General features: G+C 54.9%; 38 protein-coding genes. 20 read left to right on the top strand and 18 right to left on the bottom strand.

Annotation, left to right across the window (positions count from 1 at the left end; all coding sequences use genetic code 11):
* The first annotated feature begins 297 nt into the window (after positions 1-297).
* From FRY97_RS13655 to hisIE, 7 genes are all read left to right on the top strand, one after another.
* Positions 298-1,968 carry a sensor histidine kinase gene (locus tag FRY97_RS13655; RefSeq protein WP_147168106.1) on the top strand — a complete coding sequence of 557 codons (1,671 nt, stop codon included), beginning with the start codon at positions 298-300 and terminating at the stop codon, positions 1,966-1,968.
* 144 nt (positions 1,969-2,112) lie between these two features.
* Positions 2,113-3,156 (top strand): response regulator, encoded by a 1,044-nt coding sequence (locus tag FRY97_RS13650; protein WP_147168105.1) that lies wholly within the window; start codon positions 2,113-2,115, stop codon positions 3,154-3,156.
* A gap of 599 nt (positions 3,157-3,755) precedes the next feature.
* On the top strand, positions 3,756-4,157 hold the full coding sequence (locus tag FRY97_RS13645; RefSeq protein WP_147168104.1) for a hypothetical protein: 402 nt from the start codon (positions 3,756-3,758) through the stop codon (positions 4,155-4,157).
* A 50-nt stretch (positions 4,158-4,207) separates the two neighbouring features.
* Positions 4,208-4,564, top strand: coding sequence for a hypothetical protein (locus FRY97_RS13640; RefSeq protein WP_147168103.1), 357 nt, complete (start codon positions 4,208-4,210; stop codon positions 4,562-4,564).
* Between the two features lie 401 nt (positions 4,565-4,965).
* Positions 4,966-6,381 carry a DUF2851 family protein gene (locus FRY97_RS13635; protein WP_170254642.1) on the top strand — a complete coding sequence of 472 codons (1,416 nt, stop codon included), beginning with the start codon at positions 4,966-4,968 and terminating at the stop codon, positions 6,379-6,381.
* A 1,121-nt stretch (positions 6,382-7,502) separates the two neighbouring features.
* Entirely contained in the window at positions 7,503-8,258 is a 756-nt protein-coding gene (hisF, locus tag FRY97_RS13630; RefSeq protein WP_147168101.1) for an imidazole glycerol phosphate synthase subunit HisF, read from the top strand.
* Positions 8,259-8,290: 32 nt separating this feature from the next.
* The gene (gene hisIE / locus FRY97_RS13625; protein ID WP_147168100.1) at positions 8,291-8,893 is read left to right on the top strand and encodes a bifunctional phosphoribosyl-AMP cyclohydrolase/phosphoribosyl-ATP diphosphatase HisIE; all 603 of its coding nucleotides are present in this window, start codon (positions 8,291-8,293) and stop codon (positions 8,891-8,893) included.
* Positions 8,894-8,896: 3 nt separating this feature from the next.
* Here the strand turns inward: hisIE and mtnA are convergent, their stop codons facing one another.
* A complete protein-coding gene (gene mtnA / locus FRY97_RS13620; RefSeq protein ID WP_147168099.1) occupies positions 8,897-10,003 on the bottom strand; it encodes an S-methyl-5-thioribose-1-phosphate isomerase in 1,107 nt (368 codons plus the stop codon).
* A gap of 495 nt (positions 10,004-10,498) precedes the next feature.
* Here mtnA and FRY97_RS13615 point away from each other — a divergent pair, with 495 nt between their 5' ends.
* Genes FRY97_RS13615 through FRY97_RS13605 form a run of 3 tightly spaced genes read left to right on the top strand, consistent with a single transcriptional unit; the run spans position 10,499 to position 15,494 of the window.
* Complete coding sequence (locus tag FRY97_RS13615; RefSeq protein WP_170254641.1) at positions 10,499-13,582, top strand: SusC/RagA family TonB-linked outer membrane protein; 3,084 nt, start codon at positions 10,499-10,501, stop codon at positions 13,580-13,582.
* 23 nt (positions 13,583-13,605) lie between these two features.
* A complete protein-coding gene (locus FRY97_RS13610) occupies positions 13,606-15,018 on the top strand; it encodes a SusD/RagB family nutrient-binding outer membrane lipoprotein (RefSeq protein WP_147168097.1) in 1,413 nt (470 codons plus the stop codon).
* A 26-nt stretch (positions 15,019-15,044) separates the two neighbouring features.
* Complete coding sequence (locus tag FRY97_RS13605; RefSeq protein ID WP_147168096.1) at positions 15,045-15,494, top strand: hypothetical protein; 450 nt, start codon at positions 15,045-15,047, stop codon at positions 15,492-15,494.
* 118 nt (positions 15,495-15,612) lie between these two features.
* On the opposite strand, the gene rsmI is transcribed toward FRY97_RS13605, so the two are convergent.
* Both rsmI and FRY97_RS13595 read right to left on the bottom strand, forming a co-directional pair.
* Positions 15,613-16,281: a 16S rRNA (cytidine(1402)-2'-O)-methyltransferase gene (gene rsmI / locus FRY97_RS13600; protein ID WP_147168095.1), complete on the bottom strand. Its 669-nt coding sequence runs from the start codon at positions 16,279-16,281 to the stop codon at positions 15,613-15,615.
* Between the two features lie 59 nt (positions 16,282-16,340).
* Complete coding sequence (locus tag FRY97_RS13595) at positions 16,341-17,051, bottom strand: CDP-alcohol phosphatidyltransferase family protein (protein ID WP_147168094.1); 711 nt, start codon at positions 17,049-17,051, stop codon at positions 16,341-16,343.
* Positions 17,052-17,674: 623 nt separating this feature from the next.
* Here FRY97_RS13595 and FRY97_RS13590 point away from each other — a divergent pair.
* Positions 17,675-20,668, top strand: a complete 2,994-nt coding sequence (locus tag FRY97_RS13590; RefSeq protein WP_147168093.1) for a T9SS type B sorting domain-containing protein — start codon at positions 17,675-17,677, stop codon at positions 20,666-20,668.
* A gap of 134 nt (positions 20,669-20,802) precedes the next feature.
* Here the strand turns inward: FRY97_RS13590 and rpsU are convergent, their stop codons facing one another.
* Positions 20,803-20,997, bottom strand: a complete 195-nt coding sequence (rpsU, locus tag FRY97_RS13585) for a 30S ribosomal protein S21 (RefSeq protein WP_147168092.1) — start codon at positions 20,995-20,997, stop codon at positions 20,803-20,805.
* Between the two features lie 402 nt (positions 20,998-21,399).
* On the opposite strand from rpsU, the gene FRY97_RS13580 reads away from it, so the two are divergent.
* Entirely contained in the window at positions 21,400-23,325 is a 1,926-nt protein-coding gene (locus tag FRY97_RS13580) for a tetratricopeptide repeat protein (protein WP_147168091.1), read from the top strand.
* A 269-nt stretch (positions 23,326-23,594) separates the two neighbouring features.
* On the opposite strand, the gene FRY97_RS13575 is transcribed toward FRY97_RS13580, so the two are convergent.
* The 8 genes from FRY97_RS13575 to FRY97_RS13540 form a co-directional block, all read right to left on the bottom strand.
* Positions 23,595-24,104, bottom strand: coding sequence for a hypothetical protein (locus tag FRY97_RS13575; protein WP_147168090.1), 510 nt, complete (start codon positions 24,102-24,104; stop codon positions 23,595-23,597).
* A gap of 295 nt (positions 24,105-24,399) precedes the next feature.
* Positions 24,400-24,999: a hypothetical protein gene (locus FRY97_RS13570; protein ID WP_147168089.1), complete on the bottom strand. Its 600-nt coding sequence runs from the start codon at positions 24,997-24,999 to the stop codon at positions 24,400-24,402.
* A 104-nt stretch (positions 25,000-25,103) separates the two neighbouring features.
* Positions 25,104-27,188 carry a WG repeat-containing protein gene (locus FRY97_RS13565; RefSeq protein ID WP_147168088.1) on the bottom strand — a complete coding sequence of 695 codons (2,085 nt, stop codon included), beginning with the start codon at positions 27,186-27,188 and terminating at the stop codon, positions 25,104-25,106.
* Positions 27,178-31,062 (bottom strand): tetratricopeptide repeat protein, encoded by a 3,885-nt coding sequence (locus FRY97_RS13560; RefSeq protein WP_147168087.1) that lies wholly within the window; start codon positions 31,060-31,062, stop codon positions 27,178-27,180. Before FRY97_RS13560 ends, FRY97_RS13565 begins: the two co-directional genes overlap by 11 nt.
* A complete protein-coding gene (locus tag FRY97_RS13555) occupies positions 31,059-31,964 on the bottom strand; it encodes a carboxypeptidase-like regulatory domain-containing protein (RefSeq protein WP_147168086.1) in 906 nt (301 codons plus the stop codon). The genes FRY97_RS13560 and FRY97_RS13555 overlap by 4 nt, the downstream gene beginning before the upstream one ends.
* A 32-nt stretch (positions 31,965-31,996) precedes the next feature.
* Positions 31,997-33,124, bottom strand: a complete 1,128-nt coding sequence (gene hemW, locus FRY97_RS13550) for a radical SAM family heme chaperone HemW (protein ID WP_147168085.1) — start codon at positions 33,122-33,124, stop codon at positions 31,997-31,999.
* 7 nt (positions 33,125-33,131) lie between these two features.
* Positions 33,132-33,899, bottom strand: a complete 768-nt coding sequence (locus tag FRY97_RS13545; RefSeq protein WP_246141724.1) for an alpha/beta fold hydrolase — start codon at positions 33,897-33,899, stop codon at positions 33,132-33,134.
* Positions 33,900-33,961: 62 nt separating this feature from the next.
* On the bottom strand, positions 33,962-34,693 hold the full coding sequence (locus FRY97_RS13540) for a hypothetical protein (RefSeq protein WP_246141722.1): 732 nt from the start codon (positions 34,691-34,693) through the stop codon (positions 33,962-33,964).
* A 218-nt stretch (positions 34,694-34,911) separates the two neighbouring features.
* On the opposite strand from FRY97_RS13540, the gene FRY97_RS13535 reads away from it, so the two are divergent.
* The 3 genes from FRY97_RS13535 to murI all read left to right on the top strand — a co-directional run bounded on the left by FRY97_RS13535 (position 34,912) and on the right by murI (position 36,995).
* Complete coding sequence (locus FRY97_RS13535; protein ID WP_147168084.1) at positions 34,912-35,433, top strand: OmpH family outer membrane protein; 522 nt, start codon at positions 34,912-34,914, stop codon at positions 35,431-35,433.
* Between the two features lie 198 nt (positions 35,434-35,631).
* Positions 35,632-36,138 carry an OmpH family outer membrane protein gene (locus FRY97_RS13530; RefSeq protein WP_147168083.1) on the top strand — a complete coding sequence of 169 codons (507 nt, stop codon included), beginning with the start codon at positions 35,632-35,634 and terminating at the stop codon, positions 36,136-36,138.
* Positions 36,139-36,182: 44 nt separating this feature from the next.
* Positions 36,183-36,995 (top strand): glutamate racemase, encoded by an 813-nt coding sequence (gene murI / locus FRY97_RS13525; RefSeq protein WP_147168082.1) that lies wholly within the window; start codon positions 36,183-36,185, stop codon positions 36,993-36,995.
* Between the two features lie 62 nt (positions 36,996-37,057).
* Here the strand turns inward: murI and FRY97_RS13520 are convergent, their stop codons facing one another.
* Positions 37,058-40,258: a S8 family serine peptidase gene (locus tag FRY97_RS13520; RefSeq protein WP_170254640.1), complete on the bottom strand. Its 3,201-nt coding sequence runs from the start codon at positions 40,256-40,258 to the stop codon at positions 37,058-37,060.
* A gap of 556 nt (positions 40,259-40,814) precedes the next feature.
* On the bottom strand, positions 40,815-46,532 hold the full coding sequence (locus FRY97_RS13515) for a CHRD domain-containing protein (protein ID WP_147168080.1): 5,718 nt from the start codon (positions 46,530-46,532) through the stop codon (positions 40,815-40,817).
* 493 nt (positions 46,533-47,025) lie between these two features.
* On the opposite strand from FRY97_RS13515, the gene FRY97_RS13510 reads away from it, so the two are divergent.
* On the top strand, positions 47,026-47,637 hold the full coding sequence (locus tag FRY97_RS13510; protein WP_147168079.1) for an RNA polymerase sigma factor: 612 nt from the start codon (positions 47,026-47,028) through the stop codon (positions 47,635-47,637).
* Positions 47,627-48,409: an anti-sigma factor gene (locus FRY97_RS13505; RefSeq protein WP_170254639.1), complete on the top strand. Its 783-nt coding sequence runs from the start codon at positions 47,627-47,629 to the stop codon at positions 48,407-48,409. The genes FRY97_RS13510 and FRY97_RS13505 overlap by 11 nt, the downstream gene beginning before the upstream one ends.
* A 211-nt stretch (positions 48,410-48,620) precedes the next feature.
* On the opposite strand, the gene FRY97_RS13500 is transcribed toward FRY97_RS13505, so the two are convergent.
* Positions 48,621-48,923, bottom strand: coding sequence for a F0F1 ATP synthase subunit epsilon (locus FRY97_RS13500; protein ID WP_147168077.1), 303 nt, complete (start codon positions 48,921-48,923; stop codon positions 48,621-48,623).
* A 146-nt stretch (positions 48,924-49,069) separates the two neighbouring features.
* Complete coding sequence (atpD, locus tag FRY97_RS13495) at positions 49,070-50,587, bottom strand: F0F1 ATP synthase subunit beta (protein WP_147168076.1); 1,518 nt, start codon at positions 50,585-50,587, stop codon at positions 49,070-49,072.
* Between the two features lie 365 nt (positions 50,588-50,952).
* Between atpD and FRY97_RS13490 the strand changes: the two genes are divergently transcribed.
* From FRY97_RS13490 to FRY97_RS13480, 3 genes are all read left to right on the top strand, one after another.
* The gene (locus FRY97_RS13490) at positions 50,953-52,467 is read left to right on the top strand and encodes a DUF5691 domain-containing protein (RefSeq protein ID WP_147168075.1); all 1,515 of its coding nucleotides are present in this window, start codon (positions 50,953-50,955) and stop codon (positions 52,465-52,467) included.
* Positions 52,468-52,556: 89 nt separating this feature from the next.
* Positions 52,557-53,642: an ATP-binding protein gene (locus FRY97_RS13485; RefSeq protein ID WP_147168074.1), complete on the top strand. Its 1,086-nt coding sequence runs from the start codon at positions 52,557-52,559 to the stop codon at positions 53,640-53,642.
* Between the two features lie 12 nt (positions 53,643-53,654).
* Entirely contained in the window at positions 53,655-55,895 is a 2,241-nt protein-coding gene (locus FRY97_RS13480) for a DUF5682 family protein (RefSeq protein ID WP_147168073.1), read from the top strand.
* Between the two features lie 737 nt (positions 55,896-56,632).
* Here the strand turns inward: FRY97_RS13480 and FRY97_RS13475 are convergent.
* Together FRY97_RS13475 and FRY97_RS13470 are read right to left on the bottom strand one after the other, a co-directional pair.
* The gene (locus tag FRY97_RS13475) at positions 56,633-56,986 is read right to left on the bottom strand and encodes a hypothetical protein (RefSeq protein ID WP_147168072.1); all 354 of its coding nucleotides are present in this window, start codon (positions 56,984-56,986) and stop codon (positions 56,633-56,635) included.
* Positions 56,983-57,609, bottom strand: a complete 627-nt coding sequence (locus tag FRY97_RS13470; protein WP_147168071.1) for a transposase — start codon at positions 57,607-57,609, stop codon at positions 56,983-56,985. Before FRY97_RS13470 ends, FRY97_RS13475 begins: the two co-directional genes overlap by 4 nt.
* Between the last annotated feature and the right edge of the window lie 62 nt (positions 57,610-57,671).

The raw sequence follows: 57,671 nt of genomic DNA, 5'->3' as shown, positions 1-57,671 counted from the left end.
CTAGCGCTGCGCAGGGGTGGCTGAAGGCCAGACCCGACGCCTGTAAGGCGAGGGGCCGAGCGGGCAGCGAGCCCCGCAGCATAGCGGCACCTGCCCTTGCGGCAGGGGCAGGCCCAAAAGCGGCAATCTGGTTTGCGCCCGATGTTTTGATCTTATCCTTCGTTCTATAAAGGATCTCACATACAAACCCACTAGATCATTTTAACCCGGCAGGTGACTTTTGTCATCCCTGCGTGCACCTGCCGCCCCTTAACTTCGCAGTTATTGCCTTGGTTTTCTGTCACTAACCTTACTCCATTGAACGTCAATACAGCGGCCGAAGCAGCTCTGCAGCTGGAAGCCATATTCGCATCTGCAACAGATGGCATCATTACCATAGACGAACAGGGCCGGATGGAAATGGTCAATCCGGCAGCGGCCCGCCTATTTGGCTATAAGCCTGAGGAAATGCTGGGGCGGAGCATCAACATGCTCATGCCCGCCGCGCACAGCAAGCAGCACGACAGCTACATCCAACGGTATATGCAGACCGGGCAGGCCCGTATCATCGGCATCGGCCGGGAGGTCAGCGCCCTGCGCAAGGATGGCACCGCTTTCCCTATACGGCTGAGCATAAGCGAAGTGAAACTGCCCGGGCGCCGGCTTTTCACTGGCATTGTACACGACCTGTCGCGCCAAAAAGCCGCCGAAGAAGCGCTCCGGCAGCAGAAGGAACGGGCACAGCTTTATCTGGACATCGCCAATACCGTCATCGTAGTGCTCGGCCCCGAAGGCCGGGTTGAAATGCTGAACGCAAGGGGCTGCGAGCTGCTCGAGATGCAGGAAACAGAAGCCCTCGGCCAAGAATGGACTTCCGTGGCCATACCTGCTGAATACCGGGCAGAAGTGGCTACCGTTTTTAAAGCCCTTATGCAAGGGCGCAATATCGAATATTACGAAAACTACCTGCAGTCGCGCTCCGGCAAGCACCATCTCATCGCCTGGCACAATACCATACTCTACGACGATAAAGGGCAGGTGGCCGGCACCCTTAGCTCAGGTGTTGACATCAGCGCACAACGAGCTGCCGAAGAGCGGATTACCCGCCTGAACGGCGACCTGGAAAAGCGGGTGGAAGCCCGCACAGAAGAACTCGCAGAAGTGGTCAATCAGCTGCTCAGCATCAACAAACAGCTCAACCACGAAATTTCCGAAAGGCAGGCAGCAGAGCAAGCGCTGCGCTCTAATGAGCAACAGCTGAAAATCGCCCTGGAAAAAGAAAAAGAGCTCAATGAGCTCAAATCCCGCTTCGTTTCTATGGCTTCCCATGAGTTCCGCACCCCGCTGAGCACCATCCTCTCTTCTGCCGACCTCATTGAGGCCTATACCCAAACTGAGCAGCAGCCTCGAAGGGCCAAACATACTGCCCGGATCAAAAATGCTGTGGCCAACCTCACCAGCATCCTCAATGATTTTCTGTCCCTCAGCCGGCTTGAAGAGGGTAAGCTCAGCCTCAACCCTTCTGCTTTCCAGCTTTGCGAAGTATGGAGCGAAGTGGCCGACGGGGTGCAGGGGCTGAAAAAGCCCGGACAGGAAATCAGGGCTTCCGGCATAGAAGAAGCGCCCCCTCTCCTGCTCGACCGCCGTATGCTCCAAAATATTTTTTACAACCTCCTGTCCAACGCCATCAAGTACTCAGAGCCCGGACAACCTATTGATTGCCGGGTGAAAGCACAAGGGCAGCAGTTGGCCATTACCATTCAGGATTATGGCATAGGCATACCCAAAGAAGAACAGCAGCACCTCTTTACACGGTTCTTCAGGGCGCACAACGTTGAAAACATACAGGGCACTGGCCTGGGGCTGAATATTGTAAAAGGGTACGTTGAGCTCATGGGCGGGGCCATCAGCTTCAAAAGCGAACTACATAAAGGGGCTACCTTTAAAGTTGTGCTGCCCCTTTCCCTGCCTACAAGCCCTGCTCTGTAAAATCTGCTCTGAAGTCGTATATTTGAAGCGGTCCTGCACAGGGCTCCAACACCGCCCAGCCGTACAATTGCGATCTGCAAAAGCACATTGTGTAACCGTCTTAGGGCAAAGCCCTTTTAAACACAACCTCCTTAAAATTGCACGATGAAAAAAATCCTGGTCATAGAAGACAATGAAGAAGTAAGGGAAAACCTGGAAGAAATCCTGGAACTTTCCGGATATGAAGTAGAAACTGCTGAAGATGGTAAAATAGGCGTGGAAAAAGCACTGACCAACCCGCCGGACCTCATCCTTTGCGATGTGATGATGCCACACCTCGACGGCTTTGGAGTGCTCAACATCCTGAGCAAAAAAAGCCTGACCTCCAGCATCCCCTTTGTGTTCCTGACAGCCAAAACTGAAAAAAGCGACTTTAGAAGGGGCATGAACCTCGGCGCAGACGACTACGTGACCAAGCCTTTTTACAAAGACGAGCTCCTCGATGTAGTGGAAACAAGGCTCAAAAAGAGCGACAACCTCAGAAAAAAATTCGACAATACGGCACAAGGGCTCTCCGCTTTCATCAATGAGGCAAAAGGGTATGAGGAATTGCGCAAGCTCTCCGATGAACGCAAAACCAAACACTACCGCCGGCGGGATATCATTTTCGAAGAGGACGACTACCCCCGCTACCTCTATTTCGTCAAAACTGGCAAAGTCAAGGTCTTCAAGACCAACGAGGACGGAAAAGAGTACATCATCGACGTCTGCAAAGATGGTGACTTCATCGGGTACCTAGATCTCATCCGTGACGACAAGTACACCGAATCGGCAGCAGCTATGGAAGATACCGAGGTCAGCCTTATCCCACGGGAAGACTTTGAAAAGCTCCTGCACGCCAACCGCGATGTGGCTTCACAGCTCATTAAAATGCTCGCCAGCAACGTTTCCGAAAAGGAGGATCAGCTCCTCAACCTTGCCTATAACTCTGTGCGCAGAAGGGTGGCCGATGCAGTGCTCCTGCTGAGCGAAAAACAAGAGGATGGCAGCATCAGCATACTGCGGGACGATCTGGCCCGCATCGTCGGCACGGCTAAAGAGAGCGTCATCCGTATGCTGACCGAATTCAAGGAAGATGGCTACATTGAGGTCGTGGATGGGGCAATCCGCATTATCGATGCCGAGGGGCTGAAGAATATGCACGCTTAGCACATTGCCCCTCGAAGGCCGTACCTTTCGCTGCTGGGCTGCCGCTCTGTTCAGGCGCGTTGTGCAGTGTAGCTGTCCAGAACGCGTCAGCGCACTGTAAGTTTCCTTATGCCGCATACCTCATAACAGACGCAGGCGCCAACTAGACTTCCCTTTCTTTAGGCCTGCCCCCTCCGCAAGGATAGGGGCCTGCCCCTGCCACAAGGGCAGGTGCCGCTATGCTACGGGGCTCGCTCCTCGCTCGGCCCTATCGGGCTTAGAGCTGTTCAGATTTTGCTTTTGGAGCGAACGCAGCCAAATTTTGCCCTGATCGAGGCGTTTTGAGGGAACATAGCCTAGCTACGTGACCGAAAAACAACGAAGAGCAGGACAAAAGTTGGCAAGAGCAGCCCGAAGGGTAAAATCCGAACAGCTCTTAAACCCCTTCGCAGCGCTAGGCCGGAGCCATCCTAAGCTACATTGGGGCTTACCCCTGCCGGCACAGAGGGGGCGCACCAAAACAGCACACTGATGGGAAAGCCAGCCAAATGTTAAACTTTCATTATTTATTGAAAGTATCAAAATTTATACCGAGCTTGCTGTTACAAAAAACGCCGCTTATGAAAAAGCACCTGCTCTTCCTCGATGCCCTTGGGCAATGCGTACTGACAGCATCTATCCTATTCAGCGTACTGGCCAGCATACTGATGCAGGAAGCTTTTTTCATTTATGGGCTCCTAACCGCTATCCCTCTGGCCTTTTGGCAGTTGTCAAGCGCGCTGATCAAAGGTGTGGCCTGGTCGAGCCAACCGCACTTGACATACATGGCTGCTGCGGTTGGCTACTGCCTGCTCCTTCCGGCAGCCTTCCAGGCATTCCCCCTGGCCGGCCCTTCTTATGAGACAGCATTGCCTTTGCTCGCCTGCCTGCCGCCATTGACCGGTGCATGCTGGTACAGCTACCGATCGGTGCAAGACTACAAGGAGCGGGGAGCTGTTCATCTGGCCTCTGCTTTTGTTTAGCATTCGCCCAAAAAACAAAGCTTCGCACACACCTCTAAAAACGACGTGAAATGATCAGCGAAAACAGGATGAAAATAGACCTTATCGGGCAATCTGCTATTGTAGCAGGGTTCAGCATCATCGCGCTTACAGGACTGCTATGGCCTTGGGGCCTGCTCGCGCTAGGCCTGCTCGCACTTTGGCAGGCCGGCAGTGCATTTCAGCTGGTTGTCGGTTGCCACTACCAAGGGCGTCAGCCTTACCTTTACCTCTTCGGGCTGCTTGCGCTGGGCACAGCCCTCTCCCCCTGGCTGGGATGGGCATGGCTCGGCCTAGGTGCCGCAGCCACAGCCCTAGCCTATTTTTGGAATACCATCCGCGATACCTGTGTGGTCATGCGCCGTCCTCGCTCTTTCTGGGACATCTAAATGCTGCGCAAAAGTTGAAAGCAACCATTAGCGCCCTCCCTCTGCAAAAGCACAACAGCCAAAGGCTTAGCGCACATTCAAGCGGCTAATTGCGGGCACGCCAGGGCAATAACAACGCAAGCTTGGCCATCTGGCGGCCCAGCTGCAAAATGGCCAAGCCATCAACAATGCATCCAACCGTGAGCCAAAATAGCCCTGCCCTCTTGACTCCATCATTATTTCTGCTTATTTTTGAAGTTCTTGCACGTCAAACCTCTTGGAGCCCTTCCTAGAGATTTATTTCCCGCCTTATTACGCTCAACTCCCTGTCCAAAGCAGCTCTTAGCATGCTCGGAGTGCTCACGGCTCTTGGCAAGGAGAAAATGTGTCCCGCTTTTTCATCACCTAAAACCCACTACCTCATGAAAGAGCAACTGCTCCATTATGCATGGCGCACCCGGCGGTTCTCCTCCGAAAACCTAGCTACCACAAAGGGGGAGCCCATAGAGATCCTGCACCCTGGCCACCTCAACAACGATGCGGGCCCCGATTTCTTGCTAGCCCGTATCAAGATAGGAGATACCGTTTGGGCAGGGCAGGTGGAAATGCACCTCCGCAGCTCCGATTGGCAGAAGCACGGCCATCAGCACGACCCCGCCTACGACAACGTCATTTTGCATGTCGTCTACGAAGATGACCTGCCGGTCCACAGAGCAGGGGGCAGCCCTATCCCTTGCCTTGAAATGAAAAACCGCATCAGCCGTAGGCTGGCTGTACACTATGAACGGCTGATACATACCGAAAGCTGGGTGCCCTGTGCCGAGCGGCTGAGCGAAGCCGATGAGCTTACCCGCTCGCTTTGGCTAGACCGGATGGCAACTGAGCGCCTGCAAACTAAAGCTGATCAAATGGCTGAAGCCCTGCAACTACAAGAATGGGACTGGGAGGAGGTCTGCTTTCAGTTCTTGTCCCGGTCGCTCGGGGGCAAAGTCAATGCAGAACCGATGCAGATGCTGGCAGAAAGGACGCCCCTGTCTTTAATCCGGAAATACAGGAACAGCTTATTCCAAGTGGAAGCCCTGCTATTCGGGCAGTCTGGCCTCCTAGACGGGGATTTCGAGGAGGAATATCCCCAAAGGTTACAACAGGAGTACAGGTTTTTGCAGCGGAAGCATGGGCTGCAGCCCCTCCCGCCCACAACCTGGAAGTACCTACGCCTTCGCCCTGCTAATTTCCCGGCTTTCCGCATTGCACAACTGGCTACGCTGGTATTCCGGCAAACTGGCCTGTTCAGCAAAATCGCAGCAGCCCGCAGCCTCCCGGAACTCGCCAACCTCTTTGAGGTAAAGCTGTCCAATTATTGGCGGTCCCACTATACCTTTGGCAAAAAAGCGGTACGCCCGCCGCGCAGATTGGGCGAACAAGCCATACGCCTGATCATCATCAATGCCATTGCACCTTTGCTGTTCCTCTACGGGCAACGGCAGGGGGGAGAAAAAGCATCGACGCTTGCGCTGCGCCTGATGGAGGAGCTTGAACCGGAAGCGAACAACATCATCAGCCGGTGGTCCGCTACAGGGCTGAGCCCTTGCAGTGCTTTCCATTCCCAAGGGCTGCTCCACCTCAAGCAGCAATACTGCAATAAAAGCCGGTGCCTCGAATGTGCAATAGGGCATGCCCTGCTCAAACAGGCAGACAAAGCAGAAGAAGCCGAGGCCGCAGGTTTCTTGGGCGAGGCCTGGGCCTTTGACTGGCGGCTGCTCAGTGTGCCCTTTGCGCCTGAAGAGCAGAACGAAAGCGCTATGGGCTGCCTTATGGCTGAGGGCAGGCCTGCCTAGGCTTGTGCAGTGTAACTGATTCTGGATGGCTGGTAGCGCCTTTACACCAAAATGGCAGGGGCTAGTGGGCAATGCCTCAAACCCTTGGGCATTTAGAGCGTGTTCGGAGTTCGTTGCTATTGAAAAGCAATGCTTTATAAACCTGGGGTTATTGCTATAGCCCAACAACTCAGGACTTCGCTCCACGTCTATTGCGTGGTGTGAGAAATAATGGCGAAGCCATTTTTTAGCTCGCAGGGCAAAAAACGCAGGCGGTACCTACACAAAGCGTAGGGAAAAGGGCCCCCACGATAAAGTCGGCGAGGCTTTTCAACTTGCCTGCGGTGCGCAAGCAGGCGCAGCAAGGTGGAAAAAGGGTAAGTCAAAAATCACAAATCTTGGGTTGGCGGACTATAAATTTTCATTTAGCCCGCTAAACTCAAATGTAGCGTCTTTGCTAAGGCCCTGCTGTCCATACTGGCACAGCAATCAGCTATAGCCCTTGATTTTCATAAAGAAATACTCCAAACAAACGCAAAGCGGAGTGGAATGAAGCCCGAACTTGCCAGCTAGGTGCCCCTAAGCTCTGCGCTGTGCTCGTCGGGACGCGTAGGCTACCGGTACACGACGGGCTGTAGCGTTGGCTACACCCTAATCCTAAGTTCAGAAAGCCCAACACAGTCCTGCAAAATGCCTTGGCTGCAAGCAGGAGGGCGGCCCCCTTGGGCCTAAACCAAAATATCGCAAGTGTCTGGGCCTTCTCTGATTCATGATGGGGCCGGGCTAGCGCTGCGAAGGGGTGGCAAGCCCGATAGGGCCGAGCGAGGAGCGAGCCCCGCAGCATAGCGCCCTCATGCCGATAGGCAGAGGGAGCCCCCAAAAAAGTAGCTAGATTTGCACATGCCTCTTATCTGGCGGTGGGGTTAATTCGCCGCTACTTCTGCGCCCAAAACTGTGCTTTGCTTACCTTTGCAGGCCTATGCTGGCCGATCGGCCTGTTTATAGCCTGATAACTCAAGGTTTTGGATCCTAAGTTATCGGACTATATGTTCGAAAAGGGGGAGTGCAGGGCAACTCTTTGCGCCCCTCAAAGTTGTTCTAGGCGAAAACAGGCAGTTGCCTACATCAGAATACACATTGCAATGCTAGCAAAACGTATCATCCCCTGCCTCGATATAAAAGACGGGCGCACCGTTAAGGGGGTCAACTTTGTCAACCTCCGCGATGCGGGCGATCCGGTAGAGCTGGGGGCGCTTTACAGTGAACAAGGAGCAGATGAGCTCGTTTTCCTCGACATTACCGCCACCCACGAAAAGCGGAAGACCCTGGCTGCCCTCGCCAAGGATATCGCAGCCCATCTGAGCATCCCTTTTACCATTGGGGGAGGCATACGCTCCATGCAGGATGTAGAGGTGCTGCTCAATGCAGGAGCAGACAAGATTTCCGTCAACTCAGCTGCTGTGCGCACCCCCCAACTGATCGAAGACCTTGCCAAAGGGTTCGGCAGCCAGTTTGTGGTCGTCGCGGTGGATGCCAGGCAAGTAGGGGGAGAGTGGCTCGTCCACCTCAATGGCGGCCGGCTAAAGACGGATATCCGGCTGCTCGACTGGGTAAAAGAAGCCGAAAACCGGGGCGCCGGCGAGATCCTCTTCACTTCGATGGATCATGACGGGACCAAAAACGGTTTTGCCAATGAAATCACCGCAGCGGTATCTGATACCGTTTCTATACCCGTCATTGCCTCAGGCGGGGCGGGCGAGATGTCCCATTTTCACGAAGTTTTCACTAAAGGCAAGGCAGATGCCGGGCTAGCAGCAAGCATATTCCACTTCCGCGAAATCAGCATCAGTGAGCTCAAGCACTATCTGCAAGGCAAAGGGGTCACTATGAGGCTGTAAGCCTGATTGTCCAAAAAAACTAAAAAACCGCTATGCAGCATAAACTCAATATAGACTTCAGCAAGGGGGATGGGCTGGCCCCTGCGATCATACAAGATGCGGCTACCGGGCAAGTGCTCATGCTCGGCTATATGAACGACGCCGCTCTTTCCAAAACCCTTGAAAGCGGGCTGGTCACTTTCTACAGCCGCAGCAAAGAAAGACTGTGGACTAAGGGGGAAACTTCTGGCCATACGCTTCAGCTCGTAGATATCAAAGCCGACTGCGACAAGGACACCCTACTTGTCCGTGCAAGGCCGGACGGGCCGGTCTGCCATACTGGCACTGATACCTGCTGGGGGGAACAAAACCGGCAGGCAGGCTTTATCGGCCACCTGCAGCATACCATCCAATCTCGTAAAAACGGGGACCCCGAGCAGTCTTATACTGCTCGGCTCTTGGCGAGAGGCATCAACAAAGTAGCCCAAAAGGTAGGCGAAGAAGCCGTAGAGCTGGTCATAGAAGCCAAAGACGACAACGAACAGCTCTTCCTCAATGAAGCAGCGGACCTTATGTACCACTATCTTGTACTGCTCACGGCTAAAGGGTATGCGCTGGAAGATGTACTCCGCATTTTGGAGGAGCGCCATCGGTAAAGGCTATCGGTATTCGGGGAAAAGCTGTAGAACCCCCTCCTCGGAAGCCTCACAAATGCCCCGCTCTGTAATAAGGGCAGTGACGAGGCGGGCAGGGGTCACGTCAAATGCAAAGTTAACCGCTGGGCTTTGGGGTGGCGTAAGCAGTACGCTTTTGACCTCGCCTTGGTGCAGGCCTTGTATATAACGCACCTCATCGCCGCTGCGCTCCTCAATTGGGATTTGCCCTATGCCGTCTGTAATCGTAAAATCGAAAGTGGAAGAAGGCAGGGCCACATAAAACGGCACCCCGTTATCGTGCGCAGCGAGGGCTTTGAGGTAGGTCCCTATTTTATTAGCTACATCGCCCGTCCGGGACGTCCGGTCGCTGCCTACAATGACCATGTCCACCCTGCGGTGCTGCATAAGGTGGCCGCCCGCATTATCCGTAATGACCGTGTGGGGGACGCCATGTTCTGCCAGCTCGAAAGCGGTAATCCTGGCCCCCTGATTGCGGGGGCGGGTCTCGTCTACCCACACGTGTACCGGGATGCCTGCATCATGGGCAGCATAGATGGGCGCCGTTGCCGTACCGTAGTCGATACAGGCCATCCATCCAGCATTGCAATGAGTCAATATCTGTACCGGAGCCCCCTTCTTCTCAGCACTGAGGGCCTCAATCAGCGGCAGGCCAAAATCGCCAATGGCTTTACAGTGGCTTACGCTCTCCTCTGTTACCGCTACTGCGATGCGATGAGCCACCTCCTGTGCTTGTTCTATGGAAGCCGATGCAGAAAGTGCGCTTAACGCCCGGTCAATAGCATAGGCTAAATTGACTGCGGTAGGCCGGGTCTTTTTCAGGCGCTCCCCAGCAGTGGCCGCCCAATCGGGCCAGGAATGCCCAACCGGTACCTGAAGCAAGGCCACATAAAGCCCGTAAGCAGCAGCAGCACCAATGAGGGGCGCCCCACGGACATGCATTTCGCTGATCGCAGCCTCAAAGTCTTCCAGTTTTTCAAGGCGCTCTGTTTTAAATTCATGTGGCAGCTGCCGCTGATCGATGATAAAAACACCGCCAGGCTGCGCAGGGTCTTCCCATATAGTACGGTAAGGTTGTCCGTTGATCTGCATAGTATACAAGAGCTATAAAGTTAGTAGAGGGGTTGGGCTGGCCAAAGGTAAAGGGTATTTCACAGGCGCCCGGGTTTCGTGGGCAAAATTGATGATTAAATAATATTCGCAATTTTGGCGCGGCGGGAATTCCGCCTAGGTTAAGCCCATGTTATCAATTTATTTGTATTTTGCCACCAAGGCATAAGCAGAGCCGGCAATATAGAAAGCCTGCCTGCCCCATTGCCAAATCCGTATTTTCAGAAAAAAGCAGGCCTTAACCGCTGCGCTTGTTCCTCCACTGTTACTTGCCGCAACGGGCCTGTACAGCACTGCCAAGCGCCCGGCCCTCACAGCGCTCTTCGGCGAGGTGGGCAATATTGGGCAGCCTGCACACAGCGTTGCGCCCTACTTCCTATATCATCATTGCTACGTACAATTGTAAAACTGTGCTCAAGGCCGCCAAACAGGCCTCGCAGCTCTTTCTATTTAATTACACTCAAAATGTTTAAAATTATGAAGAACTCCCCTTTACTACTGCTGGCATGGCTATTTGTGCTGTGCAGTGCCGGGCAGGTTCAAGCCCAAAGCATTACCGTGACGGGCACCGTCACTGCTGCCGAGACCGGCGACCCCCTCATCGGTGCAAGTGTTTTGGTCAAAGATGCCTCATCCGGCACGGTCACAGATATTGACGGCACGTACAGCCTCAATGTACCTGAAGGAAGCGTGCTGGTCTTCTCCTATGTAGGCTACACCACTTTGGAAGAAGCTGTTGGCAACCGGACTGTAGTGGATGTTGCCCTCAGCCAGGGGCAGCAGCTGGAAGAAGTGGTAGTAACCGCTCTTGGCATTTCGCGCGAGAAAAAAGCCCTGGGCTACGCTGTGCAGGAGCTCAGCAGCGATGAGATCATGGAGACCCGCGAGCAGAATGTCGTCAACTCTCTGCAAGGCAAAGTGGCCGGCGTACTGATCAACAACTCCAGCGGGGCGCCGGGCGCAGGAGCCAACATCGTCATCCGTGGCATCACCTCCTTCGGCGGCAACAATCAGCCGTTATTTGTTGTAGACGGCATCCCGGTAGACAACAGCACGATCGCTGGCAACCAATTGCCAAGTGCCGGTTCGAACGCCGTCAACAGCGCTGAGCAGGCGAGCTTTACCAACCGGGCGGCAGATATCAACCCTGCAGACATCGCTTCCATTTCTATCTTGAAAGGGCCATCCGCAACAGCGCTCTATGGCATTCGGGCAGCGAACGGCGTCGTCCTGATTACTACCAAAAAAGGGCAGAGCGGCCGCGCGCAGGTCTCGCTGAACACCTCCTTCGGCATGGAGGAGGTCGTCAAAACGCCAGGCTACCAGGAGTCTTACCGCGAAGGCCGCTTCGGCCGCCTCCGCTTCAACAGCGATGGCTCCCCTTTGCGCTTCCAAGGCTTTGGCCCTAAGGTTTACCCCGGGCAGACCCCCGTCTTTGATCTTTTTGGCGATTTCTTCGAAACCGGCTACCGACAAGACCACGCACTTAGCATCTCCGGCGGGACCGACCGTGCCACTTATGCCAGCTCGTTCTCTTACTTCCGGCATCAGGGGGTTACCCCCTTTGCAGATTGGGACCGCCTGACTGCGCGCCTTGCGGGCAGCTTTGATGTCACTGACAACCTTACGGTTTCGGGCTCGGTCAACTACACCAACTCGGGCGGCAACAAGCCCCACTCGGGCGACAAGTCGATCATGTCCTCTCTGAGCTACCACCCGCTTTCTTTTGATGTAAACGACTACATCAACCCGGACGGCTCTATGAAAGACTTCTCTGATGGCATCATCGACAACCCCCGCTACCTGGCTGAATTCAGCTCTCTGGTAGACGATGTAGACCGTACGCTGGGCAATATCTCCTTCGACTACAACCCTGCTCCATGGTTTACCCTGACTTACCGGGTGGGCGTTGACTTTTACAAGGATGCCCGTATCCGTACAGTGCCGGCGGGGCTCGACCTGTCTTCACAGACTGGCGGCTTCATCATTGAAGAAGACATTACCTCCCGTCAGGTCAACTCTACTCTTCTTGCGACTTTCCGCAAGGACCTTTCCAACGACTTCAACCTGGAAGTATCCGTTGGGCACGACCTCAACGACCGTCAGCTGGAGATCACCAATGTGCGGGGCGAGGACTTTACCATCCCCGGCTTTTTCCACCTGAGCAATACCGAGCGTTTCTTTGTAGACAACGCCAAGTCTCAGCGCCGGATATTTGGAGTGCTCGGGCTCATAAAACTGAGCGCTTTCGATGCCCTTTACCTGGACATCACCGGCCGCAATGACTGGTCTTCTACCCTGCCGGTAGCCAACCGCTCGTTTTTCTACCCTTCTGTCAGCCTCTCAGCGGTGGTTTCCGATTTGACCGACCTGCCCTCCTTCATCAGTTTTGCCAAGCTGCGGGCGAGCTATGCTCAGGTGGCCAAGGATACCGACCCCTACCTGATCGGCTCCCTTTTTGAGGCAGACCCTTCATTCCCATTCACATCGCCGGTGACCGGCAATGAGGTTAACGGGTTCCGTCAGCGGAGCATCGTAGGCGACGCCAACCTCAGGCCAGAGACCACTACATCTCTAGAGTTTGGTGCAGACCTGCGCTTTTTCAACAACCGCCTTGGGCTCGATATCGCCTGGTTCCAGCAAAACAGCAAGGACCAGATCATACAGGTGCCGGTGACCAATACCACTGGCTTCTCCCGCTTCGTGACCAACGCTGGCGAGATACAGAACACTGGCATCGAAATCCTGGCCAATGTAACGCCTGTTCGCACCCGCGACTTCAGCTGGGACGTTTCCCTCAACTACTCGAGCATAGAGGGCGAAGTCATCAGTATTCGCGAAGGCATTGAGCAAATTGAGCTCTTCAGCGGTGGAGCGACCGGTATTGCCTACCGCTACGTACCTGGCGGTAAAGTAGGCGACCTTTATGGCTTCAAGCATGAGCGCAATGAAGATGGCGAGCTGATCATCGGCAGCGATGGCTTCCCTTTCATCCGCACAGATACGACCTACCTCGTGGGCAACGCACTGCCCGACTTCACCGCAGGCATGACCAACACTTTCCGCTGGAAAGGGCTGAGCTTTTCTTTCCTATTGGAATGGCGCCAAGGGGGCGACCTAGTCGATATGGGCATCCGCAACAGCATCCGCAATGGCCTGCTCGACATGACCGAGCGGCGGTACGAGCAGGTGGTATTCCAAGGTGTGACCGAAAGCGGCGAGCCCAATACTACCCCTGTAGAAATCAACGGCGAAAGCCTGTACCGCAGCTACGGGCGCTACAATGGCTCGGCCGACGTAACCCTGGAAGACGGCTCATGGTTCCGCCTGCGCCGGGTGAGCATTGGCTACAGCTTGCCGAAAGCCCTGTTGGGCGAAGGCAACTTCATCTCTGGCGCACGCATTTCCCTGACCGGCAACAACCTCTTGATCAACACCCCTTTCCGCGGGTTTGACCCAGAGACCAACTACTTCGGCTCCGGCAGCAGCATCTATGGCTACACTGGCTTGCAGTCTCCTGGCGTACGAAGCTACATTGCCGCTCTCAACCTGACGTTTTAACCGACCTAAAAATTGGAATTATCATGCGAAAATTCATTCGATATATACTCCCCCTGGCGCTACTCGGCATGCTGAGCTCCGGGTGTGAAGACTACCTCAACATCAACGATGACCCCAACCGGGTGACCGAGGTAGACCTTGCCTCCCTGCTGCCATCTACACAGCTGGCATTGGCCAACAGCCACTACAGCATTACGACTTCTACCGGTAGGGTCACTCAGCACATCAGCTCCTACTTTGGTTATATTGACGAAGGCACCCTCCGGATTGGCGGGGCTTGGAGCACCCTCTACCTCCGCGTACTGGAAAATGCACGGATCATGGCAGAACAAGCACAGGAGTCGGGCTCCCCTCATTATGAAGGCGTTGCCAAGACCATCCAAGCTTATGGCCTGCTCCTGCTTTCCGACCAATGGGAAGATGTGCCATGGACAGAGGCGTTCAAGGGCTCAGAGAACCTGACCCCCGTTTTTGACAGCCAAGAGTCACTCTACACCACGGCCAGCCAGCTATTGGACGAAGCCATACCCCTGCTAGGTGCGGAGGAGTCCATCTTCTCGCCCGGTGGCGATGACCTCATCTATGGTGGCGACCTCAGCCTATGGGCAAAGGCCGCCTATGGCATTCAGGCCCGCCTGGCCATACACCTTGTCAATAAAGGTGGCAGCTATGCTCAGGATGCCATCGATGCTGCTGCCCGGTCTTTTGCCAGCCCGGAAGAGGATTTTCAGTTCATCTACAACAGTGTAATCCGCAACCCTTGGCATACGAACGTGGCACTGGCCAATAATACCGGCAACTTCAGCTTTGCACAAGGCGCATATTTTGTCAATCAGCTCAATGGCAGCATTTACCCAGACGTCGACCCCCGCCTGAACATCCTGGCTACTCTAGACGAGGGCGCGACAGCCTACATCGGCATCGAGTCTTTCAATACAGAAGCACCAAGCAACACCGTTAACTTCCGGGTAGATACCTGGCACAGCCGTGAGCTCGCTCCAATGGAAATGGTGACTTACGCCGAGATGAAATTCATCGAAGCTGAGGCCTACCTGGCACTCAATCAGCCCGATGCAGCCTACACGGCTTACCTGGCTGGCATTGAAGCCGATATGGGCAAGCGAGGTGTAGGCGCTGCGGATATAACCGCTTATCTCGGCGCTCCTTCAGTAGCAGTAGGCGCGGGCAGCCTCTCCCTCGAGGAGGTCATGCGGCAGAAGTACATCGCCCTTTTCCTCAACCCGGAAGCTTGGGTAGACATGCGCCGCCACAACTACAGTACAGAAGTGTACAAAGGCTTTATTACACCAGACCCCGTTATGTGGGGCGGGCCTGCACAGCGGGCGCTCTATCCACTAGATGAGCTGAACCGCAATGGGGCTGAAGTGGAAAAGGTAAGCAAGCCTTTCGGCCAACCGATGTGGCGCGACCAATAATTCTTAACGATCAAATGATTATTCTTATGTTCAAAATAAAGCAAGCCCTTCCAATGCTGCTGATACTGGCCGCTATGGCACTGAGCTTCAGCAGCTGTTACGAAACCCCTGATTGGGTAGATGAGAATACAGCGCCCGGGCTGGGCAGCTATCCCGTTATCGCCTCTCTTGCCGTCTCCAATGGGGATAGCTTCAAAGCAGGAGAGACCGTAGAGCTCGACCTGCGCTATTGGTCGGACGACCCGATACGGGAAATTGTCCTGACTGCTGTCATCAATGAAGAACGCACAGAGGCCGGCTCTTTCAACTATGAGCCCAACTTCGCAGAAGATAGTCAGACCGATAAGCTGTTGATGAACTATGCCATACCGCCGGACCTGCCGGCAGAAGTGGCCAGCATCACCTTAGAGGTGGAGATCATCAATGAGAATACATTGACCCGTTCTTCTTCGGTCAGTGTAGCTATTGCTGAATAAAGCCCTATGGTGGCCCGACAGGGCAGGCCATCTGGCTCTACAGTGCTTATAACGCAGGCAGCCCGGCTCCTCGAAATGAGGTAGCCGGGCTGCCTTTTTTATGCGGCCAAGGGCTTGCCTAGGCGGTGCCCGCTACGACCACCACAATTTCGCCTTTCACCTTTGCCTGCGCGCTGTAATGGGCTGTAAGCGCTGTAAGGGTGTCCGTGCGCACGTCTTCGTGCAGCTTGGTCAGCTCCCTGGCCACACAGGCCAGGCGCTCCGGCCCGCAGTGCTCCGTGAGCTGCTCCAGGCACTTGACTAAACGGTACGGAGATTCATAAAGCACGAAGGTCACAGGCAATGTAGACAGGTACTGCAGACGGGTCTGCCGGCCTTTTTTGTGTGGCAAAAAGCCTTCAAAGTGAAATTTATCGCAAGGGATGCCCGATGAAACCAATGCCGGCACAAAAGCTGTCGCGCCTGGCAGGCACTCTACCCGTACTCCAGCTTCTACGCACGCCCTGGACAATAAGAACCCGGGGTCCGAAATACCGGGCATGCCGGCATCCGTGATCAGCGCCATTTGAACACCGCTCTGCATCTGTGCTACAAGCCCTTCTGTAATGGCATGCTCGTTGTGCGCGTGGTAAGCCCGCAGTGGGGTCTCTATGGCATAATGCGACAGCAGCTTCTTTGAAGTCCGCGTATCTTCTGCTAAAATGACATCTACTTCTTTCAGGAGGCGCAGTGCCCTCAGGGTAATATCTTCCAAATTGCCGATAGGGGTAGGGACAAGGTAGAGCATAGGGAGGCGTTTGAAAAGGTTGAAGAAATGCCACCGGTGCCGGGCGAAAACCCCTGGGGCTAACTGCGGTGGACAAGCTGACGGGCTACAGAAAAAATGACGTAAAGGGCAACCACAGCAGAAAATGCTGCCTCCCGGATGATGATCAGCAAAAGGGCGGCGATGCCCGCAAAAATGAACTTCACCTCGTTGCCTGCCCACCTCAATGATTTGAACTTGAGGGCGAACATCGGGACTTCCGCAATGAGCAGGTAAGATTGCAGTACGATTATGGCATAGAGGGGATAGGGGGAAGCAACGACCCCATGCCCGATGCCGTAGCTGTCTAGTGTATAAATGAGCATCAGGCCAGCTGCGAACATAGTGCTCGAAGGCGTCGGCAAACCAATAAAGCCATCTGTCTGCCGGTCGTCAAGGTTGAACTTCGCGAGACGGTAGCCAGAAAAAGCTGACACCAGGAAGCCCGGCGCTGCAGCCCACTGCAGCCCCTCTGCCCCTTCTTGCCCGCTAGCAGACAGCAGCAGCATATAATAAATCGCACCGGGGGCCACTCCGAAGGAGACCATATCTGCGATGGAGTCCAGCTCCTTGCCCAAGTCAGAATACACACCAAGCAGACGGGCCACGAGGCCATCCGCGTAGTCGGCCAAAACCGCCCCAAGAATAAACCAAAAGCCAGCCATATACTGCCCGGCCAGTATACTGACTACTGCACAACAGCCTAGAAAAAGGTTGGCCAGCGTGATGAGGTTTGGAATATGCTTTTTCACAGTGGGCTCTTTTTAGAAGTTAGCGCCAAAGGTAACCAAATTTCAGGGCTGTGCCAGGCTCCAACATTCGATAAGGCCAGCCCTCCTAACCAACCATATCGTATTTTGCCAGCGTCTGTCATTTATAAGCCTGCACCGGTACAATAGCCTTGGCCCAAACAGGTTATTAGTCTTGATGCGAAGGGGATCTCTGCAGGGTTGAAAGCAGCTCATCTCCCCTACGCCACTGGCCAGGCGCATGAAGCCTACGGTTCAGCGTAAAGCGCAGGGGCGTAAACCAAAATGCCACGGGCGTTTATGCTTTTCGGGCTTTATAGCCGGGCATTGGCCTAGCGCTGCGAAGGGGCGGCAGGCCTGATAAGGCCGAGCGGACAGCGAGCCCCGTAGCATAGCGGCACCTGCCATCGGGCAGGGGCAGGCCCCAAAAAACGGCAATCTGGTTGGTGCCCAAGCGTAGTGCCCAAACAAGCCCCGTTTGAAATTGTATATTTATAGCCTGCCGGCTCAGAATTTCCAATTGCCGGCTCGTTGGGCCGTGCCCCAATTGAGGCCTGAACCCCAAAAACTCCTGCAGGAAAGCTTGCTCCATCAGCCTTTAACCTGCTAACCCGAATGCAACAGCTATGAAAAACTGCTTACTTTTTTCACTCCTCCTTGCCGCTGGAACCCTCCCACAATGGGGCTTTGCCCAAGGTGAAGATTGTAATACTGCTACCCCGCTTTCCGACGTAAGCAGCTGGTGCTCCGAGCCCGGCGCTTTCTCCAATGTGGGGTCTAACGATTCGGGGTTCTCCCCTGGCTGCTTCCCCAATGCACAGCCCAATTTGGATGTTTGGTTCTCTTTTGTAGCGGAAGCCACAGATGTAAACATCAGCGTAGCAGGCGCAACCGGGCAGAGCAATGGCGGCACTCTGGTGCAGCCACAGTTCGCGCTCTACAGCGGCAGTTGCGGTGCCCTGACTGAGATCGGCTGCTTTTCAGATGCCCTGGGAGACAACGGCGGGCAGCTGTTCGCATCTATGCTGACCATTGGGCAGACCTACTACATACAGGTGGGTGCCCGCGGAGGCAATTCCGGCACTTTCCAACTTTGTGTCAACAACTTCAACGCCATCCCCAACCCTTCCAGCGACTGCGCTACCGGGGTAATCCTTTGTGACAAGTCGCCTTTTACCGTAGAGCAAGTGACCGGAGTGGGCAATAACGGCAATGAGATTGACGACGTAAGCTGTGGCACCATCACCTGCCCCCTTTCGGAAAGCGGGTCGGCATGGTACAAATGGACCTGCGACGAGCCCGGCTCTCTGACCTTTTCTCTCAATCCGCTCAACCCTGCCGACGACCTGGACTTTGTCCTCTACGAGCTGCCCAACGGCATAGACGACTGCAGCGGCAAATTCGACCTGCGCTGCATGGCATCAGGAGAAGTGGTCGGAGCCGACTTTGAAGTGTGGGAGCCCTGCACCGGCGCTACGGGGCTTGCGACAGGAGAAACGGATGTGGGGGAAACCTGCGGTTGCGATACCGGCGACAACAACTTCATCGCGCCTATTGATATGGAAGCGGGCAAAAGCTACGCTCTGGTCGTCAACAACTTCAGCCAGTCGGGCAGCGGCTTCACCGTCGAATTTGGGGGCACGGGCACCTTCCTGGGGCCAGAGGCCGAGTTCAGCACCAATGCGCCCAATGATACCGTCTGCCTGGAGGCCAGCGTCCTCTTCACCGATGAGTCGAGTTTTGTAGGCGGCATCTCCAGCTGGACCTGGAATTTCGGGGAAGGCGCCAGCCCGGAGACCATAACCGGCCAAGGGCCACACGCCATTGATTATGACACGCCCGGGCTGAAGAATATCGTCCTTCGCGTATCTACTCCGGATGGCTGTGTCATTACTCACATTGAGACCATATTTGTACAGTGCTGTGAGGGAGATTTCACCGTAGACGCCGACATTTCCAACCTCCTTTGCCCAGGCGACACCAACGGCAGCATCGCCCTTTCGCCCTCCAATGACAACCCGCCTTATACCTTTATTTGGGGAACCGGAGCTACGGCAAGCAGCATAGGGAGCCTAGCAGCAGGCGACTACACCGTGACGATAACCGATGATTTCACTTGTGATACGGTGCTGACCTATACCGTGATGAGCCCCGACACTTTTGACATAGATACCCTCTTGACCATGCCCACCTGCAATGGGGGCACTGATGGGGGCATCAACCTACAGGTGAGCGGCGGCACCCCTCCTTATACCTTCAGCTGGGAAAATGGCCCCTTTACCAACGACAACACCTACACCGGCCTGGCCGTAGGCGACTACCCAGTGACCATACGAGACGCCAACGGTTGTGAGGCAGACCTGGTTATACCCGTCCGGGAGCTAGAGCTACAGCTCACTTCTTTGGAGGAGAGCATAGTAGACCCTTCCTGCACAGGCTTTTCTGACGGGGCCATCACCATTGACATCGCCAATGGGCAACCGCCCTATCAGTACGACTTCAATGATGGGGGCGGGTTTGCCAATAGTAATGTACGGACGGGGCTCACCGCCGGCACCTACATCGTTGACGCAGTAGACGCCAATGGCTGTGTGGGGCAGTTTGTGCTCACCCTAAACGATCCGCCCCTGCTCGAAATCTCTTTTGACCTCTTGGGCATCAGCTGTTTTGGAGAAACCGATGCTGTGCTCACGGCCGTAGGCACCGGAGGCACGGGGAGCTACAGCTACCGCTGGGAGGACAACAGCACAGGCGCAGTGCGCAACAACCTAGGCGAGGGCGTGTACGCTGTTACCATTACAGACGCCAACGGCTGCACTGTGGCCGGGGATACGGCCATACTGCAGCCCCCCTTGCTCGAGCTTGAGGTAGCCAGCCTCCAAAATGTGGTATGCTTTGGCGACACCACGGGGCTCATCCTGCTGCAGGGCACTGGCGGCACTCCCCCCTACGAGTACAGCATAGGCGGCAGCAGTTTTCAAGTCGCCCCCTTATTTGAAAACCTTGGGGCTGGCGCTTACTCCCTGAGCATCATGGATGCCAACGGTTGCCTGGCCGCAATAGATACCCTCATCACTCAGCCGCCTCAGCTCACCGTGGATGCAGGGCAGGACATACGCATCTCCCTAGGCTACTCTGATGACATCAATGCTGTATCCAGCAACCCGGATGTCGCTTACAATTGGATGCCCCCAGACTCCTTGTCTTGTACAGACTGCCCCCGGCCTGTGGCCAACCCGGTCAACACTACCACCTACACCATAGCGGTAACGGATGAAAACGGGTGTACAGCTCTGGACAGCGTCACGGTAAGGGTCATTAAAAACCGGCCAGTGTACATTCCTGACGCCTTTTCCCCCAACGATGACGGCAGCAACGACTTTTTCACAGCCTATGCCGGGCCTGGCGTCAGGCAGATCAGAGCAATGAAAATCTTCAACCGCTGGGGCGGGCTTGTATTTGAGGGGGGCAATTTCCAGCCCAACGAACCTGCAAGGGGCTGGGACGGGCTCATTGGCGATGAGCCTGCAGCTATCGGGGTATATGCCTGGCTGATCGAGGTAGAGTTTATCGATGGGGTCGCCATCCTCTTTGAAGGCGACCTCCACCTCATACGCTAAGGCAAGGCCTTAAACACGAAAGGGTTTCAGGGCAATGCCTTGAAACCTTTTCTGATATGATAACAACAGCGCCAAGTAAGCTTGGCGCTATGATTTTGGTTTTGCTATTGGATATAAGTGCTTTTAAACAAAGCCTACATCCCAATCTCCGCCTCTTTCTCCAAGCGGTAGCGGGCCTTCAGGCGCTCGTTGCGGCGCTCCACTGATGGCTTTGAAAACTGCTTGCGGCGGCGTAGTTCCTTAATTACGCCAATATTGCGGTGCTTGCGCTTGTAGCGCTTCAGTGCGCGGTCGATTGATTCTCCGTCTTTTACATTAATGATGATCATGTAACCTCACAATGTTTTGAAAAGCCAGGCTTTTCCTATGATTAATTAAAAAAGGTTCAGTAACTGCCGGTGCTTCACCGGGCAAAATAAAGGTGGCCCTTGTAAATTTTGCCCGGCAAAGGTAAATAAATATTATCCATTCGGCAAGAAAAAAATCTATTGTGATCTAAGCAGCCGGACAGCTCGCTCGACATTGGCTTTTTGAAAAGTATTGGCTATCTTTACTGCCCCAAAGATAGCCCATCGGCTATATCCACCTGCTACTTAAAAGCCTCAACATTTTCCTGTCATTATAGAAGTTCAACTTGGACCGCCCTGTCCTCTATTGGCATAGGCCCCTCCCCCGCAAACACACTGAGCAGCATTAGCCCATGTTTTAGCACGAACTTAAACGTCAGGCAAATGCACAAAAAGCTGTTTCTCCTTATCCTCCTTTTCCTTTCCGCCGCAGAAGGGATTAGCGCACAGAAAGCATGTACCGATTGGCTCAAGGCTACACAGGCCGATACGCTAAAGACCGCAAACGCAGCACTCTTGAGGCTCGGCCAGTTCATTCAGGAAGAATCCCCGTACATCCCCTGCCTACGGCAATATTATATGCAGCACTTCAAAGAGGATAAGCGGATGCTCCCCTACTTCTACTCCGAATTGGGCCGGATGCATGTACAGCTCAATAATTATGACTCTGCGCTCCACTTCCTCGCCCTTTCTGTGGCAGAAGCCCCCCCGGAAGAACGCAAAAAGCATGCAGATTACCGCTTCTTCCTGTCCGGCAACATAGAAATCCTCCGCGGGGACTACCCAAAGGCGGTTGCCTATTTTGAAGAATACCTCGATTCTGCCAAATGGGATACCGATTATTCCACTACTACGGTAAATGTTTTGACCAATATGGGCACCGCCTACCACGAAATGGGGCAGCCGGGCAATGCAATGGCCTACTTCACACAGGCACTGCACCGCGTAGAAATGGATACCACAGCCCGTGGGCACTTCTACCGCAAAGCCATGATAGAGCACAACATCGGCATCTGTATGATGGAAGAAGGCAAGCTGGAAAAGGCGCAAAAACAGTTTTTAGCGCTGGAGCAGAAAGTCTCCGCACATCATCCCTCTTACCCTTATATGGAGCGGCTGATCAATAACAGCATTGGCAAAACCTACCTCGACCAAGGCAACTTGGACAAGGCTCAGGTTTACCTGGAAAAGGTCTTCCAGAACTTTTCCCCCGACCTCAACCAGATCAACTTCAGCTGGCAGATCATGGAGCTCTACACCCGGCTGCAAAGCCCGGCAAAGCTGAAAACCGTATTGGACACCGTACAGCACTATTATCAACGCGCAGCGCTAGCACCGGGGGCAGAGTACTATTTTTTCTTAGGCCAGCATGCGCTTTTGGAGCAAGCCCCCCTAAAAACAGCAGTGCTGCATTTTCATCAAGCCCTGGACCTTGCCCAAACAGACTCCATGGACCTTTATATAGGAAGAGCCCTGGAAGCCCTGTCCAAAGCCTACTCCCAACAACAAGATTTTGCAAAAGCTTACCAATACGCCAGCAAGCTGGCTCAATGGCAGAAAAAAAGGGAACGGTCCGAGCAGATCCGCATGACCCAAGACTACACCGCCGCCTATGAGCTCTCCAAATACCTGCAGCAAGCAGAAATGGCAGAAAAAAAAGCCAGCATTGCAGCCCAACAGGCCGCCTTGGCCAAACGGCGGGCCCAGTACACTACCATACTTACCTTCCTTGGCCTGCTGTCTGCCTTTCTCATGGGGCTGAGCTTTTATCAGTACCGCAAACAAGCGGTAGCCCGGCAGGAGGCCAACCGCGAACGGAGCCAAAGGCTGACACAGGAAAAAGCCATGATCACACGGCAACTGGAGTACCAGCAAAAGGCCGTTATCGATAAAAGCCTATGGGCTGCGGGGCTCCGCAATAAGGTGAGGGAAACCATTGAGCGCTACCACAAGCGCCCAGAGTACCTCCTAAGGAAGATCCACCTGATTTTTACGGAGTCCGATACCCTGCCAACCCTCGAAAAAGAATTTGAACTGTTCTATCCGGAATTTGCCCGCCAGATCATCAGCTCCGCACCAGGGCTGACGCAAAAACAAATCCGCTATGCCATGCTATTTGCCATGGAGCTCTCCAATAAAGAGGTAGCTGAAATCATGAGCGTAACGCCTAAAGCCGCTGCCATGGCCCGGTATCGCCTGCGCGAACAGCTTGGGCTGAAAGAAGGGGATGAACAGCTCGACATTTACCTGCGCAACATCCTTTTACAATCGGGCGCGGAGAATATCCTGATGGCCCTAGAAACGACTTAAAAAAGGTTTGGAGCTCGTTCCTATTGCCAACCAACGCTTTATGAGCCTGGCTTCCTCACTGATTTTTCATTTTGCCCGCTAAACTCATCTGCTGTAGCTTCGGAAGAACCCTGCTGCCACGCTAGCACATCAAGCGGGCATAACCCACTGATCCTCAATAAAACCCTCCCAACAAGCCCTTAAACAAAAAGCCCGGAGTACACTGCTGCGCTCCGGGCTTCCAAGCCTGCCGTATTTACCTATACAGCCAGCCTGATGAGAAAACGGTATTACCTGCTTAGGATATAACGGATACCGACAGAGCCATAGCCCCCGCCAAACCCATTTCCGTAGCCGTTGACAAAAAAGGTCGGGATCCAGTCTACGGTCAGGTTGATCGGTGTGTCGTCAAAAGCGTAATCAAGCCCCAGGTACCCCTGAATCCCAATAGCCGTCGTAGAGTAATCATCGTCAAAGAAAAAATCATCGGCGTAGTTCCAGAACGCTATCGTGGCACCTCCACCAAAGTAGTAGTACAACCCATCCAGCCCCTCGATATCAAGTGGCTTGTGGATTTGGTAAGCTGCGCTCACAGATACGTAGCGGCCGTAGCCCCAGCCGCGGGTGCCAACGTAAGCTTCAATAGCGCTGCCGTTGTCGTTGAGGACATACTTCAGCGAAGCCGATAGCGGATAGCCCAAGCGGGCACCAACTGCAGTCTTGTAGTCCTGTGCCTCCGCAGAACCGGAGAACAGCATACAAACTGCGAATACAGGCAGTAGTACAATCAGTTTTTTCATGATAGTAAGGGTTTAATGGATTAATTTTTTTCCCAGCCTGTTTCTCCAGTTTTGCACACCAAAGATAAACGATATTTGAACCTTGGCAAGAAATATTGACGTATTTCACCTGCCACAAAACCAGAGAACGGCCTGCAGGCGCAAGCTCAACGGTCGTTTTTGGGGGCTTCCCCTGCCTCACAGGCAGGGGCCGCTATGCTGCGGGGCTCGCTGTCCGCTCGGCCCTAACGGGCTTGCCACCCCTCCGCAGCGCTAGCCCGATGCCATTCAGGGCGCCTGAGTTGCAATGCCCACATTAGAACGCTTCTGAAAAGCCATCGCCATCCTCTACCAGGCGCCCCTGCCCATTCTCAATATAAGCATTGTTCGGATCTCCCCTATCATCTACCATAAACAACGATTGCTGCATATCGCGGATGCCATCGTCCGCTACAATCCCAGAGTAGACCTTGGTAATGAGCGTAGTGTGCCCCTCTGTGTCTTCGGATTCTATGCGCACATAAATCGTGAAACGGTCTCCGCTGCCAGAGATGAAGCTTCCATATTCCTGCCCCATTGTATTGGCCTGCTCGAAGGCGACCAACAGTGTCAGGTCGTCACGGTTGAAGTTGGAAAAGGTGACCCGCTCATCTTCAAAGGTATGGCCAGGGATAAGAAAATCATCAAAATTGCTGCTCACGAGGTTCAAAGGTGATATCCGGTAAGACCCAGACAAACGGGGCGGGTTGGTGCCACTGTACAGCACCTGCCCGTTGGCCCGGATTTCATCCAGGACTTCATCCGGTATGAAGTCCTGCCCAGGGGCAGCACAATCGTCTTTTTTACAGCCAGCTGCCAGCAGCAGAGCAAAAAGGGCCAGGGTACTGCCCAGACGGAGATAAAAGTAATGTCGCATTGGTACTAATTTTTTGGTGGTCAAACAACAGCTCAGCAGCTGTTTGCCCCATTAGTACCTTGCCGCCCGGTTAGGTACCCATCCGGTTCGTTTTTTTTATTTCCTTACGGCCCTTTTTCCAGCCTCACCAACTGCTCGAGCTCATAAAGCCCGGGGATGCTCTCCAGAAAGTTGGCGTCCTTACAGGAAAAAACCAAGTGCAAGACCTTCCCTCCGTGCATAACATACAAGTGCCGCCGGAAGAAATCGTAATACTGAACCCGCTCGCGCTCTATACGGGCAATCGCCGGCTGCCCATCAAGCATAGCCGCTGCCAGGTCAATACCGGGCTCAAGATGGGATGCAGCCCACGCTGCCACATCCTCTGCCCCATCTGACGGCAACAGCTCATACTGCACCCGGGGCTGCCCATAATCGCCCCGCTTGTACAGGCGCTGTATCCCAGGCTCGTGCACCCACCCTTCCCGATGATAGAAAACGAGCCCAGGGAGGGCCTCCACAGATTGAAAGTCCGCTGCCAGCTCTGCTGCCCCAGGAAGGGTAGGGGCAAAGGCACGGCCAAAACCGTCAAGGTACCCAAACTGCTCATCGTTTATATATTGTGCCACCACGCCTTGCCTGCGGAGCGCAGCACACAACCCCCCAGTAGCGGTATAGTCCCCACATCCCTTCAGCAGGCGGTACTTTAGCGGGGCCAGCTCCTGCCCATGCACAGACAGCAGCCCGAACCGGCCATTGTTCTGCACGGCCAGCACATCGGCAGACAGCGGGCGCAAATGCATATAAACCGGGGGGATGCGCACCACACCGTCTGTACTGATATACCCCCATAAGCCGTCCTTGCTTTTGACCAGGTAGCCAGACCTCCCATGTCTTTCCAGGAGGGTGTATGCTCCCGGGCGGGACAGCCAATTGCCAGATTCATCAATCAGCCCCGGGCGCTCCCCTTCGTAGGCCACTGCCCGCCCCTGCTCAAAGGGGTGGATGAGGTCAAATGCAGCAGGTATCAAGATGGCTCCGCTCTGCCCGATCAAGCCCATTTCCCCTTCTCTGAACATCCAAAAGGTGGTATCGCCCCGCCAGATCAAACGCTCGTAAACAAACGGCAAACGCTCATGCCCCTGCCCGTCTATAAGGCCAGCCTGCCCTTTTCGCTTGGCCAGGAAACAGCCCGGCCCTGCCTCCGAAAGGGCTTCGAAGTAAACCGGCGTGACCGCTTCCCCATTTACCGTGCCCAGCCCCCAAAGCCCATCTTGCTGCAGCAGCACCAGCCCGCCGGGCAGCAGCTTTACTTCATCGTACACCGCCTCCCAAACGGGAGTACCGGTGAGCAACCGCAGGCCATACCTCCCATTCTCCACAAATACCTCTGCAGCGGCAGGTTTTTCCAGCCATGCTTGCGGCAGCTCGCCGGGCCCGGGCCGCACCCACTCCTGCCGTTGCCCAGCCGTATCCGACAACACCATGCCCCAATCTGCCCGGTACAGGCCCAATTGGCGCTCCTGCTCTTCCAGGCTTAGCAACAACTGCCCGCGCTCTTCCCGCCAGCGCCCCTTTTTCAGCTCCTGAGCACCCCGCACCGCGTACCGGAGCGCCCCGCCTTCCCGGAGCTCATAGTAAGCCTGCCCGCCCCAAGCTGCCCACCATCCCGTAAGGCCGCCGCCGGCCCCACTCCGGCTGTAGAACCTAAGCGACCGCTCCTGAAGGCCCGAAGCCGTAAAATAACTTTCGCGGGAAGCCCACTCAACGCCGCTGCCCTGCGGGTAGATGATGCGCTCCTGCTCCTGCAGCACCCCTCCGCTGAGCCATACGCGCTCTACGCAACGGCCGAGCTCATCCCTGACTTCAAATTCGGCTCCATCTGTTCCAAACGCCCGGTAGAGGGTATCTTTGCCCTCCGGCACCGCTATCCAATAAGGCAGGCGGGCTACAGCTTCCTGCAAAGCCGCTACTGCCGCCCCCGCTTTCTGAAACAGATGGGCTTCCTTTTCCAGCTCTACCCCTTCAGGTGTATAGCTTTTTTCCAAGCTGCCCACCCTGACCTGTACCTCCGACAGCCGCTCTTCCTCGCCATAGCTGCCGGGCTGTACCTGATAGGCCAGCTCATAAATGCGTACATCCGGCTGCGCGCCTGCTGACAGCAAGGCTGCAAAAAGCATTGCCCCGCACAGTATGCTCTTAATCCTCATGCTCTTGTATTAACTTTTGGTAATCGCGCCTCCTCCTTACCTTGTCCAAAGAGGGCGCAGTACGTATCCAAGCCAAGTCTGTATAGCCGTTTTCAATGGCCATGCTCAAGGCCCGGACCGCTTTCCGCCCCTTTCCCCTGCAAGCCCAAAATACGGCATGATTGATCTGTACAGAGGGCTCACCGGCGAAAGCCTCCGCAAAAGCCTTATTGACGGTTTCTGCTTCAGCAAAACGCCCCAGCCGGGCCAAACAGATGCCGCGGATGGCATAAGCAGCACCCCGGAAATCTTCATTGGCTTCGATCGCCCGCCCCAGCCAGTCAAGGGCCGCCTCGTCTTGTCTGAGGTGATAAGCTGAAACGCCCAGACGGTACAGAATATTGGCATTGCCCGCTGAGCGGGCCTCCATTTCTTCCAGCCGGCCCAACGCCTGTGCATAGGCTGTACGGTAGCCTGTGGTGTCCCCCAAATAACGGCTCGACCGCCCCATCAGAAAGAGGATATCTACTTCAAAATCATTATTGGGGATATGTGCTTGGCTATGTTCCAATGCCCGCTGCCCTTGCCGCCGAGCCTTCTCCAAATCGCCCTGCTGCAGGTAGAGCCGTGCCTGGTCAAAGTAGACTTTCCATAGCCCAGGGTGAGCAGGGGAAGCCTCCTGAAGCAGTGTGGCTACGCTATCCTGCTGTTGCAAGGCCTGCGCGGTAAGCCCCAGCTGCTCCAGAATGGCAGCAGCCTGCCCGTGGGCCTGCGCCTGCTGTAGAACAGGAGCGCCAGCCTTGCGCCAAATGCGGGCAGCAGCCTGACTGTCCGAAAGGGCTTCTCCCGGCGAGCCCATGGCCAGGCGGGCCGCAGCGGCACCAAAATAAGCCATGCCCAGCACAGGGGGAGCCGAGCCGGGCATGGCTTCTAACTTTTCAATCGTTTTTTCGAACCAGGGCAAGGCCTCCCCTGGCCGTCCTTGGAATTGCAGGCATTGCCCAAGGCCTAGAGCGGCCATGCCGTTGTCCGGGGCTTCGCGCTGCGCCTCCATTATGGGCACAGCACGCTCATATAACCGTATAGCATCGCCCAGCTTTTGCTGATACTGCAACGCCCGGGCATAGCCCGTCAAGGCCAGCCCGAGCCCTAAGCCGCCCGCTTCCTCTTTTTCCAGCAGGGCTACAGCAGCTTTGTATGCACGTGCCATAGCTGGCAGGTCTGCCGCCTGCTCTGCCGCCAGCCCAATCTGGTTGTGCACTCCGGCCTGGGCATAAGGCGGAGCGCCATGCGGCATCAAGGCCAATGCCTTTTGGGTAGTGCGCAAGGCTGCAACTGGCGAAAGCGGCATTTGGGCCTGCCCCAGTTTTTGGTAAGCGAGGCTGAGCTGCGTACTGTCAACAGGCGATTCTTCCTGCAGCTTACCGATAGATTCTTGCAGCAACGCAGCCCCCTCCTGATAGCCCCCACGCTCCACAGCTTGTGCTGCTTCTAACATCAAAATCTGTGCCTCTTCTCCAGGGCCTTGTGCCAGTTGGCGGGCAAGGGACAACGCTTCCGCAGCACCTTCCTTGCCAGCACCGCTTGCTTGTGCCTGGGCGAGCAGTAGAAGGGCTCTGAAACGCTCCTCCCGATGATAACCTAAGGCTTCGTATACCTGAAGGGCTTTCTTAGCAGCCTCGGCAGCCAATGCCCTCTTTTGCAGCAGCAAATGCGTTTGGGCCTGCATATAGTAAGTGTTCGCCAAAAATGTGCTGGCTCCCCCTACCATCTGCTTTTCCATCAAAGCTACCGCTTGGGAAAGCCATTGCTGGCTAGCAGATGGGGCTTTCTCGGACAAGCTGATGTTGCTCAGCAGCAGGTACAAATTGGCCAGGGCCATGCTCTCCACACCTTCTTGTTGGTAGATGCTCAGCGCGGCTTCTGCTACTGAGGTGGCCTGCTCCGTTTGGCCAGAGCGCAGCAACAGATCGGCTTCGGCCTGCATCAGGTTGGCAAGCAGCAGCCCCTGCCCTTCTGTGCGCACTATGATGCTCCTTGCTTGCCGGAGTGACGCCTGGGCTTCCGCTATTTTGCCCAAAGCCATGTACTGCGCGGCGTAGGCTTCATAAACCATGGCCAAAGCTGGGCTGCCCGGCTGTGCCTGTTCAATCTGCTCCTTGGCCTGCGCCAGGTAAGCCAAGGCTTGTTCTGCATCTCCGCGCTCAGCCGAAAGGCTGCCCAACACTTGATAGGCTAGCCCCAGGCCTGCGTTATCCGGGCTGAACGCCAAAAAATCTGACTCAGCAGCACGCGCCAGTGCCTCTGCTTTTTCCCATTGCCCCTGCGCCATCGCCACATTAGCGAGCCCTACCCTTGCATTGGCGGACACAAGGGGGAGCTGCGTGCCATCCAGTGCAGACAAGGCCCGTTCAAAGTACTGTTCTGCTTCAAGATAACTGCCATACTGTAGGTAGGCCATCCCCAGCCCTACCTGCATAGTGCTTTCACCAGCGAGGCGGACAACCGGAGGGGCGGAAGCCGCTGACCAGTTCCGGATGGCCTGCCTGTACCAACGGACGCTTTCCGCCATATCCCCCTGCTGCATGGCAAGGTTCCCCAAGTCCATCAGCAATAGGACACCAGAAGTTTCCCGCAAAGGGCTTTCATCCGTATCCAAAGCTTGGGCTGCTTCTTCAAAAGCATCTGCTGCCCGGGAAATCTGCCCGAGGTTCAGCCATGCGCTGCCCTGCGCACGCCAAGCCCTCGCTTTTTCAAAAGCGGAAGCGGATGCCCCGGCTATAGCAATCGCCTTCTTTGTCACCTCGATTACCTCGGGGTACTGCCCCTGAAGATTTTTGGCTTCGGCCAACGTATTCCAAAGCATAAGCCGGATGCCATCAGAAAAAGGGCTGGAAGCCAGGGCAGAGCGTATTTCCTGTTCCAAGCCCGTGCTCCCCCTGCCCAAGAGCGCCAACTGCTGCAACTGCTCCCCCAGCAAAAGCAAACGCTTCTCCGGGCCAAAACTGCTCTCTGGCAGTAGCTGCAGGATAGTGTCATTGGTCAGAAGGGCTTTGTCCACCTGCAGCTTTAAGGTATAGGCCTCGGCCTGCAGCTCATAAGCTTCGATGATCTGATCTATTTCTGCACGGCTGAGCCGGATACGCTCCTCTTCCGCTTCAATATTCTCTTGTGCAGACGCGATATCCCCAAGCGCACGCTGAGCCCGATCATTGAGGCGGGCCTCCTCTAAGAGCGCGATCACTTTTTCCTGCTGTCCTGCCCGCAGCGCTTCATAAGCTTTGATATAGAGGCTTGATGCAAAATCCAGGTTTTTGCCGGCCAGCTGCAAGCTGTGCACAGACAACTGCGACAGGGCTTGCTCCAGCTGCTTTTCAAGAAGTGCAATGGCTTCATCCCGGCTGACAAGCGTACGGCCATACTTTTCCTCCAGCCCTTGCAGCGCCTTAGCCTTGGCGGCCCCCTCCGTCCGCAAATCTTGTATGATGCTATCGCGCCGGGCGGTCAACTGAGCTACATTGATGGCATAAAACTCTGCCATAGCCTGAGCGATAGCGCCAGGTTTAGCCATGAAGACCCTCAGGAGTGACGGGTCTCCTACCGTCACCGTAGCCAAGGCCCTTTTGTTGACGACCTCTAGCCCAGGCTTATTTACGCTGACGGCTATTGTGCTGGCAGGCGGGAGGCCCACAAAACGCAGCAGAAACTGCCCTTCTTCATCTGTCACCCGGGGCACTGCGCCTTCTCCAGCCAGCACTTCTGCGCCAGGAACGACTTCGAGCACGCCCGTACGATAACGGCTATTGTGGATAGTGACCTGCCCTGCACGCTCCAGCTGCTGCGCCCACACAGGACAAGCCAGCAGCAGCAGCAGCCATGTAATCAATCTGCTCATTGCTCAATTTTTAGCATCACTTCTATTTCCTGCTGGGCTTGTGGGGGGATGCGGGAGGCTTTCCATGGGGTATATCCTTCTTTGAAAACGCGGAGGGTCTGAAACTGCCGCTGCTCGGCTTCCGGTATGCTTATGCTAAACCAGCCGGTAGAATCTGAATGCCCGTGCAAGGCGCCCACCCGTACTGTAGCCCCTGCAATGGGCTGCCCAGTCTCAAAGTCTTGTACGCTGCCGAAAAGCCGGTCCAGCCCTGAAAGGCCAACTGCGACAAAAACGGGCTGCCCGGGGCGCAGGTTGTACAGGGAGTCTTCTGCCAGATTGTAATAAGGCTCTCCCTCTGTGTCTTCTACTTCAATGCGCACCTGCGCACCCGCACTGAAAAACGAAGCGGGGATCTCATTGAAGACAGCTTGCCCAGCCTCATTGATACCCTTGGCCCGGACTGCCTGTCCGTAAATGAGGCGCACAGCTCCCCGGTTTTGCAAGGGCAGCTCCCTTACGCCATTTTTGCCATGTACAAATACCGTAAGGCTGTCTGAGCTAGCGGGCCAAAACAGCCAGGCGCTAGCCAGCAGCAATAGGCCCAGGCCTGTACCCGCCAGTATACGCGCCCATGGCCAGGCCGGGCCAGAGCGGGGCACTGCTTTACCCTCAGCCCATGCAGCGGATAATTCGAGCAGGGCAATCTGTACCCGTACCCGCTCAGGGCCAGCCTCCTGTACACTGATTGCCCCCAACTGCTCTTCCTGCTTCACGCGGGATAGCCGCGCACGCAGTATGGTAAGGACATCAGCGTAAGGGCTCTGCTCCTCAAGGCTGTTTTCCAAAATATCCATAGCCTGTACCAGCCGGCCACGGCCTACCGCCTGCTTTACCTGCAAATGTATTCCTGAACGGTCCATGCTTTCACTTTTTGTAGAGGGCCAGGCTAAATTTACCAAAAAAGTGCGGCTGCAATGCCATCAGCCAGAAAGCGGGCTTGTGGAGACAAGAAAAAGCGCCCCCCAGATTGCACCAATTGCCCTTGCTCCAGGAATATGTGTGCTTCACGCTGAAAGTGTGGGGCCGCCTGCGGGTCAATTGCTTGGATTTGCTCCAAACTGACGCCCCAAGATGTCCGAAGGCCCGTCATGATGTATTCATTGTAGCGGTCGGCAACCGACAGTTCTTCCCGTTCAAAAAAGCCTTGGGGGCTTTCAGATTGCAGCGCTTTAAGGTACTTGGCGTTGTGGGCTACATTCCACTGTCTGCTCGCCCCGTCGAAGCTGTGGGCGGAAGGGCCTACGCCAAGATAATGCTCGCCCTTCCAATAACTACTGTTGTGGCGCGCGTAGCGCCCGGGCAGGGCAAAGTTCGAAATTTCATAATGCGCATAGCCTTCAGAGGCGGCCCGCTGCGCCAAGTAGCTGAACTGCCGTGCCGCCTGTGCTTCATCAACCTGAGGGGCTTTGCCTTTGCGGACGAAGTGGTCTAGGGCCGTTTGGGGCTCTACGGTCAGTGCGTAGCAAGACAAGTGAGGGATACGGCGCCGGAAAACCTCGTCCAGGTTCCTTTCCCACTGTGCATCGGTAGTGGTGGGCGAGCCATAGATCAGATCTACAGAAAGGTCATCAAAGCCCGCTTCTAATGCAAGATCGAGACAGCGGGCGGCTTCATCAGCGCTGTGTGCCCGGTTGAAAAAGCGCAAGTCTTCTTCTGAGAAAGACTGCAGCCCGATGCTCAACCGGTTGACTGCCGATTGCCGGAGGGAGGCCAAGCGCTCGGGAGTAAGGTCATCAGGGTTAGCTTCTAGGGTAACCTCTGCGCCGGGGCTGACCTCAAAATGCCTGGAGATGGCTTCAAAGAGGAAGGCCAGCTCTGCCGCAGTTAAGAGGCTTGGCGTACCGCCGCCAAAATAGATGCTATCCAGCCGCTTATCTGTGAGGTAATCTTTCCGGAAGCCGAGCTCTCGGGCGATGGCTTTTACCATCTCGCCCCTGTACTTCAGGGAGGTAGAGAAGTGAAAATTGCAATAGTGGCAGGCTTGCTTGCAAAATGGGATGTGCAGGTAAAGTCCGGGCATAAGCACTTTATTGGGAAAGGAATTGCTCCAAGAGCCCCAGCAGCTGGCCTGGAGCTTGAGCATGCACCCAATGCCCTGCCCCCGGTATGGTCTTCAGCTGGCTCCCCGGGAATTCATTGGCGAGCAGGGGTTGATCTTCATCCAGAATATAATTGGACTTCTCTCCCCGGATAAAAAGGGTATCGCCCTCGAAAGGATGGCCTGCCAAAGGCATCTGCAGCACATCCTTGTAGTGATCCCAAAGAGCGGCGAGGTTCATTTTCCAGCGGTAGCCCCCATCTTTGTCCCGGGATAGATTTTTGAGCAAGAACTGCCGGATGCTTTTTTCGGGGATACGCTGCTGCAGCTGTTCATCGGCATCGCTGCGCGCACTGATATTGGGCAGGTCTACAGACTGTAAGGCCCGGAAAATTTCTTCGTGCCCGCCTGCATAAGCCTTAGGCGCAATATCCACTACCACCAGCTTGTCGACCATATCGGGGTATAGCTTGGCAAAGGTCATAGCCGTTTTGCCCCCCATAGAGTGGCCTATGATATGTGCTTTGAACATCCAATGCGACTCCATGAAGTGGTGCAGGTCTTCCGCCAGAGCGGTGTAAGTATGCTCAGGGTCGTGAGGCGAACGGCCGTGGTTGCGCTGATCGACCAGATAGACAGTGAATTGTTCGCCAAGCTTGCGGGCTAGCGTCTGCCAATTGTCCAGTGTGCCGAACAGGCCATGAAGGATGATGACCGGGTCGCCCTGGCCGAAGGATTTGTAATTGAGCTCCAGCATAGGAATTTATCTTTTGCCGCCAGGCATTTTGGAACAGCAACATTTAGAGCGGTGGCAGAGTTCTAAGCCGTCAACGGATGGAAGAGGGAATCTGCCGGGGTCTGCCCATTTTCCCAGTCCCCTTCGGAACGGTAAGGGTGGAAACGGCAGAACAGCTCTTCGCGGTACCAGCCCAGCTCACGGGTGCGGCGTACCACTTTTTTGTGGTGCTCGCTTTGGTACGCATAGGCCATCATGTGGTGGCTATTGGCCCAAAGGCTAAAGGTAGCCTGCTGTATCAAGGGCAGTTCGCCAACCCCTACAGAGAAGAGCAGCCCTTCCTTTTGCGCTATAGAGCGGCTCACCGGCGGGACAAAGCGCCAGAAGCGCCAGAGGTGGCGGGGGTAAATGGTAGCCCGGGTCAATACCGCCACAGGCTTTTCGGTGTCGTAACCTGTAGTGATAGGGAAAGGCGATGCCCCTTCCCATTCGCCGTGCGATTTGGCAGCCTGAAGGAATATCCGCCACCAACCGGCAGCCCGCCCAAGGCTTTCCCGGAACAGCTCATGGCTTTCGCCAAAAGCTAGCGCCGCTGCTTCATCCTCCCAGACCTGCAAAAGCCCATAAACGCCAAAATTGGGCCAGATGCTGAACCCGTTGCCTGCGCCACTGCCCAGCATCTTGTAAAAACGGAGCCCTGCCACGCCTTTTAAGCGCTCGGCTGAAAGCCCCATTTGCTTGAAGCCCCACCACTTGTCGGGCAGGCTCTCATAGCGGAAGAAAGTAACGGTTGTAATTGCACCTTGCGGGTTCATAGAGACAAGCGGTTTGCAGGGGCCCAATTGCCAGGCCGCCCCCATTACAATCAAATTCTGCGCAATTTGTTGGGCCACCCTAGCCAATCATTCGCTCAGCCTTCCGTTAAAAACCCGTTAAACCACTGAAAGCGAACGTACCCTGCTGCTGAATCCTGCGTTATTAATGCGTGTGCAGAAATGCTTACTTTCGCAATTGGAAATCAAAATCAAACAAAATGACCAAAGCAACCCTTCACCGTACCGTCGCTGTCTTGGCTGTTATCGCCCTTACAGCCATCAGCAGCTACGCACAGCGCATCGCCTATGTCAATGTCAATACTATCCTTGAAAGCATAGACGATTACCAGGCTGCACAGCGCGACCTTGATAAAACCGCACAGCAGTGGCGGCAGCAGATTGCTCAGGAATACGATAAAATCAAAGGGATGTACAACCGATATCAGGCGGAACAGGTCCTACTGAGCGAAGACGAACGGGCCCGGCGGGAGGAAGAAATCATGAACAAGGAAAAGGAAGTGCGCGAAATGCAGAAGGAGAAATTCGGCCCGGAAGGCGACCTGTTCAAGCTGCGGCAGGAATTGGTGCGCCCTATACAGGAGCGTGTCTACGCGGCCATCGAAGAGTATGCTACCGAAAGGGGCTATGACTTTATTTTTGACCAATCTGGCGGTACAGGCATGATCTTCTCCAACCCTTCTTATGACAAAACTGAGGACATCCTGAAGAAGCTTGATTAGGGCATTTCCCCGCGCTTACTGTGGCTGTAGCAGAAAGCACCTCAGTTTTTCAGGTATTAGTCCTGTACAGACCGAGCGGATTTCCTATTTTTGCAGCCGCTAATTATTTAGGGCCTGATGCCCAAAATTCACTTGGAGTGAAATAAATGGCCGGAATACGGCCCACGTTTTGTTCCGTCAATTCAAATAGATACGCAAATGAAGAGTCTGATTAAAATCAGCTGCATAGCAGTTTTCTTCCTGAGCCTGGCGGTAAGCACACAGGCCCAAAAATTCGGCTATGTGAATTCTGCAGCCATCTTGGCTGAGCTGCCTGAAGTAAAACAAGCTGATGCCAACCTCGAAGCCTTGCAAAAGCAATTGCAGAAAAAAGGGCAGAGCATGGTAGAACAGCTTCAACAGGATTACCTCGCCGTGCAACAGCAAGTGGAATCTGGCTCCCTGTCTCCCAAACAGCAGGAAGAAGAAGCTGCTAAACTGCAAAAGCGCGAGCAGGAGATTGCTAAGTTTGAGCAAGACATGCGGCAGCAGCTCAACGATAAGCGGGAAGAACTGCTGAACCCGATTTATGAAAAGGTCAACAACGCCATTCAAGATGTTGCCAAGGAAAACGGCTTCCAGTTCATCTTTGACCAAGGCGTACTGCTCTATGCTGAAGACTCACAAAATGTGAACAGCATGGTGAAAGCTAAACTGGGCATGTAAGCGGTCGCGTTCGGGGATTTCCCAAACCGACAGTACATCTTATCATGGACAATAGCCCGGTAGGTATTTTCGATTCTGGCATAGGCGGCCTTTCTGTCGCCCGTGCCATAATCGGACTTCTCCCATTAGAACGCCTCCGGTACTTCGGGGATACCGCCCGTATCCCCTATGGCTCCAAGCCTGCCGCCACCATCCTCTCCTACAGTATTTCCATCAGCAAATACCTTATCGAAGACCTTGGCTGCAAAGCGGTAGTCCTGGCTTGTAATACCGCATCTGCTGCTGCCCTGCCCCAGCTCCGGCAAACTTGGCCCCATATCCCGTTCATTGGCATGGAGCCCGCCGTAAAACCCGGCGCAGCAGCGACCAAAACCGGCGTAGTTGGGGTATTGGCTACCGCCGGCACTTTTCAAAGCCAGCGCTATGCTGGCCTTATGGCCCGGTTTGCACAGCACATACAATTGTTGGAAAACCCTTGTACAGGCCTGGTCGAGCTTATTGAAGCGGGCCAACTTGACAGCCGTTCTACCCGGCAGCTGCTGGAAAGCATCCTACACCCTATGATGGAACAGGGCGCAGATACCTTCGTCTTGGGCTGCACGCACTACCCTTTTGTACAGCCCCTCATACAAGACATTATCGGGCCCGGGCGATTTGTCATCAACCCGGCTCCAGCCGTGGCCCGGCAGCTGAGGCACATCTTGGAAAAGCATGGCCTGCTAGCAGCCCACACGGTGCCCCACCATCCGATAATAGAAGTATCTGGCCGGCCAGAGCAGGCACAGCCGCTCACAGATTATATGCTCGGCCTTGGGCATTTGGTGATGCAAGCCCCCAATAAAGCAGGGCACCTGTAGCCATTAACTACAAATGCCCTGCCCCAATACTTGCGGATATGATCAACCGCAGGCCAACGGTATTACTCCTTCACCGCTTTCAAAACTTGCACCCCATCTTCCAACTGCACCTCCAGCCAATACAGGCCAGCGGGCAGCTGTGATGTGGGCCAAGTGCGGAAAGCCTTGCCTGAAATTCGGGCGGCTTCACGGAGCACAGCCTGCCCAGAACTGTTGTAAAGGGTGAATGTGACGTCCTGTTCAACCGGTAGCGACCACCTTACCTGCAGCTGATCGCCAAAAGGGTTAGGCGCTACGCTAAGGTTTTCAACCTTGACCGCTTCTGCCAAACCGGTCAGGCAGGTCGTCTCAAAAGCAAACATAGGAGATGGAGCGCTGATGTTGTTCACGCCTTCGCAAGTGGCGCGCAACCGGGCTTCATAAGCCGTACAAGGCGCTAAGCCCGTTATAGCTTGCTCAAGTCCTTCGGCAGTGTAAGCGGCCCAGTTGGCAGCCCCTGCCTGGCGAAGCTCTATTTCATAGCTTATGGCTTGACTGCTAGGCTGCCAGGCTAACATAACGGTCGTATCCGTAATGCTGCCTGCAGCCAGCTGTGCCCCCGCTGTGCTACAATCCGGGTTGCAGAGCGTGATGAACTGCACAGGTGCTGACCAAGCACTTTGAATGCCATCACTGCACAATCCAGCAACTTGGGCGGTGTAGCCTGTACAAAGCTCCAGACCGTCAAGCGTCACAGCTGTATTTGCCTCTACCTCTAAAATTGACCAAGCAGCAGCAGCATCTGCACGGTACCGCAACAGATAGCCCGCGGCACTACCGCTCCAGCTTACTCCCGCAGACTGATAAGCGAGCAGCCCTGTACTCAGCCCTTGAGGTACAGAACAGGGAGGCACTTCATCTACAATCTCTAGGCAATAATCCTCTGTTTCGCCTTCTATCTCTACACCACAAGCCGGGGTGGGGCTGTTTTCATAGGCCATAGCTACCCTGAGCCGCGTACTGCCTATAGGCGTATCTTCAGGTATGATGGCTGAGATGGCAACTACCTCATCGGTGGAAGCTTCTACGCTGCCCAGCAATTCTTGCTCGAAATCGAATTCGCCATCCTGATTAAGATCTGCCCAAACCCAATAGTCCTCCGGGTAAGCATCGCCCACCCAGCCTGGGGTCAACGAAATGGTAATGAGCGCACCCGTCTCCAACGTAAAACTAAAGCCGGTATAATCTCCGTAGCCGCCATCGTTGCCAGAAACGTTCTCCTCCCCATTTACCGCAACAGCCTGCAGGAATTCAAAGCTGGTACTGCCCTGCGGCTCACAGTAGCCGAGGTCTATACAATTGCCGCAACCGGGCACCTCGAAGATCAGGCTTGTGCCAAGGGAGTCCGGAGGGAGGTTTTCACTGCAGAGGCTTTGGACGGTAGCCAGGCAAGCCTGGCAGGAATCTAGCCCAGACAGGGTAAGAGTGGGCTCAAAGACCTGATCGAAAACCAGTGTATCTAAAGGGCATACCACTTCTACGCGGTAGGCCTGTGCTGCCGCCCCTCCCTGCCAGGAAAGGACGGTGCTGTCGATAGATACGGCTGCTGCCAAACCTTGGGGTGCATCACAACAGCCATCGGTCAGGAAAGTGGCTGCCGCAGAAAGGGCAGTAGTGTCAGCGCAGGCATCTTCCACTGCAAACTCGTAGGCGGTACAAGGCTGAAGCCCTTGGAGGAGCACAGGGGCTACTGTATCGGGCAGGACTGTCCAAACGGTATCTCCCAATGGCCGCCAAAGCAAGTTGGAGGAGAGGGTAGAATCTGTCGATACCCAGCTGACCAGAGCACTGCTATCTGTTGCAGTAGCCTCAAGGGCAAAAGCGCCGGGGCAAGGGCCACAGTTTTGGAGCAGCAGCTGCAAGCTGTTATTGAGGTTGAGCATGCCGCCTGTCACGGTGATGCCGTCCAGGCTGCTATTGGGTCGGGTGCCATCGAGGATAGACTGCCGCACGAGCCGGGCTGCCGCCTCGGGGTTTTCCAGAGCCAGCTGTGTGAGCTGTGGGCAGGGAGCAGAATACAACAAGGCGATGGCGCCTGCTACATGAGGGGTAGCGCCAGAAGTCCCACCAAAACCACCGTAGCTGTTGCCGTCGGCTGCCGTCCAGGTGCCTTGCCCAGGCGCCCCAAGGTCTATGGTCTCTACGCCAAACCCTGCCCCAGTTACTTTGTTGCCAGTGCAATTGAGGTTGGTAACGCTGATCATAAAATCACTAGCACAGGCCGTGGGCAGGTCCCCAACCTCATCGACATTCTGATTGCCATTAATGGTAGCCCCTGCATTGAGGATACCGTGAACGCCCAGCGTATCGTAAAATGCACACCACAAAGGGGCGTTTTCTGGCTGCCCAAAATTGACCCCCCAAGAGGAGTTGGTCGCTACCACAAAAGAGCCCTCTGCCCCGTTCGTCTCGTTGTAGCGCATGCGGTGGGCCAAGGGGAAACTGTACGCCTCTAGTACCTCTGACTCCACCCCTGAGCCGCCTACGACTATCATGAGCTTAACGTCCCAATTGACACCGGCCACGCCTATTCCGTTGTTGCCCTGCGCCCCAACGATGCCCGCTACAGGGGTACCATGCCCGTTGATCTCATCAATATCATCGTTGTCAGAACCTGTATTCCATCCGGCATAATCATCGACAAAGCCGTTGTTGTCATCATCTATGCCGTTATCAGGGATTTCTGCTACATTGACCCATACGTTATCCCCAAAATCCTGATGGGAGGGGTCTAGCCCATCATCTACAATGCAGACGACGATGTCATCCCCCAATGCATTCTGCCCACCCGTTGTAATGCCCCAAGCGAGGTCGGCATCGATATCGGCCCCTTCTACGCACTCGCCCAGGCCCGTGTTGATGTACTGCCACTGATTGGCGAACCCCGGATCGTTGGGCACGGTACTGCGCAGCTCTACCAAGTGGTTGAACTGTGCCACCTCAATGCCAGGCATGCGGTTGAGGTGGGCCAGAAATTTAACCTCAGAGATGGCGTTGTGGTCAAAGCTTACCCGCCAGATGCGCATGTAAGCTGAAACTGGTTTGACCACCTTGAATTGAGTTGGCTGCCCGTCCAGCCATTGCAGGCGGGCAGAAAGGGCGGCTATATCGGTTTTCGGCTCTAGCCGGATCAAGGCTTCGCCTAAAACATGATCGAGCTGCTGAGCGGGGAGGATAGCTGGCAAAAAGAGGCCAAGCAAAAAAAGAAGGGTACGGTAATTCATACTGAGGTGTTCCAAGGTTATGCCTGCAGGAAAACTGAAGGCTGAAATCAGATTATACCGGACAAAATAGGCCTTATTGAAAGGTTTTATGCATGCTTGCCTCCTTCTGTTTAGGTCATGGATTAAACAATATGCATAAAAAAGCGGCTGACCGTGCTTCCACACCATCAACCGCCAAGGAATTGATGCCCCCGTCCCCGGGGGCACCCCCTATTCACGTTATTGTTCATCTTAGCGCGTGTTGGGCTTTTGGTCTTCTATTCGAAAACTAGTGTCCCGCTGTCTAGCGGGACAGACCGATTGCTAAAGTCCCAACACGCTCTTGATCTGCCCGCCACGCAATTAAACAGGCAGAAGCGGGCGTGAACCAAAATGCCGCAGGTGTTAATGCTTTCCGGGCTTTAGCCTGCCATTGGCCTAGCGCTGCGCAGGGGTGGCAAGCCCGACAGGGCCGAGCGGGCAGCGAGCCCCGGAGCATAGCGGCACCTGCCATCGGGCAGGGGCAGGCCCCCCCAAAAAAAACGACAATCTGGTTTGCGACCGCAGAAGCTTGCTCTTACCGCGCCACTATGAAACGGCTGCTGCCCGCAAGCTGCCCATCGACTACCCACTGTATGAAGTAGGTGCCAGCAGCCCACTGTGCCACATCAAGCTGTTCGGTCACGGTACCGGCAGATACATCTACCGGGCGCACTTCCAGCATACGGCCATTGGCATCGGCAATCATCAGCTGGCTCGAAAAGCTTTGGCTGCTGCCCAGCTCTACCGTTACCTGCCCATGGGCCACAGTTGGGTAAGCCTTAAGGCTGAGCCCCAGCCCAGACAAATCCAAGGTATTGACAATCATTCCACGGGCAAGCACTACGGTTGCGAAAGCTCCCGGTGTAGCTACACTGCCATCTGAAGCGACCGCACGATGGTAAAGGGTGATTGACTCCCCTACCGCTAAACCGGCACCTTCCAAGAGCTGATCAACAACGCCGAAGGTCGTTTCAAAAGTCAGCTCGCTGCCTACATTTTGCTCTACCAAGATAGCCTGGAAGTCTTCATCTGCTGCCAACTGCCATACATATGCAATTTCATCACGGTCTGTTGCCGCCGACCAAGTTGCAGCGAAAGGTGTTTCAGGATCACCTTCTATAGTCAGTTCTGCCCCATCGGCAGGTGACGTAATCAGGGCTTCGTCAGATGGGAAACGGTTGATTTCCGGCAGGACCTGCCCGCGCAGCTCACCGCTCGGGAAAGTCGTGGTATGGATATTGACATAGTAGCTTCCGCCCCGCAAGTTGGCAGCCTGGTCAGCTGTCAACATGAAAGCGTTGTTCATGGGCTCAAAAGCACCGCCGAGCTCATCTGCATCCAAGGTAGGCACCAGGGTGATGTCCACCCCGCCATTTTCGCCCGGGCCGCCGATGTGAAGGTGAGCGCCACCGGCCACCATTTCATCAAACTCGCCGGTCAGTCCAGAGAAGCCACCAGAAAGCACGAGCATATTGCCGGTCAGTTCTGCTTTGACAGCACCTGTGGCTGGAGTAGTAGCCGGCTGCACTTCATTGAAGCCAGCGAGGCTGTTGGTGAAATAGGCTGTAGCCAAAGGCAGAAGCTGCCCGCGGACCTCGCCCGGGGCGAAATCTGCAGAGTGCACGTTCACATAGTAGCGCCGCATACGCAGGGTATCCACCCAGCCCTCTGACACCATAAAGGTATTAGCAGCTGCGCTGAATGTGCCATCGGTGCCCGGTTCGTTGGTTGCTGATGCCAACAGGTTGACAACAGGCCCATTTTGGCCAGCGTAGCCCAAGTGGATGTGGGCGCCGCCAGCAATATCCGTATTGAGCATACTGCTAAGCCCGTTGAAGGTCCCGGAGGCTACTGCACGGCCAGGGTTCACTTCGAGCGCCACAGCACCATCTGCAGGGGTGTTGGCAGCAGGCACCTCGCTAGCTCCGCTAAGGGGCGCATAGAAGTACGTCCTGGCTTCAGGCAATATCTGTGCCCGAAGCTCCCCAGTTTGGATGCCTTCACTGTGGATATTGACATAAAGCCCACGGCTCTTCATCAGGTCCACCTGCTCTGTGGTCAGGGTAAAGGTATTTGGCATGGCCTGGAAGTCTGCACCGAGTTCGTCCTCGTACAGATCAAGCGCTAGGGGCACCACGATGCCGCCGGTAGCACCAGCCAGCCCTTGGTGGATGTGAGCGCCGCCAGCAATATCTACCGCCACGGGAGTGCCGAGCCCGTTAAAGGAGCCTGCTACTGTCAGGCGGGTGCCAGAAAGCTCTGCCTGTACCGCACCTAGCCCGCTTGTCGCTGCTTCCGGCACTTCAAATATACCGGAGAGGAAACCTGTGAATACCGCTTGGCTTTCCAGCATCAATTGCCCACGGATTTCGCCGGGCGCATTGTCTGTCGAGTGGATATTGACGTACCATGCCCGGCTCATTAGCGCCATGCGCTGTTCTGGCGTGATGGTGAACGTATTATTTTCCGGAAGGAAGCGCCCGCCGGTGTCCCCATCAGCAGTAATGTTGAGGATGAGCTCAATATCGCCATTGGTGCCCGGCAGGCCGAGGTGGATGTGCGCACCGCCAGCGAGGCCGACATTGAGGGGGCTTTCCAAACCTGCAAAGCTGCCGGAGACAACCAGGGTGGAATCATCCATCAGCTCGGCAACGACTGCGCCGCCGGCCATCGTAGTCACAACAGGTACTTCATTGCTGCCCGAAAGATGGGCTCGGTATACTGCAAGCGGCTCGCCCACGAGCTGCCCGCGCAGCTCTCCGGAAGGCACTGCAGTGGTGTGGATATTGGCATACAATGCCCGGTTGGCCAGCAGCATCTCCTGCTCTGTGGTCAGTTCAAAGGTGTTGTCCGCCGCACGGAACACCCCGCTTTTCAGGTCTCCTGCTAAATCTGCAGTCAGCGGCAGCTCAATGCCTCCGTTCTGCCCAGCTAAGCCAACGTGCAAGTGGGCACCTCCTGCAATATTGGCGTCAAAATCGCCATCTAAGCCCGCAAAGGAGCCCGTCACGGTCAGCTCTCCTCCTGAGATATCCAATACCAGTGCCCCTGCACCAGACGATACGATACTCGGCACTTCGTTGCTGCCGAACAGCGACATGGTGTATGTTTCCTCAGCAACTGGCACCAGCTGCCCGCGCAATTCTCCGCCCTGGAAATTGCCAGAGTGGATATTGACGTACACCTGACGCCCGCGCAGCTGTGCAGCTTCCTCATCTGAGATTTCAAATACATTATCTTCAGCCAAGAAAGCACCGCTAAGGGAGTCTGCTGAAAGGGTCACATTCAAAGGGTAAAGTACCGGGCCATTCTGGCCTGCAAACCCCAAGTGAAGATGGGCCCCTCCTACGATTTCTGTAGCCAACGGGCTGCTCAGCCCTTCGAAAGCACCGGATACAGTAAGTTCGTTCCCGGAAAGGGAGGCAGAAACAAAGCCCGTTGCGGTAGTCGCAATTGGAAGGGCTTCGTTGTGGCCGGTAAGGGTGGACTCGAAAAGATCGTCGAGGATTTCCCCACGGGTCAGGTTAACCCGTGCGCCAGGCCCTGGGGTAGCTACCGCCCCATCCGTTGCTACAGCACGGTGGTAGATAGCAACCTCTTGCCCAACAGCCACGCCAAGGCTTTCCAGCAGCCCGTCTATAGCTTGGAAATCGGCAGTGAAAGCCGTATCTGCCCCTGTATTGGCTTGGAACACGATGTTTTCAAAATCCTCATCCAGGGCCACTTCCCATACATAAGCCAGCGGGCTATTGTCGGATGCAGCTTCCCAAACGGCTGCGAAGGTTGTGGTCGCGCCACCTTCGAGGGTCAGGCTAGCACCATCGGGCGGGAAATTGATCACCGCCTCATCCGAAGGGAAAAAGTTGATTTCCCTCAATATCTGCCCGCGCAGCTCACCTCCCGGGAAAGCAGTAGTATGGAGGTTGGCATAATAATTCCCAGCTTCCAAGTCTAAGATTTGGCCGGGCTCTAGGGTAAAGGTGTTTTCTGCTGCAGCGAAGATGCCAGCAGTATCGTTAGCGCCAAGCGTTGCGCTGAGGAGCAGATCCACGCCTCCGTTTTCCCCGGCAGGGGCCAAATGAAGGTGGGCACCGCCTGCGATGTTGGTATCAAATGCCCCCTGCATGCCGCTAAAAGCACCGGATACGGTCAGCTGATCGCCATTAAGCTCCAGCTTAAGGCCTCCGACTGCTCCGCTTGAAGCCACCGGCACCTCATTGAAAGCATCAAGGGATGTGGTGAAGTAAGCCGTTGAAAAAGGCAAGGTCTGCCCTCGCAGCTCTCCGGATGGGGCACCCGTAGTGTGGATGTTCACATAGAGCGCTCTGCTGCGGAGCTTCATGCGCAGCTCCTCGGTGGTTGGCAGGGTATTGCCCTCAGCACGGTATGCACCGCTCGTGCCATCCGCGTCCACATCCGTATTCAACAGGGCAAAAATGGGGCCATTCTGCCCAGCAAGCCCATCGTGCAAATGAGCGCCGCCAGCGATGTTAACATCGAACATGGACTGCAGTCCGGCGAAGGAGCCGGTCGAGACGACAGAGTCGGACTCTACTTCCATAAGCAGCTGCCCAAAAGCTGGCGTGCGTACTGCCGGCACCTCGCTTGTGCCGGAAAGCACCGCATTCATATAGTAGCGGGCTTCCTGAAGCAGCTGCCCGCGCAATTCTCCTCCCCCGAAGTTGAGGGTATGAATGTTGACGTAGTAGCCACGGCTCAGCACTGCCGCTACCTGATCGGAAGAAAGCATGAAGGTATTTTCTGCTGCCCGGAACATACCGGAAGTCATGCCGCCTGAAAAATCAATCGCCAGCGGGAAAGCAACAGGGCCATTGCTGCCAGCCAGCCCGAGGTGCAAATGAGCACCACCGAGGATGCTGACATCTACCATACTGCTCAGCCCGCTGAACGAGCCCGATACCGTTAGCATATTGCCCCTCAGCTCCGCCTTTACCGTGCCATTGGCGCGAGTATTGATGGGCGGTGCTTCGAAACCGCCGCCAAGGACGCCAGTAAGCACAGCTTGTGCCTCTGGCAGCAGCTGACCGCGCAGCTCGCCCCCCTGATTGCCCAAGGTGTGGATATTGACATAGATGCCACGGCCGTAAAGCTGTTCACGCTGCTCCCCGGTCATGACAAAGCCGTTTGCCTCTGCCATAAAAGCACCGGACTGCATGTCCATGCTCATTTCGCTAGCCAGCAAAAATGCGACCGGGCCATTCGTGCCAGCCATTCCCAAATGCAGGTGCGCGCCCCCAGCAATATCTGTATCTACCGGGCTTTCCAGCCCTGTGAAAGCACCATAAGCCACCAGGCTGTCCCCAATCACCTCTGCGTGTACGACACCCGCAGCGTAAGAAGTGACAGCAGGCACCTCATTGGCGCCAGACAAGTGAGCACGGAACACATTGGAGGCTGCAGCTGAGGCGGCCTGCCCGCGCAGCTCGCCGCTAGGCACTGCAGTGGTATGGATGTTTGCGTACATCATCCGGTTGGCCAATGCTGTGAGCTGCTCCTCTGTAAGGGTGAAGGTATTATCAGCTAAAGCAAAAACGCCACTTTTCAGGCCAGCTGGCGTGGTCGCGTTGATAGGGACAGATACCGGCCCGTTTTCGCCCGGAAGACCGAGGTGCAGATGGGCTCCGCCGCCAATTGTCGCATCAAAATCGCCATCAAGGCCCGCAAAGGAGCCGGTGACAGTAAGCTGATCTCCATCCACTTCCAGCGCAAGGGCACCGCTGCCGCCAGAAACCACGGCAGGCACTTCATTGCTGCCGGAGAGGGTGATATAGTACAGGGCATCGGCATCGGGCAATAACTGCCCACGGATCTCTCCCCCGGGATGGAGGGTAGTGTGGATATTTACGTACATCCGCCGCTCGTTCAGGGCTGAAAGCTGAGCTGCATCGAGCATAAATGTATTGTCGCCAGCTTCAAACGTCCCCGCCTTGAGGTCTGTGCTCAATGTGGGGGTCAGGACTATAGATACAGGGCCGTTTTCCCCAGCATAGCCCAAGTGGAGGTGAGCGCCGCCGGCAACGTTAGCATCGAACTCCCCTTCGAGCCCAGAAAAACTGCCCGTAACGACAAGCTCGTTGCCATTGAGTACCGCATCGACCTCACCGAAGGCTTGTGTGGCCACGGGCTGGGCTTCGCTACGCCCATTGAGAAACCCCTTGAACAGGGTCTGCGCCTGTGCAGGCAACAGCAAACCTACTAGGGCCAAAATCAGAAAGTGTCTGGTTAATTGCATAAATTTGAAATGTGTTAGTTTAACTAGTCAAAAAATTAGTCCAATTCAAAAGGCTGAGTGATAGCCATTTGGCGTCCACAGGATGCCAAGGGGCAGCCTTATATTGCATGTCCATCGTGTGAATCCCCCGGAAGCAGTGGAGAGAGCGGAAGAGAAGCTGGAAAGAAAGCCAGCTTATCCGGGGCTAATTGTTTTTTGTTTGGAGGCAGCTCGATGTTATCGACCAATGAGCTTTCGACAGATATTTACGTAGTTGCTTGGGAAAACGGATTGCCCAGCTGACAGGAAAACCGGCTCTTTTTTTGTAATTTGGTATGTAATCAGAAATTGCCCGCTATGCGCTAAAACGAAAAGGGTATTTTTATGTTCGAAGAGCTTGTGTGCTTCGAACAACATTCAACCAACAATTTTCCTTCCCAACTAAACTTTTGCTCCTTGCATCCAAATGAACTTTCCACCAGAGAATGAAGTATCTCGAGACGACGATTAAAATATGCCAAACCTAAAAAAGACTCCGGTAGACGAGGAGGTGATCAGGCTGCTGAGTGCCCAAAACCAACGGGGGATTACGTTACTGTACGAGCATTATTCCCCTGCCCTGTACAACATCATACTCCGCATTGTCCAATCCGATGAAATTGCAGAAGAAACCTTGCAGGACTGTTTTCTCAAAATATGGGAAAACTTCCCCAAGTACGATGCTGCAAAAGGGCGGCTCTTTACTTGGATGGTGCGGATATGCCGCAACCTCGCTATCGACAAGATCCGCTCTTCTCAATTTAAAAAAGGGAATCGAACCGAAACCATCCCAGATTCCGTATATAACAGCAATACACTGAGCGAAGAGTTAAAAACATCCGACCCCGGCCTCCAGAAGGTGATCAACCAAATGGACGGTAAAAGCCGGATTCTTATCGAACTTCTCTATTTCCAAGATTACACCCAAAAGGAAGCGAGCGAAGCACTTGACATCCCCCTTGGCACGGTCAAGTCACGATCTCGCAAGGCGATTCAGTTGTTGAGAGAAACCCTCGGCAATGAGGGCTTCCTTGCGGCTATTTTTTTAACCTTGTTCGAAACAGCAAAGCGATATTTTGGATCCTAAATCATACATAGCATCTGGCATTCTTGAGCAATACGTGCTGGGCAAACTTTCTACCCAAGAGGTAGAGGAGGTGGAGCGCTATGCCTCACAATATCCAGAAATACGTCAGGAGATTGATGCCATCGAAGAAGCTTTGCAGGAGTATGCCCTTCTGCACGGCAAAACGCCTCCTCCGGGTGTGCTCTCTACCATTCTTCAAACTCTGGATACGCAGGGTAGTTCATCTGGCAGTGGAGGAAAAACCGTACCGCTCTGGGCTTTTGTCGCGGCTGCGGCACTCTTTCTGGGCAGTGCTGCCGGTTGGTACCTTTCTAGCAATGAAAATGCCGCGCAGAGCCAGGCTATTGCGAGCCTCGGCACTGAGCTTGACAGGCTGCAAAGCTCCTGTGACAGCACGGCAGCCGAAGTTGAGCGCTTACAGGAAGAGAACAGCTTCCTCAGCAACCCAGATACCCGGACCATTTATATGGAGGGTACAGACCTTTCGCCCACAGCGATTGCCGCCGTGTTTTATAATGTAGCTAACAGCCGGTCTTATCTAAATATTGGCTCTCTGCCCGAGCCCCCTACTGACAAACAGTATCAGCTTTGGGCCATCGTTGACGGCCAGCCGGTAGATATGGGCGTTTTCGAAGTGCAGGCAGGCTTGGATGGGGTACAGGAAGTGCCTTTCGTACCAAATGCACAGGCGTTTGCAGTAACGCTAGAGCCACGGGGCGGAAGCCAAGTGCCAACCCTCGATCAAATGTACGTTGTCGGCAACGTCTCTTAAACTTCATCATAGGCACAGCCCTGTGCCCACATAAAAGGCAGTGCCCCATCAAAAAATAAGGGGGCACTGCCTTTTTCATTTGATACCATCATACAACAGAAAGCGCGCAACCCGGGTGAAGCCCCAGATTGCGCGCTTGTATATTAACACTGATTTCGCTATGGCAAACGAAAAAACAAAGTCTGATTTTCAGGGCATTGCCCTGTACAGCTTAGACTAAGCCGGTCACTAGAAGAGATACCTCATTATCAAGGGCTTCGATAAAGCCCCCTTTGATGTGATACGTCACAGCGCGCCCTGCTTCACTGCTATTCTCCACACTGCCCGTTTCTTCATTGAAAAAGCGGAACTCGCCGGCTTGCGTTACCAGCGTGATCTTGCCTTCCTCTAGAGAAGAAACAATAGGAGCGTGGTTTTTCAGGACTTGGAACTCGCCCTGTGTGCCCGGCACTTTTACAGAAGTGATGGCGCCACGGAAAATTTCCTGGTCTGGAGTCAGAACGGTAATGTTCATAATTCTCAGCAATTGGAGCCTGCCTGTGCAGTTTGGCCTCAGCAGGCGGGTAAAATGTTTGGTGCGAAGGGGCTGACTGCCTTTTCAAAAGCAGCCAGCCCACTCTACTTTTAAGCCTGATCAAGAGCAGTAGCCCTGGAAATGGCTTAAGCTTCGATTTCTTTGAGCATCTTTTCGCCTGCCTCGATCACATCGTCGATTGAGCCCTTCAGGTTGAAGGCTGCTTCGGGGTATTGGTCTACCTCCCCATCGATGATCATGTTGAAGCCGCGGATAGTCTCCTCTATTGGCACCAAAACACCTGGCAGGCCAGTGAACTGTTCTGCGACGTGGAATGGCTGAGAAAGGAAACGCTGCACACGGCGGGCACGGTGTACCACCTGCTTGTCCTCGTCAGAAAGCTCTTCCATACCAAGGATAGCGATAATGTCCTGAAGCTCGTTGTAGCGCTGCAGGATGTTTTTCACCCGCTGAGCAGTGCCGTAGTGTACTTCGCCAATAATAGCTGGGTCAAGGATACGGGAAGTAGAATCCAGTGGGTCTACAGCTGGGTAGATGCCCAAAGAGGCAATCTTACGGCTCAGTACGGTTGTAGCATCAAGGTGGGCAAAAGTAGTTGCAGGGGCAGGGTCTGTCAAGTCATCCGCAGGCACATAAACCGCTTGTACGGAAGTGATCGAACCGCGCTTGGTCGAGGTAATGCGCTCCTGCATCAATCCCATCTCAGTAGCAAGGGTAGGCTGATAACCCACCGCTGAAGGCATACGGCCTAGAAGGGCGGATACCTCAGAGCCCGCCTGCGTAAAGCGGAAGATGTTATCGATAAAGAACAGGATATCACGGCCGCCCATTGGGTCTTTCAGGTCACCATCACGGAAGTATTCTGCGATAGTAAGCCCAGACAAAGCTACCCGTGCACGTGCGCCAGGAGGCTCGTTCATCTGCCCGAATACGAAGGTGGCCTTAGAGTCTTCAAGCTCTTTGAGGTTCACAGCGCTGAGGTCCCAGCCGCCATTCTCCATAGACTCCATGAAGTGGTCACCGTACTTGATAATGCCCGCCTCGAGCATTTCGCGCATCAGGTCATTCCCCTCACGGGTACGCTCACCCACACCTGCAAATACAGAGATACCATCGTACCCCTTTGCGATGTTGTTGATCAGCTCTTGGATCAGTACGGTTTTACCTACGCCCGCACCACCGAAGAGGCCAATCTTGCCACCCTTCAGGTAAGGCTCGATCAAGTCAATTACCTTGATACCTGTGTAAAGTACTTCCTTTTCAACAGAAAGGTCTTCGTATGCAGGCGGCTTACGGTGGATGGGGTAAGAGCCTTCTGCATTCTCGATTGCACCAATACCATCGATCGGCGTCCCTACTACGTTGAATAGGCGGCCTTTGATAGCTGCGCCTACAGGCATAGCGATGGCTTGGCCAGTATCCACAGCTTCCATGCCGCGGACCAGGCCGTCTGTTGCGTCCATCGCAATAGCACGGACACTATCCTCGCCAAGGTGGCGCTGTACCTCGAGCACGAGCACATCGCCATTTGGGCGCTTCACCTCAAGGGCGTTGTTAATTTCAGGGAGTTTCGAGCCTTCAGCAGAGAAGCTTACGTCCACTACAGGGCCGATAACTTGTTTTACATGACCGATGTTTGCCATATCAGTGCATTTATTTAAAATGAAAACGAACGGATTCTTAAAAATCGGCACAAATTTAGGCTTTTGGGTTGATAATCAAAAGCGAAATGAACATCTAACCTGATCCAAAAGCTATTTTTTATGCCCCTTGACTTTCAGAGGGTTCTAGCTCAACAACTGCCGCCGCCAACTTTTATCCCCCGCCCGGCAACCCCTTCCGCATTTTATTTCGCCTTGCCTGCCACAGCAGGAAAAGTTAACGCTGTCTCATAGGAAGGACCAACAATCCGGGCCCGCACTTTTTTCGCTGTTTTCCTCGCCAAAGCTTTGGCTTGGCTGTAGCCCAGCCCATTGCCGGTATGCAGCTAAACTTGTATCTTGCTTTCATGATTTGGGAAGCGATCAGTAAACTCTTGTTGCTCGGCACCAGCCGCGGGCAATTGCCGCCGCAAGCCATCAAAGCCTTGGAGCAGGTTGGGGTCAACACTCAACAGCCCGCAGAACAGCTGCTGTTGGAAGCCTTGGCCCTCTACCATCAGCTGAGGCAGGCAGGCTTCCCCTACTCAAAGGTGCCGCCTGCGGAAAGCCAGCCTGAGGACATACAGCACCACCGGTATCCCCCAAGGCTGCAGCGGCTGTTCCCTCACATCTTCAAAGGCAACTACCGGCAGCTGCTGCCCGAGTTTATTGCGCTTTGCCAAGAGCACAAGCTGCCGCCCCCCCCTGAATACTGGCCACAGCTTTTCCACATGGCGGTAAAAGCCCCTACTTTTTGGGCCGGGCTGCGGCAGGCCATGCCCCCCTTTGCCCATAGGCTGCTCCTCCAAAACCCTGACTGGCAGGCGATAGCCGAATCGGCCCCGGGCGCAAATGCGCCCCTCCCTGCCGTGCTGAGGCGGTACCGCTGGGAAGCGCCCCAAAACGCCTTGGACTATCTATCTGAGCGCTGGGACAGCCTCGGCTTTATGGAGAAAAAACAAGCACTAGAGGCTTTCGACATCCAATTGGGAGGCCAAGATGAGCCCTTCCTGACAGCAGCTTTGGGGGATACGAGGAAGGAGGTCCGGCAAAAAGCGGCAGCCTTGCTTGCGCAGATCCCCGGCTCAGCCGTACAGGAAGCCCTGCAGCGTGCCAGCGTGCAGTACCTCTCAGCTGCCGGGCCAGCAGGTTTGTCGCTCCTGCCGCCCGCCGCCCCTGATGACGATTTAAAAAACTGGGGGCTCCAAACCGGAAAAACAGGAAAATATCCCGGCGGCAAGGGCACCGCCTGGGCATTTGAGGCCATCAGCAAGGTAAGGCCTGCTTTCTGGGAAGCCCATTTCAAAACAGATACGGTCAAGTCCGTAAGGCTATTCACGCAAAGCAACCGGCAAAAAGTACTGACCGATGCCATCGCCAACGCGGCCCTGCTCCACCAAGACCACACTTGGATAGAAGCACTGCTCAGGCATTGGTGGCGCACTGGCCAAGCGGAGAAATGGGCGAGCGCACTGGGGAAGCAACTGATGGAAGCCCTGCCCAGCCCGGCAGCTAATGCTATCGCCCGGCAGCACCTCAGCGGCCAAAGCGGCTCTTTGGAAGAGCAAAGCTTCATCGCCCATCTGCTCAGCCTTGGCACGCACACCTGGGAAGACGATGTGGCCCTTAGCATCGTCGGCGGGCTGAGGGAATGGATCGGCGGAGCTAAAGCATTCTACTGGAACCTTTGGCATTACAAACGGCTGCTGCAAGTAGCTGCGCAAAAAGCCTCTCCTTCCATCCTGCCCCAATTGGAAAAAGGCTGGCCGCAGCGCTCACCGGTCTGGGGGCAGTGGGAAAAAGACGTTGAGCAGCTAATGAGAACGCTCGCTTTCCGGCGGGACCTAAGACAGGCCATAGCGGAGGAAGCCAGAAACCGGTAAAATATCCCATTGGTTGTTTGCCCTGCCGGTACAGGCAGATTAGCTTTACCCTTGGAGGGCAAGCGCCCTCCCTAAACTGAATGCAAACTATGGAAGAAAATATACGGCTACAGGCGGAAGACGCTTTCGCTGAAGAGCTGAAAGCCTTAAAAGAGCAAGACAGCCGCCCCCGCCCTGCCAACTGGCAGCTCTCCCCTTGGGCGGTAGTGGACTACCTCATGGGGGCTACCCTGCCCGATGGCACAGAGGTTTCCCCAAAATATTTCGGCAAACGCCGCCTCATTGAGATTGCTGTGGCCACACTGGCCACCGACCGGGCCTTGCTGCTCACTGGCATACCGGGCACAGCCAAAACCTGGGTATCCGAGCACCTTGCCGCAGCCATAAGCGGCAACTCTAAGCGGCTGGTGCAAGGTACCGCAGGCATGCCAGAAGAAGCCCTGCGCTATGGCTGGAATTATGCCCGGCTGCTGGCAGAAGGCCCAACAGCCAATGCCTTGGTCCCTAGCCCGGTCATGACGGCCATGCAGGAAGGGAGCATCGCCCGTGTGGAAGAGCTCACCCGCATCCCCAGCGATGTGCAGGATGCCCTGATCACCATTTTGTCTGAAAAGGTGCTGCCCGTGCCGGAGCTGAACACAGAAGCCCGTGCAGTTAAAGGCTTCAACCTGATCGCTACCGCAAATGACCGCGACCGGGGGATTAACGAGCTGTCCAGCGCCTTGCGCCGCCGGTTCAATACCGTAGCGATGCCCCTTCCGGAAACTTTGGAAGAGGAGGTGGCCATCGTCCGCAATAGGGTAGCACAGCTGGGCAGCAGCCTCGAGCTGCCCCCGCAAGCTGCCCCGCTTGAGGAAATACAACGGCTCGTCACCATCTTCCGCGAGCTGCGCTCGGGCAAGACCGAAGACGGGCGGCAAAAGCTCAAAGCGCCGGGCAGCACCCTCAGCACCGCAGAGGCCATTTCGGTCATCCACAGCGGGCAAGCATTGGCGGTACATTTTGGAGATGGGGTCGTCAAAGCCGCTGATATTGCCGGCAGCTTGCTAGGGGCCGTCGTCAAAGACCCTGTACAGGACCGGGCAGCTTGGGAAGAATACCTCGAAACGGTCATCAAAAGCAGGAAAGGCTGGGCCGATTTGTACGACGCCAGCCGCGGCCTCCTCACCTCATAACTGTAGCACCCCATGTTTAAGGTATATGGCATACGCCACCACGGGCCAGGCTCCGCAAGAAGCCTCCGAAAGGCGCTCGCACACCACCCGCCCGATTGTATCCTGATCGAAGCCCCACAGGATACTGAAGGCGTCTTGCCTTATTTCAACCATCCGGAGCTCAAACCTCCCGTGGCTGTGCTCGTGTACAACACCAAAGATCCGGGGCAGGCAGCCTACCTCCCTTTTGCCCGTTTCTCCCCAGAATGGCAGGCTGCTGTTTTCGGGCTGGAGCGCCAAATCCCCGTTCACTTTATGGACCTGCCGATGGCTATGCAGTTTGCAGAAGAAGGGGAGGAAAGCAGGCAGCTGTCCCTTGGGCTGCCAGGGCCGCCCGAGGAAGCCCCTGAAATCAAAGACCCTATGGGCTATATGGCCCAGCTTGCAGGGTATGAAGACAGCGAGCGGTGGTGGGAAGCGACCTTCGAGCAGCCTGAGCACGAGGCCGATGTTTTTGCAGCTATCCTACAAATGAACACGGCATTCCGGGATGAACTGCAACGGCGGGAGAACCCGCACAACCTCCTCCGGGAGGCATTCATGCGCAAAGTGCTGCGCAAAGCCATCAAAGAGGGGTATAAGAACATAGCCGTGGTTTGCGGTGCTTGGCACAGCCCCGCCCTCCACTACCTCGACCGGTTTAAGGCTAAAGATGATAACGCCCTGCTCAAGGGACGGAAAAAAGTCAAGACGCAGGCCACTTGGATCCCTTGGACGGCAGAGCGCCTGGCCTTCCAAAGCGGATACCGGGCAGGGGTCGTATCTCCAGCTTACTACAACCTCCTTTTCCACCAACGGGAAGCGCTCGTACAGCATTGGATGGCCAAAGCCGCAGGCTTGCTCAGAGCAGAGGGTTTTGATGCCAGTGCAGCTCAGGCAGTAGATGCCACACGGCTGGCCTATGCGCTTTCTAGCTTGAGCCAGCAGCCGCTGCCCGGAATTGCAGAGATGGAAGCAGCAGCACTTTCCGTTTTTGGCCACGGCCAGGTTGAAGTGCTCCACCTCATACGCCAAAAGCTGGTTATCGGGGAAGAAGTAGGCGATGTGCCCGATGCCATCCCTCAAATCCCATTGCAAAAAGATCTTGAGCGCAGAGTGAAAGCCGCACGCTTGGCCCGCTTTTACAAAGCTGGCGAGGCAGGCCACAAAACACTAGACCTGCGCAAACCCACCAACCTCGAGGCTTCTTACTTGTTGCACCAGCTCCGGGCCCTGAATATCCCTTGGGGCAGCCTGCTCGAAGAAGAGACGAACCGCTTGGGCAGCTTTAGCGAAAGCTGGCAGCTCGAATGGCAGCCGGAGTACATCATCCGCCTGATACAAGCCGGCATGTGGGGGAATACCGTGGTAGGCGCCGTTGGGCAATACCTACTAAAGCAGGCCAGCGAAAGCCGGGAACTGAACGAACTGGTCAGGCTTGCACAGACCGCCCTGCTCTGCGGCACCATCAGCACTTTCCCTGGGCTGGTCGGGCGGATAGCAGAAGCTTCTGCGCTTAGCAAAGATACCGAAGCGCTTATGCGGGCCCTGCCTGTACTGACAGACATACAACGCTATGGGGATGCCCGGCAGACGGACACCTCTGCCGTAGCACAGCTGGTGAACGAGCTTGTGCCCAGGATATGCATTGGCCTGCCCGGAGCCCTCCTGCATATAGAGGAGGAGGCCGCACGTCAGTGGCAGCAGCTCATCCTCCTGAACAACAACGCCATAAGCCTGCTCGACCAGGAAGCGCTCACCGAGCATTGGTCAGAAGCGCTACAGCAAGTAGCAGATGCCGAGCCTGCTCATCCTCTGCTCCAAGGTCTGTGCACCCGCATCCGCTACGATAAAGGCGGCATTGGGCCGGGCGGGGCGGCCACCCGCATGCGCTATGCTTTGTCCTACGCCCCTTTGGCAGAAGATGCTGCGCTTTGGCTGGAAGGCTTCCTCTACGGCAGTGCCCTACTGCTGCTCCACCTGCCCGAGCTATGGGATATCCTGGACGAGTGGGTTGCGGACCAGGAAAGCCATCATTTCGAAGCTACCCTCCCCTTGCTCCGCCGGGCATTCGCCAATTTCTCGCCTCCTGAGCGGGAAAAACTGCTCGCCCTGGCCCGTACCAGCCAAAAAGCGGAAGGCGGAGCCTCTGCTCAACAAGAGCCTGCAATCGACCAACAACGGGCTAAGGCTGTCTTCCCTACCTTAAAACTCCTGCTCGGCCTTCAGGATTAATCGGAATTTAACTTCCGTTTTACCTGCAGTTAAGCCCTAACTAAGACATTTGTAGCGTATTCAAAAGGGGGCAAGGCAAACGAGCTGCGCCGCCTAAACAATACGCCTGTAGATTACTTGCTGTTATTTTAAGATGCTAATCTTTCCTGCAATTTAAAGTCGCTTTTTGAGAGCCAGGATTGTGCCGCCCGGCACAATCTTGGTTGTTTTTTTGCAGACAGCATCGCAGGGCACAAACCAGATTGCCGTTTTTTGGGGGTCTGCCCCCTCCGCAAGGATAGGGGCCTGCCCCTGCCAGCAGGCAGGTGCCGCTATGCTTCGGGGCTCGCTATCCGCTCGGCCCTGCCGGGCCTGCCGCCCCTTCGCAGCGCTAGGCCAATGCCAAGCTAAAGCCCGGAAAGCCTAAACGCCTGTGGCATTTTGGTTCACGCCCGCAGCCCTAACCCCTTGAAAACGCCCAATGCCTGCTTCGAAACAGGCTATTCAAGATATCCTATACTGTAGCCCTATGATTGTTCGGCTATGCTGTCCTTAGCATAGCCTTTTTTATATGGCGGAGCGTAAAACCCGTTGGTCTTCAGCCAATGGGATGTAAGAGCGTGTTAGGACTTCAGAAATCGGTCTGTCCCGCTAGACAGCGGGACACTTTTTCGCTTATACTTCGCCCCGAAAATCCTTCCCGCTTTTGTACATAAAAGCGGAACTTGGCTAAACTCAGGTTTTCGGGTCTTCTCTGATCAAAATTGCATTTTTTTATTTCGTTCGCGTTGGAGTGAAAGCTCTTTGCAACCGCAGGAACGAGGATTGCTGGTCAATAGTTCTGGCGAATGGATACGCTGAATTTCTTTGATGGCTTCTTCTTGTGCAGCAGGTGGCACGGTCGGGTTGACTCTGCGCACAGCTTCTGCCATGCGATTGGTGAGCAGAATTTCTTCGTAAGAAGAGCGTTGGTCTGAACCACCCCGCCCTTCGGGCACCCCTCCATCGGAGGGGAATGGGGCAATACTTGGTGCATAGATGTATTCATAGCCCAAATGCTGCAACAGTTTGATGGCAAAATCCTCTATGCTATGTTCGGTGGTACGGGTCATACCTTGTAAAATTTATCCTGCTGCCATTTCATTGGATTATTAATGATGTATTCCGATATGGTTTGGTAGGATGTATCATTGCGGATGATGTGGTCGTGATAACGGGATTGCCAGGCAAAATCAGGATTAATTTGGCGGGCATTTTTGGTAACACCAATTTTAAAACCACGAATGATGGATGCCAAATTTTTGGATTGGGGGCCGAATTTGTTTTTGGGATTATCCGATTCCGATGGTATATCCGCGTTGGGTGACGCGTTGGGTGACGCGTTGGGTGACGCGTTGGGTAGAGACGCAAAATTTTGCGTCTCTACGTTGCGTCCATCGTTGCGTCCATCGTTGCGTCCACCAGGTTTATCAATAACCACAATACCATGCACGTGATTGGGCATAATGACATAATTTTCCAATTTCACGAATGGAAAATGTTTTGGTATTTCCAACCAACAATCGTTGGCAATTTTTCCGATGTCGTTCAACACCATTTCCCCGTCAACCACATCCCCAAACCAACATTCCCGGTTTTGGGTACATATTGTCACAAAATACGCGGCATTCCACCCATAATCCCAAAACGGGGCACGGGCGGAAGGAATACGGTATTTGTTGTTGAATTTATCCATTATACCTTATGTATCAAGAATTGCCAAGTTCGCGCGCGCACGAGGATTTGGCATTATAAGAA

Origin of the sequence: Phaeodactylibacter luteus (genome assembly GCF_007993045.1) — a bacterium.
Lineage (GTDB): Bacteria > Bacteroidota > Bacteroidia > Chitinophagales > Saprospiraceae > Phaeodactylibacter > Phaeodactylibacter luteus.
The sequence above is the reverse complement of the archived record's forward strand: the minus strand, read 5'-3'. Positions and strand labels throughout refer to the sequence as shown.

Bases quoted from the DNA above. Each gene is read 5' to 3' on its own strand.
- FRY97_RS13530 (WP_147168083.1), top strand. From the start codon at position 35,632: ATGAAGAGTCTGATTAAAATCAGCTGCATAGCAGTTTTCTTCCTGAGC.
- FRY97_RS13635 (WP_170254642.1), top strand. From the start codon at position 4,966: ATGAAAGAGCAACTGCTCCATTATGCATGGCGCACCCGGCGGTTCTCC.
- FRY97_RS13510 (WP_147168079.1), top strand. From the start codon at position 47,026: ATGCCAAACCTAAAAAAGACTCCGGTAGACGAGGAGGTGATCAGGCTG.
- FRY97_RS13610 (WP_147168097.1), top strand. From the start codon at position 13,606: ATGCGAAAATTCATTCGATATATACTCCCCCTGGCGCTACTCGGCATG.
- FRY97_RS13640 (WP_147168103.1), top strand. From the start codon at position 4,208: ATGATCAGCGAAAACAGGATGAAAATAGACCTTATCGGGCAATCTGCT.
- FRY97_RS13560 (WP_147168087.1), bottom strand. From the start codon at position 31,062: ATGAGCAGATTGATTACATGGCTGCTGCTGCTGCTGGCTTGTCCTGTG.
- FRY97_RS13470 (WP_147168071.1), bottom strand. From the start codon at position 57,609: ATGGATAAATTCAACAACAAATACCGTATTCCTTCCGCCCGTGCCCCG.
- FRY97_RS13520 (WP_170254640.1), bottom strand. From the start codon at position 40,258: ATGAATTACCGTACCCTTCTTTTTTTGCTTGGCCTCTTTTTGCCAGCT.
- FRY97_RS13485 (WP_147168074.1), top strand. From the start codon at position 52,557: ATGGAAGAAAATATACGGCTACAGGCGGAAGACGCTTTCGCTGAAGAG.
- atpD (WP_147168076.1), bottom strand. From the start codon at position 50,587: ATGGCAAACATCGGTCATGTAAAACAAGTTATCGGCCCTGTAGTGGAC.
- FRY97_RS13590 (WP_147168093.1), top strand. From the start codon at position 17,675: ATGAAAAACTGCTTACTTTTTTCACTCCTCCTTGCCGCTGGAACCCTC.
- FRY97_RS13605 (WP_147168096.1), top strand. From the start codon at position 15,045: ATGTTCAAAATAAAGCAAGCCCTTCCAATGCTGCTGATACTGGCCGCT.
- FRY97_RS13615 (WP_170254641.1), top strand. From the start codon at position 10,499: ATGAAGAACTCCCCTTTACTACTGCTGGCATGGCTATTTGTGCTGTGC.
- hemW (WP_147168085.1), bottom strand. From the start codon at position 33,124: ATGCCCGGACTTTACCTGCACATCCCATTTTGCAAGCAAGCCTGCCAC.
- murI (WP_147168082.1), top strand. From the start codon at position 36,183: ATGGACAATAGCCCGGTAGGTATTTTCGATTCTGGCATAGGCGGCCTT.
- FRY97_RS13475 (WP_147168072.1), bottom strand. From the start codon at position 56,986: ATGACCCGTACCACCGAACATAGCATAGAGGATTTTGCCATCAAACTG.
- FRY97_RS13650 (WP_147168105.1), top strand. From the start codon at position 2,113: ATGAAAAAAATCCTGGTCATAGAAGACAATGAAGAAGTAAGGGAAAAC.
- FRY97_RS13540 (WP_246141722.1), bottom strand. From the start codon at position 34,693: ATGAACCCGCAAGGTGCAATTACAACCGTTACTTTCTTCCGCTATGAG.
- FRY97_RS13490 (WP_147168075.1), top strand. From the start codon at position 50,953: ATGATTTGGGAAGCGATCAGTAAACTCTTGTTGCTCGGCACCAGCCGC.
- FRY97_RS13515 (WP_147168080.1), bottom strand. From the start codon at position 46,532: ATGCAATTAACCAGACACTTTCTGATTTTGGCCCTAGTAGGTTTGCTG.
- hisF (WP_147168101.1), top strand. From the start codon at position 7,503: ATGCTAGCAAAACGTATCATCCCCTGCCTCGATATAAAAGACGGGCGC.
- FRY97_RS13500 (WP_147168077.1), bottom strand. From the start codon at position 48,923: ATGAACATTACCGTTCTGACTCCAGACCAGGAAATTTTCCGTGGCGCC.
- FRY97_RS13480 (WP_147168073.1), top strand. From the start codon at position 53,655: ATGTTTAAGGTATATGGCATACGCCACCACGGGCCAGGCTCCGCAAGA.
- FRY97_RS13535 (WP_147168084.1), top strand. From the start codon at position 34,912: ATGACCAAAGCAACCCTTCACCGTACCGTCGCTGTCTTGGCTGTTATC.
- rpsU (WP_147168092.1), bottom strand. From the start codon at position 20,997: ATGATCATCATTAATGTAAAAGACGGAGAATCAATCGACCGCGCACTG.
- FRY97_RS13570 (WP_147168089.1), bottom strand. From the start codon at position 24,999: ATGCGACATTACTTTTATCTCCGTCTGGGCAGTACCCTGGCCCTTTTT.
- FRY97_RS13580 (WP_147168091.1), top strand. From the start codon at position 21,400: ATGCACAAAAAGCTGTTTCTCCTTATCCTCCTTTTCCTTTCCGCCGCA.
- rsmI (WP_147168095.1), bottom strand. From the start codon at position 16,281: ATGCTCTACCTTGTCCCTACCCCTATCGGCAATTTGGAAGATATTACC.
- FRY97_RS13575 (WP_147168090.1), bottom strand. From the start codon at position 24,104: ATGAAAAAACTGATTGTACTACTGCCTGTATTCGCAGTTTGTATGCTG.
- FRY97_RS13565 (WP_147168088.1), bottom strand. From the start codon at position 27,188: ATGAGGATTAAGAGCATACTGTGCGGGGCAATGCTTTTTGCAGCCTTG.
- mtnA (WP_147168099.1), bottom strand. From the start codon at position 10,003: ATGCAGATCAACGGACAACCTTACCGTACTATATGGGAAGACCCTGCG.
- FRY97_RS13645 (WP_147168104.1), top strand. From the start codon at position 3,756: ATGAAAAAGCACCTGCTCTTCCTCGATGCCCTTGGGCAATGCGTACTG.
- FRY97_RS13545 (WP_246141724.1), bottom strand. From the start codon at position 33,899: ATGCTGGAGCTCAATTACAAATCCTTCGGCCAGGGCGACCCGGTCATC.
- hisIE (WP_147168100.1), top strand. From the start codon at position 8,291: ATGCAGCATAAACTCAATATAGACTTCAGCAAGGGGGATGGGCTGGCC.
- FRY97_RS13555 (WP_147168086.1), bottom strand. From the start codon at position 31,964: ATGGACCGTTCAGGAATACATTTGCAGGTAAAGCAGGCGGTAGGCCGT.